Source organism: Paraburkholderia bannensis NBRC 103871 (assembly GCF_000685015.1).
GTDB lineage: Bacteria > Pseudomonadota > Gammaproteobacteria > Burkholderiales > Burkholderiaceae > Paraburkholderia > Paraburkholderia bannensis.
In genome coordinates, this window is the sequence record NZ_BAYA01000010.1 from 288,357 (window position 1) to 332,510 (window position 44,154).

A 44,154-nucleotide genomic window follows, 5' to 3' on the forward strand; every position below is an offset into this window, starting at 1 on the left:
GCTCGAAGCGTTTCTCGAACCGAAGGCGGTTTTGCAGGCCTGAAAACTGAAATCACTTGCTGAATGGCAGTCGTTTTTATTCAGAAACAAACTTTTAAATCTGCATTTAAACGACACCTTATCCGCTCCTTAAGAATTGCCATGGTTACAAAAAATATAGTTCTAAAGCGCAATTAAAGCGGCGCCGATAAAGCAATTGCCGCTTTCCGGCATTTCTTTAAATCGGGAGAATAATCCATGGCAATTCAGGCTCTTTCCGGCCAGGCAATGGCGACGAATGTCGCAACGGCGACGACGACGAACGGCCAGTCGGCGCAGACCGGCGCCGCCGCTAAATTGTCCAGCACGACGCAAACGCAAGGCGCAACGTCGGCGGCACAAGGCACGTCGTCGACTTCGACGGCTTCGGCTTCGTATTCGGTGAAGATCAGCAATGCCGCGCGCGCAGCATTGGCCGAGGCGACGGAAACCTCGGTGCAGACGGCTCAGGAAGCCAATCGCGGCGATATGCAGGCGCAACGCCTGCTGGCCAAGGAGCAGGCCAACAAGGTCGGCTAAGAATTGAATCGGCTCCCGCTTGCATGTCTTGAAGCGGGAGCTTTCTTGAGTGCAGCAAAAAGCGGAATCAGGATGAGCGCTGCGCCGCGCGTTGCGGAATCAGCAACAGGCACGCGACGATAAACGCCAGCAAAATGCCCGAGGCGTACAAACGGCTCACGGCGAAACCGCCCTGCGCCACCGGCTTGTCGAGCAGGTCGCCCAGCGTGGCCCCCAGCGGCCGCGTCAGCACGAATGCGGCCCAGAACAGCAGGGTGCGCGACACGCGCGTGCCCAGCCACAGCAGCCCGACGATCACGATGCCCACGCCGAAGATCGCCGCGCCCACTTCGAAGCCCAGCCCGAGGCCGCCGCGATCGTCGTCGGCGACCCAATCGCCCAGCGCCGTGCCTAGCGTCTGCGAAAAAAGAATCGTGATCCAGTAGAACCATTCGACGCGCGGCGTCGCGACGCTTTCGACCGCCACGGTGCCCTCGGAGCGATACCAGGCGCCCAGGCTCACGGCCAGCAGCGCAACGATCACGGTGACGCCGCCGGGATAACCGATACCGAGCGAGCGATCGCAAAAGTCCGCCAGCGTGGTGCCAAGCGTCGTCGTGGCGATGATCGTCGCCCAATAGAGCCAGGTGTTGAAGCGCTCCGCGCGAACCTGCGCGAACACGAGTGCGATGAATGCGGCGAGGAAAATCAGCGTGCCGACGAGATAGCCCAGGTTCAGCGACATGGTGACCCAGTCGCCGCCGGTTTCGCCCAGCGTGGTCGCTGCGATCTTGATGATCCAGAAGCCGAGTGTGAGCGCGGGCACCTTGCTCAGCGCATGCTCGGGTGTGAGAGTGACGTCGGCGGTCGAGTTCATGGGCGCGTTCTCCATCCTGGCGATGGTGAGAATCAAAACTGTCGACTGTATTCAACAGCGCCTTAACCCGGCCTTAAGTGTCGCCAATACGTCACATCATTAATTCGCGCCGGGATCGTTACTCCATATCCCCGAACAGATCAGGCACCGATTGCGAACCGGACGGTTCGGGAACCGTCCCTGCACGCACCTGTGCGAGCACGTCTGCAGGCAGCCACGCCTCTTCCAGCGCGCCCAGGCCGCCTTCGATCAGCTGCTGCAGGAAATACGAAGGCTTGCGGCCGCTGGTGTCCGCGAGGAGCCGCAATCTGCGCTCGATGGCCGGATCGACGCGCACTGCGACGACCTTCAACTTCTCCGCACTCTTTTTCCTGCCCAACGTGTGACTCCGTGCTGTGTGCCAGTTGCGCCATTGCAGCAGCGCAATAACAGCGCCTGCTCGCGACTGCGCGAAATTGCGCGCGATTTCGCGCAATATGATCGCCCATGAAAAAACCCGCGAGAGCATGACGCTTCGCGGGTTTCTTTTAATCCGGGCAAAGTCGTTAAAGACCTGCTGGACTGAATTCTGGTGCCGACGGCGAGACTCGAACTCGCACAGCTTTCGCCACTACCCCCTCAAGATAGCGTGTCTACCAATTTCACCACGTCGGCATTTCCTTGCAACCGGATGCACGAGGCTCCGTATTGCGTATCCCTTGCTAGCGCTCCGAACAAACTGTCGTTAAGCAAGGGATCGGCATTGTATCGAGTCCTTTCGCATTTTTGAAGGCCCTTGCGAAAAAAATCTGAAAATTTTTTGCAGCCGTGTGAAAGTGCCTAAAAAAGCGGCTCAATCGTCGAGCGTCTGGAGGAACTGCGCCACCATCGTCGCGACCTCCACTTCCTGTTCGCGATGCGGCACGTGGCGCACGCCTTCCATGATTGCCGCGCGTCCTGGCCCGCTCACGCGCGCCGCAATGCGTTCGGGATGCACGCGCGTGCCGTATTCGTCGAGGCTGCCATGAATCGCCAGCGTCGGGCACGTCACGCGCGGCAATACCGCATCGAGCGACCAGTCGGCGAATTCTGCCGAGAGCCACGTTTCGATCCACGCATCCAGCACCCATTGCGTCTTGTCGCCGTGATAGCGGGCAAGACGCGCGAATTGCGCGGGATCGCGAAACTGCTCGCGCGCCGCACGAATGCCAGCGAGCGTGAGGTCTTCCACGAAGGTTTGCGCGGCCTCGGTGATGAGCGCTGCGCACTGCCCGGCATGCTGCGCGGCACACTCCACCGCCATGCCGCCGCCCACGCTATGGCCGAAAGCGATAAAACGCTCGACGTCCAGTTGTTGGCATAACGCCGGGAAAAAACGTTCGGCCTCGTCACGCACGAAGCCCGCGCCCAACCGATCCGCACGTGCATCCGAAGCGCCAAAACCCGCGCGATCGTAGGCAATCACGCGCCGCCTGGTTGCGCGCGCAAGCGTCTGCGGGAACGTGCCCCACAGCGTGACGCAGCCCAGCGAGTCATGCAGCAGCACGATGGGCGCACGCCCCGCAGGATCACCATGCGGATCGCCATACGTCCAGCTACGCGCGAACAGCTTGCCTGTTGGGCTCGCTGGGCTCGTTGGGCTCGTTAGGCTCGCGATCCAGTGATCCTGCGTCAGCGCCTGTGTCTCAGTCATTGTTATGCGGTGTCGATGGTCGGTCGGATTCGGCGAGCGACGTCAGCCGAACAGGTGCCTTAGTATGCCTGTTGCCGCCACGCCGATCAGCACGGTCGGCAGCAACGAAAGCCGCGTCGCGGCGAACAGCGTGATGGCGAGCGCCACGAGATCGGCAGGATCGCGCGACACGAACGCGGGCGCGATCACCGAAATCAGCACGCAGCCCGGCACGTTCTCCATCACGGCGCGCATCCGCGGGCTCAGCGTGCGGTCGCGCAGCGCCACGTAGCCGATGATGCGCGTGAGGTAGGTCGTCACGGCCATCAGGAAGATGGTCGCGAGCGTCATCAAGGTCGAACTCTCAAGCATTGCCCGGCTCCCGCAGCACGGCCGTCACGAGACCCGCGCACGCGCCGACGGCCACATACCAGGCGCCCGGCAGGTAGAGATAGGTCACAGCGGCCGCCACGAGGCTGACGAGCCACGGCAGGCTCGCGCGCATGCCCTTCCACATGCCCTTGAGCAGCACGAGAAAGACCGCCGTGAAGGCCATGTCGAATCCATAGCGCTGCACGTCGCCCAGCACGGGCCCGAGCACCGCGCCCAGCGCCGTGAACGACACCCACGTCAGCCACAGATTGATCGCGACCCCCATGTAATAGGCCATGCTCACACGCCCGTGGCCGTTGGTCTTTGCGTCGGCCATCGCCATCGCCCAGCTTTCGTCGCACATGAGGAACAGCGCGGGCAGCGCGCGGCGCAACGGCACGTGACGGATGTATTGCGCGAAGGCCGCGCCCATCAGGATGTGGCGCGCATTGACGAGAAACGACATCGCCACGATCAGCGCGATATGCGGCGGCGACGTCCACAGGCGCACGGCCGTGAACTCCGAGCCGCCCGCGAAATTCACGCCCGTCATGAGCGGAACTTCGATGTTGCTCAGGCCCTTTTGCGCGGCCTGGGCGCCCAGCACCAGCGCGAATGGGATGAAGCCCATCATGATGGGCAACGCTGCACGCATGCCGCGCGCGACTTCTGAAGTATCGATGGAACGCCGCGCGGAAGCGGCAGAGGTAGGCACACTGCTCATGATAATTACAATTCCTGCAAAGGCGATATTTTCTGCCGAATGCGTTCGAATCGGGTTGCGTTGTGGCCATGCTGGCGCGAGAATTTGGCACTCAATGCCACGAATCAGCAAAATATCGACATGGAAAGCCATCTCAAGCTCGACGCCATCGACCGGCGCATCCTCAACGCCCTGCAACGCGACGGCCGTTTGCAGAACGTCGATCTCGCCCAGCAGGTCGGGCTGTCACCGTCGCCGTGCCTGCGGCGCGTGCGCCTGCTTGAAGATGCGGGCGTGATCGAGAAGTACGTGGCCGTGCTCGATCCGGCCAAGGTCGGCAAGGCGCTGACCGTGTTCGCACGCGTGTGGCTCAAGGGGCAGGACGCGCACACGGTGGACAGTTTCGCGGAAGCGGTGCGCCAGTTCCCCGACGTGGTCGAGTGTCACTTGATGGCGGGCGATTGCGATTTCCTGCTGCGCATCGTGGCCGCCGATCTCGACGAATATCGCCGCTTTCTGATGGAATATCTGACGCGCATTCCCGGCGTGCAAAGCGTGAAAACCGATATTCCGATGCAGAAAATCAAGCTCACGTCCGAGATTCCCATGTGAGGTAATGCACGGAAATAATCATGAATATGCGTGACGGTTTGCGTTTGACAATGCCTGACAGTTCACTGCACGCGCCTCGCTGATAATGCGGTGAATCATCCGGTGGCCCGCTGAATAAGCCTGCTCATCAAGTTTTTCGATCAGGCGCCGAAGCGTTCGACCGGTCATGACAGGCATTACCGCCACGCGATGAGACCTCATGTCCAACAAGAACGCTTTCACGAAACGCGTGATTTACGCCGCGCGCGCCCGTCCCCATCCACCGCCGATGCAATGGTGCAGGCGTCGCGCAAGCGCATTGCCATTTGTGACGCCATCGATTCTGCCGACGCGCTTGCGCAGCGAACGACAGAGGCTGATCCGGCGCATTCGCGAACTCGAAGCCGAGAATGCGGCACTCGCCGAACTGTCGGTCACCGACGCGCTAACCGGCGCTTATAACCGGCGTTACCTGGAAGTGGTGCTCGCGCATGACGCGCGGCTGCGCGAGCGCACGCACACGGCGGCGCTCTGCGTATTCGATATCGACCATTTCAAGCGCATCAACGACGCTTATGGCCACCATGCGGGCGACCGGGTGTTGCGCGCCGTCGCGCGGGCGGTGACGGGCGGCCTGCGCAGCGGCGACGAGTATCTGTTCCGGCTTGGCGGCGATGAATTCTGCGTGCTGCTGTTCGCGGACTCGGCGCACGAAACGCTGAGCATCGTGGAGTGCCTGCAACAGGCCGTGAGGTCGCTGGAGCCGCCGCAGCGCGAGCTACAGGGTCACGCGCTCACGATCAGCATGGGCGTCGTGTGGCGCGCGCACAGGCAAGGCCATGAACACGAGCCAGCGGCCACGCCGTGGGAGATGTACCAGCGCGCCGACCAGATGCTCTACGCGGCAAAGCGCGCAGGCCGGAACCGCATCGAGTTCACCACGGTTTGAGCCCGCATTGTTTCAGGCTTGATCGCGCTTTAATCCAGCTTTAAACCGGCTTCAATTGCGCTTCAATCGAGTTGCTTGCGCATCGCCGCCGTGATGCGCTGGCGCGCTTCGCCATAGCCATCCCATGGATCGGCATGTAGTTTGTCGAGTCGTTCATGCAAGTTGGCCACCGTCCATTGCGCGCCGCCGGTGACCGACTCCAGCTCGTCCCAGCGAATCGGCACGGATACGCCCAGCCCAGGCCTCGCACGCGGCGCGTAAGCGGCAATCGACGTCGCGCCGCGCCCATTGCGCAGATAGTCCACGAAAATGCGGCCCGTGCGGTTCTTCGGGCCCATCTTCGCGCTAAAGCGATCGGGCAAGGTCGACGCCATATGCACCGCCACCGCGCGCGCGAAGTCCTTCGCCGCTTCCCATGACGCGTGACGCGCGAGCGGCACGACCACATGCAGCCCCTTGCCGCCGCTCGTCTTGCACCAGGCACGCAGGCCCAGCGCTTCGAGCAGTCCGCGCGTCAGTTGCGCCGCCTCGATCATGCGATCCCAGCCCAGCGCCGGATCAGGATCGAGATCGAAAATCAGCCGGTCTGGCTTCTCGATGTTCGTGACCCGCGCATTCCACGTATGAAATTCGATGGCGTCCATCTGTGCCGCGCCGACGATCGCGTCCACGCTCTCGAAGGTCATGAGCGCCGCATGCCCAGGATCAAGTCCTTCGTGCTGGGCCGCGTGCGGTATTTGCAGCTTGCTCGCGTGCTTCTGGAAAAACAGTTCGCCGCCTATGCCTGAAGGCGCGCGCACCACCGCGGTGGGCCGCTTTTGTAGTTGCGGCAGCAGCCACGGCGCGACGGCCTCGAAGTAATGCACGAGGTCGATCTTGCGCAACCCGCGCGCTTCGTCGATCACGCGTTCCGGATGTGTGATGCGAATGCCGGCCACTTTGGTGTCTCCCGTGGTTTCATTCTTCAAGACGCGCCGTGATGTTTTCCATGCGCTTTGCCGTCTACTGGCACAGAAGACAAATCAAAGAGCAAATGCAATGCCCGTATATTCAAGGCACATATCCCGCGTTTGCAAACACGTACGCGCGCCAACCGCATTTTGGGCGCTTTGGCTATAGTACGGGGCGCCGATTTTTGCGCCCCTTCGACGGGCGCGCCACACTCGCACGACTGACCACCAGCACAAGAAAAACGCGGAGAACCACGTTGCTGCAACGACACCTCATCGCCAGGCTGCTGACGAGCCTGCTCCCGCTGTTGACCGCCACGGCCGCCCATGCGAGCGGCGACGACGGCTGCACCAGCCCGTCCACGCTGCGCCATCCCCGCTATACCTGCGGCGGCCTGCCGTTTTTAAGTCCAGGCAACGACACGCGCATCAATGCGATGCTGCTGATGACCGACAGCAAGCGGCTTTCGCAGACCTTCCCCGACCCGAAGAAAATCGCCGTCGCGGATCGCCCGAACCAGCTCGTGGTGCCGTTCCTCTACGATTACTCGGGCTGGATCGACATTGGCCAGAAGCCGGACAGCGCCGATGCGGACGCTAACGGTCAATCGACCTTCTACGCGGATGGCGAAGGCAGTATCTGCCGCAGCATCGCATCGGGCGACGAGGCGTTCAACGACGCGCTGGGCGCCGCCAAAGGCCTGCCTGCCGATGAAGCCACGCGCCTGCGCGCGGCGCGCGCCGATCTGGCGAAGGCTTGCCCCGCACGCGGCGATGGCAATAACAGCGGCAATGCCACCGGCGCCAACGCAGCCGCCTGGCAAAAGCCCACGGGCCTCAAGACCGCACTCGGCCAGCAGTTCGCGACCTACCTGGACGGCGCGAACGCGTTCTATCGCTACGACTTTTTCTCGGCGACGAAGTCTTTCGCCAGCGCCTCGCGCAGCGCCAACCCGTGGCTCAAGGAAGCCTCGCTCTACATGGCAGGCCGCGCGCAGCTCAACGCCGCGCAGGCCGAAGCCTTCGCCTCGGAAGGCGACGGCAACACCCTCGACCGCGACAGCGTGAGGAAGGTCTCGCTCGACGCTGCGCAAACGGTCTTTCGCGCTTATTTGAAGGTGTATCCGCAGGGACGTTACGCGGCATCGGCGCAGGGTCTGCAACGCCGCGTGTCCTGGCTGGGCGGCGACACCGCGCGTCAAGCCACCGACTACGATCGCGCCTTCGCGCGCTGGACGCCCGACGATTCGAACGTGCCGCTTAGCCAGCTCGCCAACGAACTCGACAGCAAGCTGCTGCTGAGCGCGACCGACATGGACAAGGTGAAGTCGCCTAACGTGCTCGCGCTCGTCGACCTGATGCGCATGCGTGCGCAGCCGAGCCCAGATTCGTCGCAGCCCAAGACCATTACGCTCGACGAACTGCAGGCGCAGAAGCCGGTCTTCGCGAACACGCCCGCGTTATACGACTATCTGCTCGCGTCGTATCACGTCTACGTCGATCACAAGCCGGAACAGGCGCTCGCGCTGTTGCCCGACTCGCCGCCCGCCGATGCCTCGCTGAATTACTTCGCGTTGAGCCAGCAGGCGCTGCGCGCGTTTGCGCTTGAAGACAGCGGCCAGGCCGACAAGGCGCGGCAACTCTGGAGCGACCTGGTGCCGCTCGCGCAGTTGCGTCTGCAACGCGAGGCGCTCGAACTCGGCCTGGCGATGAACCTGGAACAGGCGGGCCTGATCGATCGCGCATTCGCCGACGATTCGCCGATCCAGAACGCGGCAATCCGCGCGACGCTACTGCAACGCTCCGCCAATGCAGACCTGCTGCGCGCGCAGGCGCAGAACAAGGCCGTGAGCGGCACGCTGCGCGATATCGCGCTCTATACGCTGCTCTACAAGGAATTCACGCGTAGCCGTTACGCCGATTTCCTTGCCGATCTCGCGCTGGTGCCCGCCGCGCCGTCCGCCGCGATCAAGCCGTTCACGCTGCCCGGCGCGAAGAACAACGAGGGTTACACGTGCCCCACGACACGCGACGTCGCGGCGATGCTGCAAATGAATCCGAACGACGCGAAAGGCCTGAACTGTCTTGCGGACTTCGTGCGCAACCATCCGCCCGCGTACGCGCTCGGTGAGGATCCGTACGTGCTCGATCCCCTCTACCCGCGCCTGGAAGCGGAGGCTGCCACGCTGCCTACGCTTGGCAGCCGGCCCTCGCAGTTCCAGGGCGCGCCGTATCAGCGCATCGCGAGCTACCAGAACGTGATCGCCAACCCGCAGGCAAGCGCCGACGACCGCGCGTATGCGCTCTATCGCGCGATCAACTGCTTCGCACCTTCGGGCTACAGCGATTGCGGCGGCAACAAGCTGCCCGCCAGCGCGCGCAAACGCTGGTTCACCACGCTCAAGACCGACTATCCGCGCAGTCAGTGGGCGCAAGCGCAGAAGTACTACTGGTGAACGGGACTGTGAAGCGCTGGTTTTGCATGGCGCTGCTGGCATGCATCGCATCCGTGCCGGCAGCGTCGGCGGGCACGGTCGATGCCGCGCGATACGATTCGTTCTGGCTGTGGGCGGGCGTCAAGCCGCAGGCCGTGTTGCACGACGCGCGCACGGTCTACGTCCTGCAAGGCCAGATCGAAGCCGCGCCCGGCGATGAATCGCAAGTGCGCTTCATCGCCCAGGGCGTGGCGGCGCCGGATGCGCCCCATGCACGCCTCTGGCTCGTCTATCGCGCGCATACGCTGCGCTGGACGCCGCGTGTCACGCAGATCATGCTGGCGCAGCTTGCGCGCTGGCGTGCATCGGGCCACGCGATCAGCGGCATCCAGATCGATTTCGACGCACGTACGCTGCATCTTCAGGACTACCTGGATTTTTTGCGCACGCTGCGCGAGACCTTGCCTGCCGATTGCCGCTTGAGCATCACGGGTCTGCTCGACTGGAGCAGCCGGATCGACGCGGATCAGGTCAACCAGCTCAAGCACATCGTCGATGAAGTGGTCGTGCAGACCTATCAGGGCCGCCGCACGATCACGCGTTACGACGCGTACCTGCCGCGCGTCGCGCGCCTGCAATTGCCGTTTCGCATCGGCATCATTCAGGGCGGCGTGTGGGAAGCGCCACCGTATCTCGACGCGAATCCGTGGTTTCGCGGCTACGTCGTGTTTCTGCGCAATCCTTGAAATCGCTCGAATTGCCGCTTCACATTGCAGCTTCAGTTTGTCGGCGGCCGTTTGCGCTGGAACGGGACGTACTGATATTGCGGCCCTTGCGCACGCGCGCCGCAAAGATGGGCGCTGAGCGGTGCGGTCACTGCGCCCTCCCCGATGCTCACGCGCAGCGACGCAGTATCGACGCATTGCGTGTCGTCGAATACCTCGCCCGTGACCCAGCGCAGGCTCGCCTTTATGGTCGCGTGCGGCGGGATCACCACCGGCAGCAACACCGGGCCTGGATGCATGCCAGGCGTCGGCTGCATCGACGTTGGTAGCGTCTGCGCGTTTGCATCCAGAAACGCCACATCGGGGCGCGCTGGGAGCTGGCACGCGCGGCTGCCTCGGTTGCGCAGCATGACATACGTGCCGCCGTGCGACATGCCGTTGAAATCGCCGCCGCCATCGTCGAGGCTCAAGGCCAGCTGCGTTGGCTGGCACTGCGGGGCTTGCGCGCTCGCGCTCGCCACGTGAATCGAAAGCGCCACGAAAAGCAGCGCGCTCATTGTCTTCCTGACCTTTTTACGCATCGTTCTCCCTTGCTTGCGGCGTCGTTCAAACGTCGAATATAGCCCCGAATACCGTCCGATCTTCGCCAGCGCGCTGCACAAAACCCGTCCGCCCCACCGCCGCCGCCAGCGTATACGCCCTATACGCGAAATCCCATGAAGTTTCCGTCAGCAACGACCGATAACGTCTTAACGGGCCCCCGTTCCATCGCTGACGCAACCGAGCTGACGAAAAACTTTCATGTCCATCTGGCGCAAACTTTCCATCCAGAACAAGCTGGTTCTGAGCATGACCACCTGCCTGCTGATCTTCATCGGCATATCGAGCGGGCTGAGCATCTGGCTGATCGGCGATACGGTGCGCGAGCGCGTCGTGCAGGACGAATTGCCCACGGCCGTCAACGGCATCCGCGCCGACGTGCAGCGCCAGCTCGCAGGGCCGATCACCGCCGCGCGCGCCATCGCGCTCAATCCCTTCCTCCAGCAATGGGAAGCCGATGGCGAGCCCGAAGCGGGCGCGGCCAACTGGACGCGCCTTGCCGCCAACATCAAGGCCGAGGAAAAGGCCGCCAGCGTGCAATGGATTTCCGCCAAGACCGGCAATTACTACACGGAGGCCGGACTGCAACGCAAGATCGGCGAGCAGGATGGCTGGCTCAAGGCCTTTCTCGCCAGCGGCAAGCCGTATGAAGTGAACATGGATCGCGACGTCGCCGTCGGCGGTTACATGATGTTCATTAATGCGCGCGTGCAGGGCGACGGCGCGGCGAGTAGTGCGGCGACTGGTACGGGCAACACGGGCGGCGCGGACGCCACCAGCGTCGCGGGCATGGCGCTCTCGGTGGATGCGCTCGCGGCGGGCATTTCCAGCTACAAAATCGGCCAGACCGGCTTCGCGTACCTCGTGCACCCGGACGGCGCGATCATGATGCACCGCGACACCTCGCTCGTGGACGGCAAGCACTTCCTCAAGGACATGCCGGGCATGCCTGCCGATGTCGCGTCTTCGCTGCTGGGCGGCAAGCCCTATGCATCGACGACCTACCCCGCGCCCGGCGGCACGCGTTATATCGCGACCTCGCTCGTCCCCGAACTCAACGCCTACGTCGTGGTCGAGGTGCCGCAGGCCGAACTGCTCGGCCCGTTCGAGCGCACGATCCGCACGGCCACGCTGATTGCCGCCGTGGTGGGCCTGGCCGCCGCGCTCGGCGTGATCCTGCTGGTCGGTCGTGCGATTGCCGCGCCGGTGCGCCGCGCCGCCGTCCTGCTCGCCGAAATCGCAGACGGCCAGGGCGACCTCACGCGCCAGATGACCGTCGAGACCGGCGACGAAGTCGGGCAACTGGCCGATGCGTTCAACCGCTTCGTGGCGTCGATGGGCACGCTGGTGCGGCGCGTGCGCGCATCGTCGACGTCCATTGCGATCGGCTCGACGCAGATCGCAATGGGCAACGCCGACCTGAGCCAGCGCACCGAAGAACAAGCCAGCAATCTCGAACGCACGGCCGCGTCGATGGAGGAAATCACGGCCGCTGTGAAGAACAACACCGACACCGCGCGCACCGCCGCGCAGATGGCCAGCACGGCGTCCACGGCGGCTTCGCAGGGCGGCGAAGTGGTCGGTCAGGTCGTCAGCACGATGGAACAGATCAGCGAGGCGTCGCGCAAGATCTCCGAGATCATCGTCGTGATCGACAGTATTGCGTTCCAGACCAATATCCTCGCGCTCAACGCGGCGGTCGAAGCCGCGCGCGCGGGCGAGCAGGGGCGCGGCTTCGCGGTCGTGGCGTCGGAAGTGCGCAACCTCGCGCAGCGCAGCGCGCAGGCCGCCAAGGAAATCAAGGCGCTGATCGAGCACAGCGCGGGGACGGTCGATGCGGGTTCGCGGCTCGTCGCCGATGCGGGCCGCGTGATGAGCGACGTGGTCGCGCAGGTGCAGGGCGTGAGCACGATGATGAGCGAAATCACCTCGGCGAGCGTCGAGCAGAGTGCGGGCATCGGCCAGATCGGCGATGCGGTGCAGCAACTCGACGAGGTGACGCAACAGAACGCGGCGCTGGTGGAGGAAAGCGCGGCAGCGGCGGAAAGCCTCAAGCAGCAGGCCGCCGAACTCGACCGGCTGGTGGCCGTGTTCAAGGTGGGTGAGGAACACGCGCTGATCTAGGGGGTGCTTAAGGGGCACATACGGGACGCATAAGGGCGCATAAGGGTTGCGGCTATCTACGCAACGTTCGTAAAGCGCCTAATCTTTAAATATCGGGCCACCCCACTGCCCGTCCGGACGTTCCGATGCGCGCTCATCGCCCCACCCGGGCGGCGGAGCACGACACGCTGCCGCCTCACTCCCGCCGTGTGCACTCGCTGCTATCGGCGCGGCTAGTGCGTGTCGCGCTGTTGCTGATGCTCGCGGCGGTGTCGACGGTGGCCGCGCGCATCAACGCGTGGGCGGCAGCGCCTGGCGCGGTCGTGGTGATGAGCGTCGATGGCGCAATTGGCCCTGCCAGCGCCGATTTCATCGTCCGCACGCTCAACCGCGCGGCGCAGCAGCACGCGGCGCTCGCGATTCTCCAGCTCGATACGCCTGGCGGCCTCGATACCGCGATGCGCGAGATCATCAAGACGATCCTCGCCTCGCCCGTGCCCGTGGCGGCATTCGTTGCGCCCGGCGGCGCGCGCGCGGCGAGTGCGGGCACTTACATCGTCTACGCCAGCCATGTCGCGGCGATGGCGCCGGGCACGAACCTGGGCGCGGCGTCGCCGGTGCAGCTTGGCATGGGGTCGCCCGCCCAGCCGGCTCCGGCGACTCCGGCAACTGCGCCCGCCACGCCAGGCACGCCTGGCATACCTTCCGGGCCGTCGACGGCGTCGTCTGGTTCCGGCGCTTCCGCACCGCTGCCCAGCGACACCGCCTCCACTGAAACCCGCAAGATGACCCACGACGCGGCCGCGTACATTCGCGGCCTCGCGCAGCTGCGCGGGCGCAACGCGGCCTGGGCCGAACGCGCGGTGCGCGAGGCGGTGAGCCTGTCCGCCAATGAAGCGCTCGACCAGCACGTGATCGACCTGGTCGCGACCGATCCCGTCGATCTCGCCCATAAGGTCGATGGGCGCGTCATCGCCACTGCGGCGGGCAGCGTGCGGCTGGCGACGGCGCACGCCCCCTTCGTCTACGTCGCCCCCGACTGGCGCAGCCGCTTCCTCGCGATCATCGCCGATCCGAACGTCGCGCTGATCCTGCTGACGATCGGCGTGTATGGCCTGTTCTTCGAATTCGCCAATCCAGGCTTCGTGCTGCCGGGCGTGGCGGGCGGCATCTGCCTGCTGGTCGGCCTGTTCGCGCTGCAACTGCTGCCAGTGAACTACGCGGGCCTGGGCCTCGTGCTGATGGGGCTCGGCTGCCTGATCGCCGAGGCGTTCCTGCCGACCTTCGGCGTGCTGGGCTTCGGCGGCATCATTGCGTTCGCCGTGGGCGCGCTGATGCTCATGGACACCGACGTACCCGGCTACGGCATTCCGCTGCCGCTGATCGCGGGCCTGACGCTGGGCGGCGCGGTGTTCGTCGCCTGCGTCTCCGGCGTCGCGCTGCGCGCGCGGCGGCGGCCCGTGGTGACCGGCGCGGAAGCGATGGTCGGCAGTGTCGGCGAGGTCATCGACGAGGGCTTGCAGATCGAGCATGGCGACGCGCAAAAGGTGAGCGGCTGGGCAATCGGCTGGGCCCGCGTGCGCGGCGAGCGCTGGCGCGTGGCTTGCGCGATTGCCCTGACGAAAGGCACACGCGTGCGTGTGACGGCGCGCGACGGCCTCATGCTCACGGTCGCGCCGCTGGGCGACACCGCCGCACCGCAAGAACGACAGCAACCAGCCCCCAGGCAGGAAGCACCCCGGTAGTCGCCCCATTCGGGAGGAGCATCGCCATGATCGGTTTCACGTTTGGTTTTTCGAGTCTGCTGATATTGCTGGCGGTGCTGCTTGCCGTGTCGGCCATCCGCATCTTCCGCGAGTACGAGCGCGGCGTCGTGTTCATGCTGGGCCGCTTCTGGAAGGTCAAGGGGCCGGGCCTCGTGTTCATCCTGCCGGTCGTACAGCAGGCCGTGCGCATCGATTTGCGCACCGTGGTGTTCGACGTGCCCGCGCAGGACGTCATCACGCGCGACAACGTGTCGGTGAAGGTGAACGCCGTGGTCTATTTCCGCGTGGTCGATCCGGAAAAGGCCGTGATCCAGGTCGCGCGCTACTTCGAAGCCACGAGCCAGCTCGCGCAGACCACCTTGCGCGCGGTGCTCGGCAAGCACGAACTCGATGCGCTGCTGGCCGAGCGCGAACAATTGAACGCCGATATCCAGAAGACGCTGGACTCGCAGACGGACGCGTGGGGCATCAAGGTCTCGACCGTGGAAATCAAGCACGTCGACCTCAACGAAACGATGATCCGCGCGATTGCGCGCCAAGCCGAAGCCGAGCGCGAACGGCGTGCCAAGGTGATTCACGCCGAAGGCGAATTGCAGGCCTCCGAACAATTGTTGCAAGCCGCGCAACGGCTCGCGTTGCAACCGCAGGCGATGCAGTTGCGTTATTTGCAGACGCTCACGACGATTGCCGCGGACAAGAACTCGACGATTGTGTTTCCGTTGCCGATCGATTTGTTATCGGTGCTGGTCGAGCGGCTGGGTGTGCCGAAAACGCCTTGATTTACTGCGCCGCAGAGAAAGCGCGGCCCGGTAGTCGTCAAGCAAAGTGAGGCGACAGGGGCGCGGCAAAATTCATCTGCCTGGTTCATGCCACACAGTGACGACGACGGCCGGTGAAACGCCGGCCAGCGTTGCAGGACAAGTTCGCGCGAAGCTCTTGTTCCGCGAACCGGGTTGCTGTTCACGCGACGTGGTTCGCGGCCACACCGTGCCCAGGCGTACTTTGCAGGCGAGCGCACAACGCGGTTGGCAAAGGCCCACGCTCACGTATTCAAGCAGCCGGGGCCACCGAAGCGCCTTCGATGCCATGCCTCGCGAGCGCATCGCCGACGAATCCCGATGCTTTCTTTTGCTCAACGAAATCCGCGAGCACCGCGGCAGCCTGCTCACCCCGGCTCCTTGCGACGCCCATCGCCTGGCGAATCACCATGAAACGCTGATCCAGAAGACGCAAGCCGCCAACCTTGCTCGCATCGGCCTGCAATTGCTGCTTGACCCCTGCGGCCACCTCCAGCCCTTGCTCGATGAAGGTCTGCACCACCGCTGGCGACGTTGGCGCGCGCACGATCTGCGCCGCCTTCAATTCGCGCGTGAGGAAGAGATCATAGGCGCTGCCCTTGCCAACGGCCACGCGATGATTGGCTGTATCGACGTCGGCGTTGGTGCGAACGGGCGAATCCTCGCGCACGAGATAGAACCCTTCGATCAGCACGTAAGGCGCGGTGAACGCGATCGTCTCGCCACGCTTGGGATCCACCGCGAAAAAGCCGAAATCCGCGCGTTCGTCGCTCACGGCCTCGACGGACTTGCCGGCCGCATCGAACACCACGAGTTCGAGCGGCAACCCAAGATACGCCGCAAAATCACGGGCGAGATCCACGGATACGCCAAACGGCTCGCCCGTGGCGGAATCGCGATTGGCAAGAATCGGATTGCCGAGATTGATGGAGGCGCGCAAGACGCCCGTGGGTGCGAAAGCCTCAACGACAGCGGGATCGATATTCATAAGTGATGTGTGCGACGCCGCGTGCCGGGCGTCTATTACGGTTCAAAGATTTCGCGGATATTCGACAGCGCATCGAGCGTATGCAGCAAATGCTGACGCAGTTCCTCCGAGGCGTCCTCGTTGCGCTCATGTTCGAGCAGTTCGAGCACGTAAAGATGCTGCTTCGCATGCTCGACGTAACGTTCGCGATGCTGCATCGAACGATAGGACAGCAGTCGCCGCACACGATTCACGCGCCGGATCGTGTCGATGAAAAAGCTGTTTCCCGAAGCCTCGACCAGCGATTCGTGGAATCGCACGCCACGTTCGTGGAGTTGATCCGCGGTATCGGTTTCAATGCCGCCTGCCAGCAGGTGTTTTTCCACCTCCCGGCAGCGTTCGAGCACCTTGCGATCCAGCTTGTAGCCGGGTTCGAGCAACGCGGCCGGTTCCAGCGCAAGACGCAGGCGGTACGACTTCAGCAGACTATCCGGCGTTGTGAGCATCGGCGAAAACTCCCAGCCGTAACCGGGTTTGCGTTCGGCCCACCCCTCCTGCGCAATGCGGCTTAACACGGCGGTCAACTGGCCTGTCGTCAGGCTGTAGCGCGTACGGATCAGTTGCTCGGAAAACGTATCGGGCAACTGACCTTTGAGCCGGTCATCCGCGATCTGGAAATACACGCGGGTGACAAGATCGGTTTCGGAAAGACCCAGCTCTTCCACGACGTCGGACAGCGACTCGATCACCGGACGCGCCACGAAAAACCCGCGATTCTTCTCGCGCGTGAGCACGCCCTTCTCGTGCAGCAGCGCGAGCGCTTCATTCACGGGCGAGCGCGACACACGCAGACGGTCAGCGAGCATCTGCGCGGGCAGATGTGCGCCGGCCTCCATGCCTTCGGTGCGGATCAGGTCGAGTATCTGGGTCGCGATGGATTGGTCGATCATTTCATTCAGCTATTCCCGCAACACGTGGCGTCGCTCAATGGCTCCCGGTTGCGAGTGTGTTTTGCAGGATCAGCGGAATCACGCCGCCCGAGCGCAGCAATCGGCATTCAAGCTGCGTTTCCACGGCCGCGCGCACGTCGATCGATTCGATGCGGCCATCGGCGCGCACGATCCGAACCGGCACCGCGCAGCGCGGAGAGATCGTCGCGGCGTCCGCCTGGATGTCGAGCATATCACCCGGCCCAAGGGCGAGCGTATCCGGATGCGTGCCGGGCGCGAAGCGCAGCGGCAGAATCCCCATGCCGATGAGATTCGAGCGATGGATACGCTCGAAGCTCGCGGCCAGCACGGCGCGAATACCCAGCAGACGCTGGCCCTTCGCGGCCCAGTCGCGCGATGAACCGGTGCCGTAGCGCTCGCCTGCCACCAGCACGACCGCGTCGCCCGCATCGGCATAACGCTGCGCGGCTTCGAAGATCGGCAGCACGTCGCCGCTCGGCACATGCAGGGTGTGTGCGACCGGCATGCCCGCTTGCAGGCGGTTGACGAGCGTCTTGTTGTAGAACGCCGCCCGCATCATCACTTCCCAGTTGCCGCGCCGCGACGCGAACACGTTCAGGTCGTCACGGTCGTCGCCGCGCGAGACCAGGAAGTCGGCGACGAAGCTGTCCTTCGGAATCGCACTCGCGGGAGAAATGTGATCGGTGGTGATGTCGTCGCCCAGCACCAGCAGCGGATACGCGCGATAGTGCCCAAGCTGGCTGCCCTGATCGGCGGCCGCGAACGGCGGCCGGCGCAAGGCCGTCGATTGCGCGTCCCACGGAAAGCGCGCGGACGACGGCGCATCGAGATCGAACCAGGCGGGATTGCGGCTCGCCACCGCAAACGCACGCGGATAGTCCTCGGGGTCGGCCGACTGCGTCACCAGCGCCGCCACCTCCTCGCGCGTGGGCCACAGATCGCGCAAAAAGACCGGCGTGCCGTCGGCGGCAATCTGCACCGGTTCGCGGTTCAAATCGATTTCGGCATTGCCTGCCAGCGCGAAAGCAATCACAAGCGGCGGCGACATGATGAAACCTAAATCGAGATCCGGATGAATACGGCCCGCGAAATTGCGGTTGCCCGACAATACGGCGACGGGATAGATGCTGCCTTCGGCCTGCGCCTCGCGCACGCTTTGCGTGAGCGGCCCGGAATTGCCGATGCAGGTCGTGCAGCCATAGCCGACGATATCGAAGCCCACGGCCGCCAGATCATCGGTCAGGCCCGCGCGCGCCAGATAATGCGCGGCGGCGGGCGACCCCGGCGCCAGCGACGTCTTGATCCACGCAGGCACGCTCAGGCCCTTCGAATGCGCCTTGCGCGCGACCAGACCGGCAGCGATCAGCAAGGCGGGATCGGAGGTGTTCGTGCAACTCGTAATCGCGGCAATCGCCACGGGGTGGCGCGGCATATCCGCATGCTGCGTATGGGCGCCTGGCTTCGGCGCGAATTCGAATTTCGCCAGCGCGGCAGGCAGCGCCGTGTAATCGAGCAGATCCTGCGGACGGCGCGGGCCCGCCACGTGCATGCCGATGGTCGCGAGATCGATTTCGATCGTGCGCGTGTAACGCGGCGTGGCGTGCGGGTCGAACCAGAGGCCTGTCGCGCGCGTGAACGCCTCGACAAGGGCGATGGCATCCTCGCTGCGATGCGTCGTGCGCAGATAGTCCAGCGTCTGGCTATCGACCGGGAAAAAGCCCGTTGACGCGCCATACTCTGGCGCCATGTTCGCCACGACTGCGCGCTCGCCGGCGCTCAACGTCTCGACGCCGGAACCGAAGAATTCGACGAATTCCCCCGCTACGCCAATTGCACGCAGGCGCTGCGTAACCGTCAGCGCCAGATCCGTGGCGAGCGCGCCCGGCTTGAGCGCGCCCGTAAGACGAACGCCGATCACGTCGGGAATGCGCTGCATCACCGGCATACCGAACATCACCGTCTGCGCTTCGAGTCCGCCCACACCCCAACCCAGCACGCCGATGCCGTTGATCATCGGCGTGTGGCTGTCGGTGCCGATCATCGTGTCGGGCACGGCCCAGCTCTCACGCTCACCGCCACCATCGCGCTCCACCCGCGTCACGACCGTCGCGAGTTGCTCCAGATTGATCGTGTGCATGATGCCCGTGCCGGGCGGATGGATGCGCACGCCCGTGAGCGACTGCGACGCCCAGCGCAGGAAGCGGTAACGCTCGCTATTGCGGCGCAGCTCCAGCGCGAGATTCTTCGGCGCCGCCTCGCGCTCGCCGAAAAATTCCACCGCAAGCGAATGATCCACCGACGAATCCACCGGCAGCACCGGATTGAGCGCAGCCGGATCGGCGCCCGCTTCGGCAAGCGTGTCGCGCATCGCGGCGATATCGACCAGTGCGGGCGTGCTCGTCGTGTCGTGCATCAGCACGCGATTGGGCTGAAAGGCGATTTCGTGCTCGCTCGTGCCCCGCGCGCGCCACGCAAGGATGGCGTCGATGGCGGCGCGGCGCTCGTCGCCCTCCGTGTTGCGGATCACGTTTTCGAGCAGCAGACGCAGCACAACGGGCAATTCGGCGAGTTGCGCGCCGAACATCGCCAGCAGATCGACGTATCGCAAGCGTGCACCAGCAACGTCGAGGTGGCCGGTCAGTGGGGTGTCAGTGTTTTCCATGACTGTATTTTTGCACTTTTACAGGCAAAAATGCAATCATAGTGAAAACCCCAAACATAACAATCCGGAGACAACCATGGAAAAGAGCGGCGGCGACGCATGGCGTGCGCCCTTCGATGCGAGGCGTCGCAGGCTCGTGCAGGCGGGCGCTTCGCTGGGCGCGCTGGCACTTTCGGGGCTGGTGGGCCCGCCGGTCTTTGCCGCAAAACCGGCCTCTGGCCAACGAGATTTAAAAGGAATGAACCCCATGTTTGCTTATGTCGGCTCGCGCACCACGCGTGAACGTAACGCCCGCGGCGATGGCATCAGCGTGTATCAGGTCGATCCCCAGACCGGCGCGCTCACCCTCGTCCAGCTCGTGAAAGACCTCGTCAATCCGTCGTTTCTTGCGCTTTCGGCCAATGGCGAACGGCTCTATACCGTGCATGGCGATCTGAGCGACATCAGCGCGTTCAAGGTCGATCCGGCGAGCGGCGAGCTCACCTTCATCAACCGCCAGAGCACCGAGGGCAAGAACCCCGTGCACCTCGCAATCGACCCGAGCGGGCGTTACGTGGTCGTGTCGAATCACATCGGCGCAAGTCTTGCCGTGCTGCCCATCGCCGCCGACGGATCGCTCGAACCGCTCACGCAACTGGTGCATCTGGACGGCCCTATCGGCCCGCATCGCATCGAGCAGAAGCAGGCGAAGCCACATTTCAACCCGTTCGGCCCTGGCGGCAAGTACGTGATCGTTCCGGACAAGGGACTCGACCGCACGTTCTCGTTCCGCTTCGAAAACGGCACGCTCACGCCCGCCGCCCAGCCTTTCGTCGAATCGCGCGAAGGCGCCGGTCCGCGTCATATCGCGTTCCATCCGGACGGCCAGTACGCCTGGGTCGTCAACGAACTCGACTCCACCGTCACCGCGTATCGATACGACGCCGTCACGGGTTCGCTTACGCCGTTGCAGGTGCTGTCCAGCTTGCCCGATACGTTCACGGGCAACAGTCGCGCGTCGGAAATCGAAGTGGATCGCAGTGGACGTTTCGTCTATGCCTCGAATCGCGGCGACGACAGCATCGCCGTCTTCAGCATCAATGCTTCGAACGGTCATCTGCGGTTCGTCGGCGCCGATCCGACGCTCGGCAAGACGCCCCGCTTCATGACAAGCACGCCCAACGGCCGCTTCATGTACGCGCTCAACGAAGACAGCGACACCATCGTCGCATTTTCAATCGATGCGCAGTCAGGCCGCCTCGCGCCCACGGGTTTCGTCGAAAAATCGGGCAGCCCGGTCTGCATGGTGTTTTCGACCGCTCGGGCCTGATCCGCACGCGTCGCGTCAATCGCATTTCAGAGGCACGCGGCGGGCGTCCCCCGCCGCAGGAGACATATGCATTCCCCCATCACACCCCTCGACGAACGGGCGGTCGTGCGCAAGATCGCCTGGCGCATCATCCCGTTCGTGTTTGTTCTCTACATCATTTCCTATCTGGATCGCGCCAATATTGGCTACGCAGCGTTGCAGATGAACCGGGAGCTGGCGCTCAGCAGCGAGGCGTTCGGTTTCGTTTCCGGCATTTTCTTCATTGGCTATTTTTTATTCGAAGTGCCAAGCAACGCCATGCTCGCCAGGTTCGGCGCACGGGTCTGGATTGCCCGGATTCTCGTGACGTGGGGCGCAATCTCGGTCGCATCGGCCTTCGTCCACACCGCGACCCAGCTTTACGTCGTGCGCTTTTTGCTGGGAGTCGCCGAAGCAGGCTTTTTTCCAGGCATCATCGTCTACCTGACTTACTGGTTTCGTGCGAAGGAACTGGCCACCACGGTCGCGCTTTTCACGGCAGCCATTCCGGTTTCCTATATCGTGGGCGCGCCGCTGAGCACCTGGATCATGGATCACGTCCAGTGGTTCTCGTGGAGCGGCTGGCGCTGGATGCTCGTGCTGGAAGGTGCGCCTGCGATCATTGGCGGCATCGTCTGCTTCCTGTTCCTGAGCGACCGGCCCGCCGACGCGAAATGGCTTTCGCCCGCCGAGCGCGAATGGCTGCAAGGCCAGCTTGCTGCGGACGCACGGGCACGGCCGAACGCGCGACACTTCGGCTCGTTCAAGGCAATGGGCAATCCGAAAGTGCTGTATCTGGCGTTCATTTACTTCGTGTATCAGTGCGGCAGCCTGGGCGTGGGCTACTGGATGCCGCAGATCATCAAGGGATTTTCAACCTCGCTCAGTCATACGCAGATCGGCCTGATTGCGATGATCCCGTATATCTTCGCGACCCTCGTCATGGTGCTGTGGTCGAGAAATTCCGACCGGCGCAACGAACGGCGGCTGCATTCGGCCATCCCGCTTGGTGTGGCCGCAGCGGCGCTGCTGGGTGCGGGCCTCTCGAACAACCCGTATCTGTCGATCGCCATGATCAGCCTGAGTCTGGCTGGACTCTATGCGTTCAAGTCGCCGTTCTGGGCGCTGCCTACGTTGTTTCTGTCCCGCTCGACGGCAGCGATCTCCATTGCCGTGATTAATTCCATCGGCAATCTGGGCGGCTTTGTGGGGCCGTTTGCGATTGGCTATATCAAGGGTGCGGGCGCCAGCGCAACGCCTGGGCTGCTGTTCCTTTCCGGTCTGCTGGTGCTCGCGTTTCTGATGACCTTGCTGCTGCGCCTCAACGAACACCCGGAAACTGACCAGGCCGGCTCGATGGCCAACTCACATCACTAGGCAGTAACTGCGGCGCTTCTCCATCGAAGCGCCGTTCAATAACAATCAGCGCTCTGGAGACATCGCGAATGAAGAAGTCGGCCATTTATTTTGGCATCCTTATTACATGCACCTCTTACCCGGTGGTTAGCCGTGCGCAAAGCAGCGTGACGCTTTACGGCGTCATCGACAGCGGCATCAACTATACGAACAACGTCCAGAAGGGTAAGACCGCCACCGGTTTCACGGGCGGCCATCAGGTCGCCATGATCGAAGGCGGGTCGGCGGGCCTGCAAGGAAGCCGTTGGGGGATCACGGGAACTGAAGATCTCGGCGCGGGCATGAAAGCGATTTTCCTGCTTGAAAATGGCTTCTACAGCAACAATGGCGCGCTCAACCAGGGGGGCGCCATGTTTGGACGACAGGCCTATGCTGGAATTAAAAGTGATGTCGGGACGGTCACGCTGGGTCGCCAGTACGATCCGGTCGTCGATCTTTTCCGACCTTATCTGGCTGCGCCGCAATGGGGCGGTTACATGAGCGCTCACCCCGGCGATCTGGACAACGCGCAGAACACCCGGCGCATCAACAATTCGATCAAGTTGCGCAGCGCCACCTGGCACGGGCTTACCGCCGAAGCGATCCTCGGGCTGGGCGGCGTTGCCGGCTCTTTCGCGCAGAACTCGATCTGGGGCGCGGGCGCATCGTATGCCGCAGGGCCATTCTCCGCCGGTGCGGCCTATCTCAACGTGAGCAACCCGAACACCTCGTTCTTCGGCGCGAATCCGAATGCCGGACCCGCGACGAGCAACAACCTCGGCAGCTTCGGCAGTGCTACCAGCCCCGAATCGAATCCCGTTTTCGCGGGCTATGCCTCGGCCAGTCGTATGGAGATTACCGCAGCAGGTGTCGGACTGACGCTCGGCGCGCTCAATGCGAACGTGGCGTACTCGAATACCCGCTTCGACAATCTGGGATCGTCGGCGGGCCCCAACCCACTGCATTACGCTGGCGCCGCCGCATTCAACAACGTCGAAATCAACCTGCAATATCAGATCACACCTTCGCTGCTCACAGGCATTGCGTACGATTACACCCGAAACGGCGGTGCCGGAGGCAAGCATGGTGCGGATTATCATCTCTTCAGCGCCGGGCTCGACTGGTTCCTCTCCAAGCGAACCGACCTTTACACGATTGCCGTTTATGAAAAGGCCAGTGGCATTGACTCGACGGGCAGCCAGGCGGTTGCCCAGATCACCGGGCTGACTCCGTCATCGACCGACAGGCAGCTCGCGCTACGCGTTGGCATCCGTCATAAGTTCTAGGCAGTACAGGTCTATTTAGTCTGCCGCTCTGGTAGCGGACGAACCTGTCGCTGGAACGGCTGTATGAGTCTGCTAACAGTCTTTGAGCCCGTGCAGGATTACGGTGCCCTTGCTGGCCGTATCTGCCGCGATGTTCGCGCGCCTCCGATCGCTCTGGATCGAGCAGACATCGCCACGCGCGGCGCGAGTATGATCGTGCGCTTCGTTGCGAAGATGCCCGGCGCTGGAGAGTGACCGTAAATATGACGTAGTCTGTCTTCCGCTACCTTCTCCAGATCCGGGCCGCTGTGAAAAAGTCAGCCACGCGAAAGAGAAAAAGCCCGCAATCAAGCGGGCTTTTTCGTTTCCTGACGATCTTCCAGCGAAGGTGCCAAGCGAATAGCCGACGTACCTCCACTTCTGCATGAAGCCGTGAGCGGCGGTACACCGCTCAGGCACAACTCACGCTAGGCAACCACAACCTGCTTTCCTGCGGATCTCCAATGCTCGCTATTCGCCTTGTCTGGAATGCGTACCGTCGCCAATAGCGGCATATAACCGAGCAATTTTGCTGCGCTCACAGCAAGCGTTTCGGAGGCAAGGCGTTGCTCCGAGAGCTTTGTACCGTCCAGGGTTTCGATGCAATAGCCATCGACTGGCCCCCATTGCCCCTTAGGCAGGGGCTCGATATAAACGTGCAACATCACATGGCTCCACGAGATTGAAAGTCGGGTCACTGCTGCCTCCTGAAACTACTGGCAGCCACTGGATTTGAAACGCTTGATAGTTAGCGTATCCCAACCCCGCCCCGAACAGGCCGTCACCCCATCCGCGCGAAACCCCTAAAAATCGCCAATAAATCATGGGCCTACAAAGGACATTTCACGATATGAAGCGATATTGCCCTATGCGCAAGATAGACGGGCAATCGCAAGTTTCGCCGTCCTGGGATACGCGACATTGTTTCAGGATGTGATACCACGCCAGGAAGATGAGGTAATCACTCGCGCGGGCGTATGTCTCTTCAACTCCTCAGGGACTCAGTGAGTCTCTCCTCAGCCTTCGACGTTCAAGACCGTTGCGCAACTGGCCCAGGATCAAGGCACTGGCAACCAGGGCGAAATACAGGGTGAGGAGATTGTGACGCCAGGCGTCGAGCGCGAATCGGTGGGCCACGAGCGTCGGATCGGCGCGAGGAGGAAGGCGGTTCGTCCCCTCGACCACTCGCATCATCCGGATAAAGCCCGCTGCGGACAGCAACGGCAACAGAATCATGAACGCCTGCAGGGCAGGCTTCACGCGCCGCGCCCACGCATAGTGGCGCAATCGGAACCACACGCCCAGGCAGCCGTGTATCCAGCCCGGAGCCAGCAGCGCAAGCTGCAGACCCTGCGTGCCGCTCGTGAGCAGCACGGCGATGACACGCTCGTAGTCCGGCTCGAAGCCATAGAGCGTCGACGCGAGGCGGGTCGTCACTGCGTGGCGGATCAGCAGCATTGGCAGGCTGAGCTCTGCCCAGAGACGGATCCACTCGGCGGCCGGCAGCGCCCAGTGCCGCCGCCCATAGATCGTGTGCAACGCCAGCGCAAAATGAATCGATGCGGCTCCATACAGGGCGATCGTACCAGGCGTGCTGCGCCACAGTCGCAGCGCGAGGACGAGACCGCGTCCCGCAAGGTCGAGCGACGCGATACCGAGCGCGTGATTGACCAGATGCAGAAAGAGATAAATCAGCATCAACAGGCCCGAGGCAAGCTGAAGACGGCGCAGAAAGACTTGCACCCCGATCCTCACTGCGTCGCCCGGGCGGACGTCCCATCGACGGCGCGCCTCTGACTTCGCTGGACGATACGCGACATGCTTCGCGCGGGCTTCGCTATGGCGCCCGTTGTTCTCGCCAGTTTGCTGATGCGCCGGCGCAACCGGCCAAACGCGCTGGCCGCCGACAACCCGTGCGGGGCGCTGTCACGCTGGTGCGCCGCGTACAGCTTCAGCGACTCCGCGAACCGCTGTAACGCCGATACCGAACCGCATACGCTCTGGTACTCCTCGCGTCCAATCCTGCCATCGAGGATAACGGTCAATCCCGACGCACGGGCTAGGTCGATGATGTCCATTTCGATCTCCCATTTGGGTGCCTTGTCTGTCATACCGCGGGCAGGCGCCTGTTATTCCCGGCAGCGGCAGATCCATCACGCGACAAGAATGCGATTGGCGACCGGGAATAAAACGGACACCTCCGCGGTATTACGTCTGGAACCTGCCCTGGAAGTCCTCCGGATTGATCCGGTAGCGCGCTTCCCCAATCCAGTCATCAGTCGAGAGGACACCATGCCTTCAGATCTTCCTTCCCAGCCGTCGCGCCGCAGCGCCCTGAAATGCCTCGCTTTTGGTGGCGCAGGCACTCTGTTCGTACTGGCAGGTGGTGTTCTCACGCCAGTGGAGTTGGCCCTTGCCGCTGGCGACAAGGACAACCAGGCGGCTTCCGGCGTTCCTCTTTTCCTGCAGATCAGCGACTCCCATATCGGCTTCAACAAGGAAGCCAATCCCGACGTGGCGGGAACGCTCAAACAGACGATTGATTACGTCAACGCCATGCCGGTCAAGCCAGCCCTGACGATTCACACGGGCGATATTACCCATCTCTCCAAACCGGCAGAATTCGATCTTGCAAGCCAGTTGCTTTCCGGGTTGAACATCACCGAGTTGCACACAGTCCCCGGCGAGCATGACGTGACGGACGGGCCGCAGGGCGAATACTTCAAACGCTTCGGCCAGCCGTCCGACAACCGGGGCTACTACAGCTTCGACCATAACGGCGTGCACTTCATCGGGCTCGTCAACGTGATGCATTTCAAGCCGAACGGACTGGGGAGTCTGGGTGAAGACCAGCTCGCCTGGCTCGGAAACGACTTGAAGGGGCGCACGTCCAGCACGCCGATCGTGGTCTTTACGCATATGCCGATGTGGACGATTTACGAACCTTGGGGCTGGGGCACGGGAGACGCGGGCCAAGCAATGGACTACCTGAAGCGGTTCGGCTCCGTCACCGTTCTGAATGGTCATATCCATCAGATCGTCTCCAAGGTCGAAGGCAATATCACCTTCCACACCGCACGGTCAACTGCCTATCCGCAACCGACGGCTGGCAATGGCCCCGGCCCTGGGCCGTTGACGGTGCCGAGCGATCAACTGCCAAAGATGCTTGGCGTGACGAGCATCAGGATCTCGCCCCATCCGCTTGTCGCGACGCTTTCCGACACGACGCTCGCCTGACGTGAAGCTCATCATTCAACAAGGAGCCTGGCCATGCACTCCCCTTTCTTTCGCCTTGCGTTCATTGCGCTCGGGAGCGTCATGCTCACGACAGCATTAGCCATCGGATCGCCTGCCGCCCATGCTCAGGACTCCAATGAGATTGTCATCAAAAATTTTATGTTTTCGCCGATGTCCCTGACGGTCAAGGCCGGCACCACCGTGACCTGGAAAAATATGGACGGCGAGCCACATTCGGTCGTCAATGACGCTGGCATATTCCACTCCGCCGCGCTCGACCAGAACGAAACGTATCAATTCAAATTCGACAAGCCGGGGGTGTACAACGTGAACTGCGGCATCCATCCGTACATGAAAGCGACCATCACCGTGCAGTAGGTCGATCGTGACCCTTTCCGGTCACTGCACAGGCTCCAGCACCATCACCGGTAGCACCCGCCAACAAACTACAGCGCGACCGGATTTATCCAGAAGCAATTCACATCAGGCGTTCTATCCTTAGCTCGATTAAATGTTTTGCCGCTACGCTCATGCCGCTTAGATTCGCAGCACAGCGCGATTTCCGCCCTTTCCTGGCAAACACGTGACCCGCACGTGGGAAACGCCGTGACAACGAATCGACGACGACATGAGCCACGCGACACTCCACCTTCAAGCCCCCTTCAAACGCGCCGCCATGATCCTTGCCATCGCACTGGCGACGCTTGGCGCACTGGCCGGATCCAGCGCACCCGCCTATGCCCAGGGCGACGCCGACGTACCGTCGCTCAAAGGCAAACGTATTGGCATCACGGCGATCGGCACCGATCATTACTGGGATCTCAAGGCCTACCAGGGCGCCATCGACGAGGTCAGGCGTCTGGGGGGCACCCCCATCGCGCTCGATGCGGGACGTAACGACAACCGCCAGATCGCGCAGATCCAGACGCTCATCGCGCAGAAACCCGACGCCATCATCGAACAGCTCGGCACCGCCACGGTGCTGGAGCCGTGGCTGCAGAAAATCCGCCAGGCTGGCATCCCCTTGTTCACGATCGACACGGCGTCGCCGGCGAGCCTGAACGACACCACCTCCGATAATTTTTTCATCGGCGAGCAACTGGCGCTCAAGCTCGTCAACGATATTCACGGCGAAGGCAATATTCTCGTTTTCAACGGTTTTTACGGCGTGCCCGTGTGCGCGATCCGCTACGACCAGTTGAAGGCCGTGCTCAAGTACTACCCGAAGGTTCACATCATCGAGCCCGAGTTGCGCGATGTGATCCCGAACACCGTGCAAAGCGCCTACGCTCAGGTGAGCCAGTTGCTGGCGAAGTATCCGAAGGGGCAAATCTCGGCGATCTGGGCTGCGTGGGACGTGCCGCAAGTGGGCGCGACCCAGGCCGTCGATGCGGCGCATCGCAACGAGATTCGCACGTATGCCGTCGATGGCAGTCCGGACGTCGTCACGCTCGTGAAGGACCCGAAGTCGAGCGCCGCCGCCGTGGTCGCGCAGCAACCGGCGCTCATCGGCAAAACGGCCGTCGACAATGTGGCGCGCTATCTCGCCGGCGAGCGCAATCTGCCGCCCTACACCTACGTGCCCTCGATTCTGGTGACCAAGGACAACGCGGGCGACGTGCAGAAATCGCTTGGCCAGGGCACACAGACCGGCCAGATCGCGTCGAAGTGAGCACGCCGGCATGATCTCATCGAACGGCGGAGTTCCCGCACTCGAACTGCGCCGTCTCATGAAGCAGTATGACGGCGTGCAGGCGCTGCGCGGCGCGTCCTTGAGCGCTGCGCGCGGCACCGTGCATGGCCTGATCGGGCAGAACGGCGCGGGCAAATCGACGCTCATCAAGATTCTTGCGGGTCTGGAACGCGCGGACGCGGGGGAGATTCACGTCGACGGCATGGCGATCGACGCCAGCACGCGCAGCGAGATCGCCTTCATTCATCAGGAGCGGCTGCTGTCGCCGACGTTCACCGTGGCCGAAGCACTCGCACTCGGCGACGAACCCGTCGTGACGCCGCGCGTGAGAAGCCTGCGTGCCCTGCTCCCGCTCCATCGGCGCTGCATGCGCAGGCGTGCCGCCGAAGCGCTGGACGAGCATTTCGGCATCGCCTTGCCGCCTGACCGGCTGATCGGCGAACTCAGCGTCGCCGAGCAGCAGATCGTGCAGATCACCCGCGCGCTGATCCGCTCGCCACGCATCCTGGTCTTCGACGAACCCACTGCCGCACTCGTCAGCCGCGAGGTCGACCGCCTGCTGCGGACGATCGATCAGCTACGCGCGCGTGGCCTGACGATTCTTTACGTCTCGCATTATCTGAACGAGATCGCTTCGCTCTGCGATCGCGTGACCGTGTTGCGCGACGGTGTCGATGTCACTCACGTCGATGCCCGCGCAACGCCCGTCGAAACGCTGGTGTCGGCGATGCTCGGCGAGCAGCCGCAGGCGCGTGCGCGACGTGTCGCGACATCGTCTCAGGACGTGGTGCTGGAGGCGCGCGATCTGCATGCGCCGGGCCGCTTCGGGCCGCTGTCGTTCGCGCTCAGGCGCGGCGAGGTGCTGGGCGTGACAGGGCTGGTGGGTTCGGGCGGCAAGCCGCTGGTTCGCAGTCTATTCGGTCTTGAGCGCGGCGTGCTGGGCGAATTGCGCGTGCGCGGCAAGACCGTGCGCCTGCTGCGTCCCGCCGATGCGGTGCGCAAAGGTATCGCCTTCGTGCCCGAGGATCGCCGCCGCCAGGGCGTGATGACCGCCATGCCCGTGCGTGACAACCTTTCGCTGACCGCGCTCGCGCGTTTCAGTCGCTTCGGTCTGGTCAACACGCGCCGGGAAACGGCAGCGGCGCGCACGCTGATCGACACGCTCGGCGTGCGTACACCCGGCCCGCTCGCGCCGGTGCGGCATCTGTCGGGCGGCAACCAGCAGAAGGTAGCGCTCGGTAAGTGGCTGGGCCGCGCGACTGACGATGGTGCCGCCATCTATATCCTCGACGAGCCGACGGTGGGCGTCGATGTCGGCGCGAAAGCAGACATCTACCGGCTGATCGACGCGTTGGTCGCGCAAGGCGCGGCCGTGCTGATTTTCTCAAGCGATCTGCACGAACTGCTTGACGTGACTGACCGCGTGCTGGTGCTGGCGCGCGGCGCAATCGTGCAGGACGCGCCATCGCATGCGCTCAGCACCCAGGACCTGCTTGCGTGGGCCACGCTCGCGCGTACCGGCAACTCGGGCGTACTGAAACAGGAGAACGCAGCATGAGCGGCAAGGCAATCGGGCGCGTTGCGCTGCGTTCGAACGACCCGCTCAACGACGATCGCGCCCATACGGGCGCGACGCGTCCCAGCGGCATCGCAAGCACTCAATTCTGGGTACGCGGCGCAGCCATGCTCGCGTTCGCGCTGGTGTTCGCAGTTTTCGCGGCCACCTCGCCGCTTTTTCTGACGCTCGCGAATCTCGCGAATATCGTGCAGCAATCGGCCGTGGTTGGCGTGCTGGGCTTGGGGCTCACCGCCGTGCTGATCGGCGGCGGCGCCGATCCGATCAAGGGTGGCCTCGATCTGTCGATCGCGGCGAACATGGGCCTGTGCGCCGCCGTGCATGCCGTTGCCCTGCGCGCGGGCGTGTCGGCGACGGCGGCCGTGGGACTCGCGCTCGCGGCGGGCGTGGCAGTCGGCGCGCTGAACGCATTCGCGGTGCTCGGCCTGCGCATCTTGCCGCTGCTCGCCACGCTCACGACGATGAACCTCTGCGCTGGCCTCGAACTCGTGCTCACGCAGAACACGTCGGTACCGGCTGCTTCGCCGCTGCTGGCTTTTCTGATCGACGAAGGCGCGTTCGGCATTCCGCATCTCGCCACGGCGTTGCTGGCCGTCGCCCTGCTGTTTACCGTGCTGGTGCATTACACCCCGTTCGGGCTGCGCCTGCGCGCGAGCGGCGAATACGCGCAGGCCGCGCGGGCGGCAGGCTTGAACGTACGTGGCTATGTGGCCTCAAGCTATCTGCTCGGCGGCCTCGCGGCGGCGCTGGCGGCATTGGCGTCGTCGGCGCTGCTCAGCGGCAGCTCGCCGGGCGCAGGCGAAAACCTGCTGGCCGTGGTCGCGTCCGCGCTGCTCGGCGTGGTGTTCTCGCGACGCATGGTGCCGACCATGCCCGGCACGCTGCTCGCGGTACTTTTTATCGGCGTTATCGGCAACGGGTTTCAGCTCGACAACGTCTCCAGCTACTGGGTCAATGGCGTCGAAGGCACGCTGATCCTGTTCGTCGTCGCCACCACGGCACTATTGCGCCGCCGTCACCTCGGAATCGACGCTCATGACTGACTGGTTCACGCGCGTTCAGCGCTTTTCGCTGCCTGGCGCGCTGATCGCCGTTAGCGTGTTCTTCGCACTGTGCTCGCCAGGCTTCGCGCGGCCCGGCAATCTCGCCGATGTCCTGCTCAACAACTTCGCCCTGCTGGCGATTGCCGCGCTGGGCATGACGCTCGCGTTGTCGATCGGCGCGGTCGATCTGTCGATCGGTACGGCTATCGACGTCAGCAGTCTCGTGTTCGTGGTGCTGAGCGCGCATCATGTCGGCGTGCTGCCGGCAGCGGTGGCGGCGCTCAGTGCTGCCTTGCTGGTGGGTTTGTTCAACGGTGTACTGGTTGCGGGCCTGGGGATCGCGCCGTTTCTGGCGACGCTCGGCACGCTGTTCATCGGCCAGACCCTTCAGCAACTCGCGACGGACGGCGGGCAACCGATCTATCTGCTCGGCGTCGATCTGCCGACATTGTTCAGTGCGCTCGCACACGGCACCTTCGCGGGCGTGCCGGTGCCGCTGTGGATCGTTGCCGTGCTCGCGCTGGTCGTACATGTCGCGCTCGCGCATTCGGTGTTCGGGCGCTATAGCGCGGCGCTCGGCACCCAGCCTGGCGTCGCGCGGTATTCGGGCCTGCCCGTCGCGGCGACAATCCTGGCGACGTTTGTTGCGGGCGCACTCATTTATGGCGTCGTGGGCCTGCTGCTTTCATCGATGGTGAAAGCTTATGTGCCGCAAGCCGGTAATGGCTATCTGCTCAATGCGATTGGCGCGACATTTATTGGCACAACGCTTTCGCGTGCCCGGCGCCCCAATGTGCCAGGGACGCTGCTGGGCGTGCTGCTGTTGAGTCTGGTAGCAAATGGCTTACTGCTGAGCGGCTGGAATTTTTACTGGCAGCAGGTGGCCACGGGCGTGCTGATTTTTGCGGTGCTCGCGCTAAGTTTTCTTTCGCGGCGTGGCGAGCTAGTTTGATGTCAATTGCGACGTTAGTCCGAAAACGATTCGTCGCGCGCCGCCTGCCGTCACGCCTTGCTCATCTGATGATTGGCCTCACGCGCGCGCATCGGAATTCGGCGCACAGGGCGTGAGCGTCAACGCGATCTCACCGGGCCTCATGAAGCACGCGGGAAACGAGGGCGCGGAACGTAATACCAGTGACGTCCAGGATTCCAGCTGACCAAACCGGTGCGGGGGCTTCGCTTGCGTCTCCAACTGCCGTCTGCCCAGCAATTACCCAGAGCAATCCCTTCAGTCGAAAAGCATTGTGAGTGACTGAGGAACGATTCCGAATCGATCCTCATTGATGTTCGTGCGAATTCCTTTCCATAGTTCGCCATCGTCGATTTCAGATCTTTGAGCGCAAAGGCGACACATCACACGGCATACTGAAATTGCTGCACTCTCAGTAGTCCGACGCAATTCTGATCCGGCCAGATCACGCAGCGGTCGTATGAGGTCTCGATAGACGAGTGAAAAATCGAATCAGCGATGCCTCTCTGATCGATCTCGTCCGGCCTGCACACATTCGCTCGGTCAGCGCATCCGCAGATGCGCCAACGTCCCTTTCTACTGTTGCCTCGCCGTATGCATTTGCCACTGCAACAGCATAAATCAGTTGCCGGCAAAATTCAATGAATGAGAATCATTTGCAAATAAGCGATTTTGTGATCATCATAGGAACAGATTCTTCAAATGGATAAAGCCATGGATATGCCTGTTACATCGAAAACGCAAACTCATTTGACATCCGCAGCAATACCCACGCGCGATGCGTTTTTTGAACCGTTGTTCGCACGACAATCAGCGTGGCCGCTCATCGAGCCTGGGCCTGGCGATGCCGAACTTGAATTGATCTTCGACGCTGCACTACGCGCCCCCGATCACGGTCGCCTGCGCCCTTGGCGCTTCGCCTTTATTCGAGGCGAAGCGCGCGTGGACCTGGGTGAAATTCTCATCGATGTCGCCGCGGCGCGCCAACCTGGCACACCACGCTCCTCACATGAAAATCGCCGCGAGAAAGCGTTTGCTGCGCCGGTCATCGTCGCTCTGGGCGCGTCGATCGTCGCTGGCGGGCCGATCCCGGAGCTTGAACAGATGCTGAGCGTGGGCGCCGCGACAATGAACATGCTCAATGCCATTCACGCGCTCGGTTACGGCGGCTTCTGGGCCACCGGCATCGACACCTACGACGAGAAACTCAAAGCCGCTCTCGATTTCGAACCCGACGACAAGCTGCTCGGCTTCCTGTTTATCGGCACGCCGAAAAATCAGGAGCGCACGGCGTTTCGCCCGCCGCGCGCACAGCATTTCCGCGAATGGCTGGGTCGCACGTCCATTTGATCGATTCGCTCCGCGCCGCGACGTGTTCTGTTTCGTTCGGCAGACGAGCAGAGGCCGCACGAACCGTTACACGCCATCGATGCGCTCGGCTGGCGGAGTTACGAGCAGATCCTCTAACGCAACTTCACGCATCGTCGGATCTGCCCGTGTCCTGCCGCCTTATTGCGTGCTGTCGAGCACTTCGGTGCGGCTGCCTTTGGCGGCTTCAGCCGCTGCCTGATCGAACAGGAAACGCGTCCAAATCTTGTGCGCATAGCGCGCCGTGCCTTCGGCAAAATTCGCAGAAGCCGGATCGTTCGATTCGGACGGCGCCATCATCGTGTCCGCCTGCGGCCCCTGCTCGCCGAACCCGACCACCTGCATATAGCTGTTTCCATGCAGATCGCCATCGGGCGCGGTGGCGCTGCGCGGGATCATGCCTTCCATGCAGGCCGAAGTGAAATAGCCCGCGTAGTCGCAGCCCCCGTACAGCGGATAACGCACGTCGCCACGTTGCGAGTAGAGCCACTGCGCGCGGGTGGAATCGAGTGCGAGCCCCGCCTTCTTGAGTGTCTCGACAGCTTTGGCAAGCGCCTGCGTCAGAGCCGCTTTCACCATCGGATCGTCGGCTTTCAAACCGGCAGGCGTGTCGAGCGGGCGCGCCGGGTCGAACGGCGTGGCGTACAACTGCTGTGCTGGGATCTTGCTGGCCTCGCGCCAGAACGCGTCCCACAGATTCGCGCCGCGTGCCTGCGCATTGCCGCTGCCGTCCCAGCCGCGCAGCACGTTGCAGGCTTCGCTGAGATCGACGCCATTGACCAGCGTGCGGGTCGTGCACAGCGCATCGAGCACGGGCTTGCGCAGCAGCGTGGCCGACATCGATTCGCTGTCGAGCACGCGCCGCTCCAGTGCCTCGCGCGTCACGCCGCCGGGCTGCGCGAGCAGTTGCGCGGCGATCGTATGGCCAAGCCGCGTGCGCAGCGATTGCGCTGTGCCGGTCTCGCCCATGATGCTGGCGTAGCCCGTGAGCGGCGCGGCCGGATTGCTGAGCCAGAAGCTGCCATTGAAATTGCCGACGTAATCTTCGCGCAACAGGCTGGGCATCGCCTGCACTGGCAGCCGCGCCTTGCGTGCCTCGTCGTGCGACGCTGCGACTGGCGCGCCGCTCCACGCGCACTCCGATCGGCTGCCGTCGAAGAACGGCACGCCCGGCACCATCGCGTCGAAGGCATGACCTAACGCGGTCGTGCAGCGCGCAGCCAGCGCGTCCGGCACGTTGGGCACCGCGCCGATATCGGCGTACCAGACGCGCGGATCGTCACGGCCGATCGCGACGGTATTGACCCACGGCATCGCCGCGAAATGCTTTTGCGTCGCAATAAAGGCATCGAGCGAACCAGCCCGGCCCCACTGCAGGAAGTTCTCGAACGCTTCCGCGTTATCCGCGTTCACGTCGTGCAGCGCGAACGCGTGCGCATTGCTCCATTGCAGCGGCTTCGCCGTCGAAGAAAGATCGACCAGTGGACCGAATCGCGAGCGATATAGCGTGCGCGTCACCGGCGCAAGCGTGCCGTCGGCATGGCGCACCTGCACCGTGACGGGCACGGCATCGAGGTCCTGCACGCGGCCATCGTAGAGATACTGGGTCGGGTGGCCCGGCACGAGCTTCAGCTCGAACACCCCGAAGCGGCGCGCGGTGGACACCGTGTGCGTCCACGCCACATTGCGATTGAAGCCCATCACGATCACCGGCACGCCGAGAAACGACACGCCGGCCACGTCGATCTGGCCAGGAATCGTCAGTTGTGCCTGGTAGAAGCGATCGGGGCCGCGCCAGAACCAGTGCGGGTTGCCGAACAACAGGCTCTGCCGGTCGCGCGTCTCGCCCGCGCCGAACGCCAGCGCGTTGCTGCCGATGCCATGCCCGCCGCCGACTTCGAACTGCGCGGCGAGCGTTTGCGCTTCAGGCGTGGCGCCGCCATCGCGCGGCTGCCCGGCTGCCGCCGCGGGCCCCGGCAACGCTACGCCGGCCTCGGGCGGATGCGCATTCGCGATCGCCCCGATAAAGCGCGTCGCGCCGCCCGCGAGCATCGCCGCCATCAAACGCCGATACACATCGTCGGCGGAAATCGGCATGACCCACGGCTGGCCGCGGCATTGCGACTGCGCGCCCGCATGAGCGCCGTGAGCAAGTTCGCCGACATAGCGGTCATAGCCCTCGGCGAAACCGTTCACGAGCTTCTGCATCGGCGCGGTCTGCGCGGCGCGATAGCGTGCGACCGCCGCGTCGTCGAGCATGAAACGGAAGAAGAAGTCGGCGTCGAGGTTGCGCGGCATGCCGAACGACGAGGTCGAATCGCCATGCCCGTCCGCTCCGAAATACTGCGAGCGCGCGCCGCGATACGTGACGAACGCCTGCGCCATCGTGCACAGATCGTCCTGCGCCTGCACATAGCCGTACCCGTAGCCGAGATCCTGCCAGTTCGACGCACGAATATGCGGCGTGCCTTCCGCCGTGCGCACGATCCGCACGTGGTGATCGTGCCCACCTGGGCCGGCGTCCTCCGCGCCGATGTTCTGTTGAGTTGCGCAAGCGGCCATCAGCAGCGCGCTTGCCGGAATCAGCATGGCGTATCGCAGGGTACGTGTCATCGGATCCTGTGGTCAAACGTAAAGAAAATACAGTCGTCGCTCAGCGGCGCAGCAGCCATAGCAGATACGGGCCGCCGATCAGCATCGCCAGAATCCCGGCGGGCATCTGCTGCGGGAAGATCAGATTGCGGCCGAACCAGTCGGCCGCCACCATCACGAACGCACCTATCAGCGCTGCGACGATCATTTGCGCACGGGCGCGCGGAAAGCCGAGCAGACGCGCCAGATGCGGCGCCATCAGGCCGACGAACGAGAGCGGCCCGATCACCACGGTCGCGCCCGCCGTCAGCAGCGCGGACAGCAGCAACATGGCGAGACGCGCCCGCCTGCTGTTGACGCCGAGCGCATCAGTGACCGCGCCGCCGAGCGGCAGGATGTCGAGCCAGCGCGCGCACAACGACGCGGCGGCGCAACCCAACACAGTCCAGCACGCTGCCGTCAGCGCGATGGAAGGCGTCATCAGATACGTCGAGCCCATTGTCACGCTGCGCAGCAGGAAGGACCAGGCTCCGCCGCTGGCGGTCGCCAATGCGATCAGCGATTGCGAGAAGCCGCTGATCGCCACGCCGACGAGTAGCAGATAGCCGGGCGCGAAGCCGCGCTTGCGGCCCAGCAACAGCATCAACGCGAGCGCCGCGAGCGCGCCCGCGCCCGAGGCGCCGAGCAGTTGCGCGGTGGTCGGCGCGGCCGCGAACAGCGCCACGCCCATCACGCCGAGCATCGCCCCGCCGCTCACGCCGAGCAGTTCGGGACTCGCCATCGGGTTGCCGCTGGTGCGTTGCAGGAGCACGCCCGCGAGCGCGAGCATCACGCCCGCCGCGCCAGAGGCGAGCATGCGCGCCCAACGCCAGTCGATCAGCTCGCTCAATTGCGCGCCGCTGCTCCACGTCCAGCCCTGCACGCTCTGCGACAGATGCAGCGAGACAAATACCGCCGCCACCAGCGCAACGCACAGCACCGCGGCGACGTAGCGCGCATCGCGCCGCGGTATGAGAGCCGGGTCGCTGTGGACGGACAGCGCGCCGTCCATCGGCATCTTGCGCAGCAGAAATAGCAACAGCGGCCCGCCGAGCAGCGCCGTGGCCGCGCCGGTCGGCAACAGGTCGCCGGCCACGCCGGGCAGGCATTGCACCAGTTGATCGGTCAGCGCGAGCAGCAGCGCGCCGGTCAGCGGCCCCCATAGCAGTTGCGAACGCAACGTTCGTGCGCCCGCCAGACGCACCAGCGCGGGACCGGCCAGCCCCACGAAGCCGATCACGCCCACCGAACTGACGACGAACGCACTGAGCAGCACCGCGACGCCCAGGGCCGCGCCGCGCGTCCATGCGAGCGGCAGGCCAAGCTGGCTCGCGCCTTCGTCGCCAAGCGCGAGCAGCGTGAGCGGGCGTACCAGCAGCGCCCCGGCCAGTACCGCGCCGATCACGCGCGGCAGCAGCCACAGAAAACTGCTCCAGCCGTTCTGGCTCAGCGAGCCGCCGCCCCAGATGAACACCGCGATCAGCTGTCGCTCATAGGCGACCGTAAGGATCACGCCGACCGCGCCGCAATACAGGTTCACGACCATGCCCGCGAGTATCACGGCCACCGGCGAGAAGCGCTTTTTACGCGTGAGCGCAAGCGTCACCAGCATGGCGCCGACCGCGCCGCACAGCACCACGGTAAAGCGCATGCCGGCAAGCCACGCGGGCATCCAGATCGCGGCGGCCGTCAGGGCAAGATTGCCGCCCGCCGCCACCCCCAGCGTCAGCGGCTCGGCCAGCGGATTGCGCAGCACCTGCTGGAACAGCACGCCTGCGTAGGCGAGCGCCCCACCCGCGAGCAGCGACACCGCGAAGCGCGGCAGCCATGCGTACCAGACGACCAGGCGTTTGAGCTGGAACGTCGCATCGGTATGCGCCGAAGCAGAAAACCACTGCCCCGCCGGCAGCCACGCCGATAGCGTGTGCAGCGCGAGCAGCGCGGTCAGCACGGCCAGCGTGAAGGGCAGCCAGGCTGCATTGAGCGCGTGCCGGGCCAGTACGGGCGAAGGCGCTTCGAAACGCCGTTCAGACACGCGAGTCACGATTGCGCCTCCATCAAGACATCGGTCAAGGCACGGGCGAAGCGCATCGCCGACATCGGGCCGCCGGTCGGCGCAATCTCGGCTGTCGAGGCGATCCTGCGCCCGGCTACGAACGGCAGGCCGCGCCACAGCGGACTGCTGGCGAGATCGCTCGCCACGTTGGGCAGCGGCGTGCCGTTGAGAATCGCGCGCGCGTCGGGCGCGGTGGCGAGTTCCGCCAGATCGGTTTGCGCCATGCCCTGAATATCGCTGCTGCCTTGCCACGCGTTGCGCAAGCCAAGCTTGCCCGCGATGCCGCCGAACAGGCTGCGCTCGCCGTAGACCGTGACGTGGCGACCGTCGATGGGCCGCATGAGAAAGAGCGGCGCGCGGCGTGCGGCACGGGCATCGGTCAAACGCCGGTTGCAGGCCGTCAGCGTGTCGTCGAGCTGCGCGAGCAGCCCCCGGGCCTGGGCCGCACGGCCAAGCGCCGCGCCCAGATACAGCGTCTGCGCGCGCAGACCCGGCAACGCATCGACGCCGGACTGGTAGATCGTCACGCTGAGCGTCGGCGCGATTTTCTCCAGTTGCGCGTGCAACATCGCATGCCAGTTGGTGACGATGATGAGATCCGGCCGCAAGGCATGCAGGACCTCGAAATTGGGTTGAAACAGCAGCCCCGTGTCCACGACCTGCGCGGGCAGCGGCGGCACGCTGTTGAGTCTGGTGTACCACAGCGGCCGCGCCACGCCCACCGGCACGAGGCCGAGCGACAGCACGATTTCCGTGAGATCCCAGTCGAGCACGACGACGCGGCGCGGCGCGGCGGTCTGTACGCCGATCCGTTCACCAGTCGTTGCATGCGCAACATCATCTGCGAATGCCGCCCGCGACGGCGGCAAGAGGCAAGTGGGCGCCGCCACACACGCGGCCAGTCTGGCCAGTGCACGGCGACGCCCTGAATCGCAGGCGCGCCCGACATCGTCGGGACGCGCCTGGGATGCCTCGACAAGCGTATCGGCGATCTTTACCACGCTATCTAGACTTCCTCACTGACCTGCCCATTTACCAGGTGTAACGCGCCGACCCGACGATCGAGCGCGTCGCACCCCAGTAGCAGTAGAACGTGTTCGTGCAGTACGAGATGTACTCGTGATTGAACAGGTTGTTGATGTTCAGGCCGAGTCGCCAGTTCTGCCAGTCGTAGTGGAACGCCAGATCGACCAGCGTGCGCGCCGGCACCTGGAAGGTATTGGCGTTATTGCCTTCCGAGCTGCTCATATAGCGCAGACCGCCGCCCAGACCGAAGTTGCGCAGCGGGCCGCGATGGAAGGTGTAGTCGGCCCAGATCGCCGCGTTGTGGCGCGGTGCGATAGTCGGGCGCTTGCCTTCGTAGGTGGTGTCCTCGGTCACGACCTGGTTGAGGTAGGTGTACGAGGCGATCAGCTTGAGATCTTCGGTGACGTTCACGTGCGCTTCGGTTTCGATGCCGCGCGAGCGGATCTGGCCGGTCTGCACCGAATAGTTCGCGTTGTCCGGATCGGTGGTCGACACGTTGTTCTGGCGCAGATCGTAGGCCGACACGCGGAAGTAACCCGCATAACCCTTCGGCTGGTAACGCACGCCCACCTCGACCTGCTTGCCGGTGGTCGGCACGAACGGCGAGCCGCTTTCCGTCGAACCGAGCACCGGTTCGAACGAACGCGCATAGCTGACGTAAGGCACGATGCCGTTGTCGAACTCGTAGGCAAGGCCCGCGCGCCACGTGAAGGCGTGGTCGTTGGCGTGCGAAACGCCCGACGAAGTCTGCTGGTTGGTGCCCGCATAGTCCTCGCGCACGCCCACCGTAAAGACCCAGCGCTTGTAGCGCATTTCGTCCTGTGCGTAGACGCCGATCTGGCTCAGCGAATAGTCGTCGTGCTCGGTCGGCACGATGGTGGTGAGCGACGAATAGTCCGGGTTGTACAGATTGAGCGTGCCTGCGAGGCCGCCGCCCATGTCGTCGCCGCCCAGCACGCGGCGATAGTCCACGCCGAACAGCACGGTATGGTCGACCGGCCCGGTGGCGAATTTCGCCTGTGCGTGCGTATCGACCTGGAACTGGCTCCAGTGCTCGTTATCGACATTGCCCCACATGTAGGCCGTGTCGTTGTTGGTCAGATTGCTCGTCACCGAGGTCTGGTAATAGCGCTCGTCGATATGCAGATAACGCAGGTTCTGCGACACGCTCCACGTATCGTTGAACGCGTGCTGGAACTGGTAGCCGAACCAGTATTGCGTGCGGTGCATGCCGTCGGTGTTCGGGTCGCCGAAGTATTTATCCGGGCCGAGTTGGCCGTTCGGGTTGTCCCAGATCGTGCCGCTGGCGGTGATCGGATTGAACAGGCCGCCGTTCGGGTCGCGCTGATAGCCGGCCTGCAGCGTGAGGCTGGTCTGGCGATCGGGCTTGATCGTGATCGACGGCGCAATCGCAATGCGCTGGTCCTTGATGTCGCTGACCTGCGTTTCCGCGTCACGCCCGAGGCCGGTCACGCGATACAGCACGGTGCCGTCCTGGTTCAGCGGGCCGCTGAAGTCGAAGCCCAACTGGTAGTTGTTGTGATTGCCGATGACCGCTTCGATCTCGTGATACGGCGTTTCGGTCGGCAGCTTGCTCACATAGTTGACCATGCCGCCGGGGCTGCCCTGGCCGTACAGCACCGAGGACGGGCCGAACAGCACGTCGATCCGGTCGAGCAGATAAGTGTCGATGCGCGGCGTGGCAAAGCGCGGCGACTGGTAGAGCGACAGGCCGTCCAGGTACGAGTCCATGTCGAAACCGCGTGCGCGCAGCTGGTCGAAGCGCACGTCGGTGCCGTCCTGCGTGTACACGCCGGTGGTGTATCGCAGCGCCTGGTCGACGGTCTGCACGCCCTGATCGTCCATCTGCTGGCGCGTGACCGTGGAAATGGATTGCGGGTTGTCGATGATGGCCGAGTCGGTCTTCGAACCCGTCTTCGTGCGCGTCGCCACGTAGCCGACGCCGGGACCCTGCGGATCCTGGATCGCCGTGCCCTTGACCTGCACGGCCGGCAACGTGCTGCCGTCGGTGGTCGGCGTGGTCGTTTGCGTCGCCGATTGTGCGTTGGACTGCGCGGTCGTCGAAGTCTGCGCCGCGTTTTGCGCCGTCTGCTGCGCATGCGCGATCGTCCCGATCACGCCCATCATGATCATCACGTAACCCTGCCGGAAGCGCGGTGCCCCTGCCCGTGCGTGCGCCGTTGTCCGCTTCCCGTAGCCTTTTACCTTCATTTATTCAACTCTCCAGAATGTCCACTGCTCACTTTGCTTTGTCTTTATGCCTTCGCAGCGGCGTAAATAATACTCTAAATCGGAATGACTCTCATTTCTATTCAAGGAGAATATTTAGCTGTATGGAATATGAAAGTCCGACGGCGGCCCGATGGCAGCTTTTGGGCTGCTGCGGGGCCGCCTTATGCCCTCCTCGTGATTGCTTTTGGATATGCCTCTATGCGAAGCGTTGCGCCAACGCTTTCTGCAACGATGGATGGTGGACGATGCCCGCGTGCGTCGCGTCGATCGCATAGTCGTGCACCCCGGCAAGGGTGTGACGCGCCCAGTCCATGCGACGCAGCGGATCGGCGTCGTTACGTGTGGCGCGCCAGACGTGCAGCGGCGTCTCCAGCAGCGGTAGCGCGTGCCGCGCCATCCAGTCCGTGTGCAGCGCGTCGGCGCGCAGCGCGGCGCGAATCAGCGTGGCGCGTGCGGAGTCGGCGCGCCAGGCGTCAAACGACAGATCGGGCGCATCTTGCGCGAGGTCGGCCGCGCCCCGCTTGAGGGTGGCGCTTTCGTCGGTAAGCCAGTGCGTGGCCGTATCGACGATGCCGATGAAGTCGCAACACTCGCCCGCCTGCGCGAGCCGGTGCGCCACCGCCACCGCAACCCGTCCGCCGAACGACCAGCCGAGCAGCGCATACGGGCCGTGCGGCTGGATCGATTGAATGCAGCGCGCATAATCCAGCGCCAGCGATTCGATCGAATCGCCTTGCCAGCCCGCGCTCCGAAGGAATGGCGACTGAATGGCGATCAGCGATGCCACGCCATTGAGCGATTTCGCAAGCGTGCGGTAGTCGCCGATCATGCCGTGGCCCGGATGGAAGCAGAACACGGTGCGCGGTGCGCCCAGCGCATTGAGCGGCAACGCCGCGAAACGCATGTCGGCGGCTTCTGAAGTTTCGCCGGCGTGCTCAGCGGCAGGCAGCCGCGCCGCCGAGGCAATCGTCAGTTCGAGTGCCGCGCGTTCGAGCCACGTACCGGCGACGCCATCGTGCTGCGTCACAGCGTGTGCGGCTTCACGCGCTTCGTCGCCCGCTGTCGTAGCGTTGTTCTCAGCGGCCTCGCGCGGCGCGTCGCGCAGATGGTCGATCAACGCGCCCAGGGTGCGATCGAACGCCTCGACGATCTGGCTCGCGAGCGCGGAGTCGAGCAGCCGCTCGCTCCAGCTCCAGGTGAGCGTGAGCGTGTCGCCCGCGATCAGGCCGTTGATGTCGAGGAGACGATCCGGATCGTCGTCGCGAGCGCGTGTCGAGCGTCCCGCCGACTCCTGCGCGAAGCCAAAACGGCTGTGCGCGCCGAAGGTCTGATCGAAACGGCCCAGGTAGTTGAAGCTGATCTCGGGCTGGGGCAACGCGGCGAGCGCGGCGCGGCTTGCCGCATCGGCGTTGCGCGACAGCAGGCCGAAGTGCAGCCCCCGGGCCGGCACCGCGCGCAGGCGCTCGCGCACGGCCCGCAACGCCGCGCCTGCGTCGTCGAGCACCGGCAGCACGACCGGATACTGCGTCGTGAACCAGCCAAGCGTCGCGCTCAGATCGACGGCGTCGATCACGTCCTCGCGGCCATGGCCTTCGAGTTCGACCAGCACGTTGCGCGCCTGCGTGACGCTACCGATCGCCGCCGACAGCGCGCCGAGCAACACCTCGTCGATACGCATGCGGTAAGCGCGCGGCGCGTGTTCGAGCAGTGCGGCGGTGCGCGCGGCGTCCAGCTTCCAGACCTGTTTGCCGCGCTGCATGCCCGCGCCTGGCGAGCCGGGCTTGCGCAGCGTCGCCAGGTCGCTCACGTCGAGCGCGGTCTGCCACCACGAGAGTTCGGCCAGCCGCTCGGGTTGCGCCGCGTAGTCGTCGAGCTTGTGCGTCCACACGCTCCAAGGCGTCGAGCGCGCTGCCAGCGCGGGCGTCTCGCCGCGTTCGGCCTGCTCGTAGGCAAGCTGCAGGTCGGCCAGCAGCACGCGCCACGACACGCCGTCGACCGCGAGATGGTGAATCGCGATCAGTATGCGCGTTGCTCTGCCAGCCTTGCCCGCTTCGCCAATTTCCATCGCGCCGACGCGCCAGAGCGGCCCCGCCTCCAGATCGAGACTGGCCTGCAGCGCGTCGCAGGCCGCTTCCATGTCGTCGAGCGACGCCACCGGCACGCGCTGCAGCACCGCCTCGCCAGCGGCTTCGTCGAGCGTCGCCACCTGCTGCGTCCAGCCTTGCGCCGAGCGCGTGAAGCGCAGGCGCAGCGCATCGTGACGCGCCGACAGCGCCGCCACCGCGTGTTCGAGCGCGACCACATCGAGCGCGCCCTCCACCGTCAGCAGCACCGACTGGTTCCAGTGCGATTCGCCGTGCGGATAGCGCTCGAAGAACCAGTGCTGGATCGGCGTGAGCGGCAGCAGGCCGCTGCGCTCGCCTGCCGCGGCGTCGGTGTGTGCGGTCGTTGCACAGGCCGCGAGGCGCGCCACCGTGGGGTGCTCAAACACCTGACGCGGCGTGAGCACCAGACCGGCCTCGCGGGCGCGCGCAATGATCTGCAGGCTCTGGATCGAGTCGCCGCCCACTTCGAAGAAGTTCTCCGTCACGCCGATATCGTCGCGCCCCAGTACCGCTT

General features: G+C 64.0%; 36 protein-coding genes, 1 tRNA gene and 1 pseudogene (1 of these 38 cut by a window edge). 19 read left to right on the forward strand and 19 right to left on the reverse strand.

All coding sequences use genetic code 11. The features are described from left to right. Nucleotides 1-43 carry the end of an aldehyde dehydrogenase family protein gene (locus tag BBA01S_RS18370; RefSeq protein WP_027817732.1) on the forward strand. It extends 1,376 nt beyond the left edge of the window, so 43 of the gene's 1,419 nt are visible here — the last part of the coding sequence; the start codon falls outside the window, past its left edge; it ends in the stop codon at nt 41-43. Nucleotides 44-237: 194 nt separating this feature from the next. Next, nucleotides 238-558 carry a hypothetical protein gene (locus BBA01S_RS18375; protein WP_156965982.1) on the forward strand — a complete coding sequence of 107 codons (321 nt, stop codon included), beginning with the start codon at nt 238-240 and terminating at the stop codon, nt 556-558. A 67-nt stretch (nt 559-625) separates the two neighbouring features. Here BBA01S_RS18375 and BBA01S_RS18380 read toward each other — a convergent pair whose 3' ends face one another. The 6 genes from BBA01S_RS18380 to BBA01S_RS18405 all read right to left on the reverse strand — a co-directional run bounded on the left by BBA01S_RS18380 (nt 626) and on the right by BBA01S_RS18405 (nt 4,161). Beyond that, complete coding sequence (locus tag BBA01S_RS18380; RefSeq protein WP_027817734.1) at nt 626-1,414, reverse strand: COG4705 family protein; 789 nt, start codon at nt 1,412-1,414, stop codon at nt 626-628. 118 nt (nt 1,415-1,532) lie between these two features. Next, the gene (locus BBA01S_RS18385; protein WP_245641518.1) at nt 1,533-1,766 is read right to left on the reverse strand and encodes a hypothetical protein; all 234 of its coding nucleotides are present in this window, start codon (nt 1,764-1,766) and stop codon (nt 1,533-1,535) included. 217 nt (nt 1,767-1,983) lie between these two features. Next, nucleotides 1,984-2,068, reverse strand: a tRNA-Leu gene (locus tag BBA01S_RS18390). A gap of 178 nt (nt 2,069-2,246) precedes the next feature. After that, nucleotides 2,247-3,086: an alpha/beta fold hydrolase gene (locus BBA01S_RS18395; RefSeq protein WP_084162276.1), complete on the reverse strand. Its 840-nt coding sequence runs from the start codon at nt 3,084-3,086 to the stop codon at nt 2,247-2,249. A 42-nt stretch (nt 3,087-3,128) separates the two neighbouring features. Continuing rightward, entirely contained in the window at nt 3,129-3,437 is a 309-nt protein-coding gene (locus BBA01S_RS18400) for an AzlD family protein (protein WP_027817737.1), read from the reverse strand. Further along, nucleotides 3,430-4,161, reverse strand: a complete 732-nt coding sequence (locus tag BBA01S_RS18405) for an AzlC family ABC transporter permease (RefSeq protein ID WP_027817738.1) — start codon at nt 4,159-4,161, stop codon at nt 3,430-3,432. Before BBA01S_RS18405 ends, BBA01S_RS18400 begins: the two co-directional genes overlap by 8 nt. Nucleotides 4,162-4,281: 120 nt before the next feature. On the opposite strand from BBA01S_RS18405, the gene BBA01S_RS18410 reads away from it, so the two are divergent. Next, on the forward strand, nt 4,282-4,752 hold the full coding sequence (locus BBA01S_RS18410) for an Lrp/AsnC family transcriptional regulator (protein WP_027817739.1): 471 nt from the start codon (nt 4,282-4,284) through the stop codon (nt 4,750-4,752). A 199-nt stretch (nt 4,753-4,951) separates the two neighbouring features. Then, nucleotides 4,952-5,680: a GGDEF domain-containing protein gene (locus BBA01S_RS41730; RefSeq protein ID WP_052391789.1), complete on the forward strand. Its 729-nt coding sequence runs from the start codon at nt 4,952-4,954 to the stop codon at nt 5,678-5,680. Between the two features lie 62 nt (nt 5,681-5,742). Here BBA01S_RS41730 and ligD read toward each other — a convergent pair. Continuing rightward, nucleotides 5,743-6,639, reverse strand: a pseudogene (gene ligD / locus BBA01S_RS18420) (non-homologous end-joining DNA ligase); the annotation flags it as partial. Nucleotides 6,640-6,887: 248 nt separating this feature from the next. On the opposite strand from ligD, the gene BBA01S_RS18425 reads away from it, so the two are divergent. Together BBA01S_RS18425 and BBA01S_RS18430 are read left to right on the forward strand one after the other, a co-directional pair. Then, the gene (locus tag BBA01S_RS18425; protein ID WP_156965983.1) at nt 6,888-9,086 is read left to right on the forward strand and encodes a hypothetical protein; all 2,199 of its coding nucleotides are present in this window, start codon (nt 6,888-6,890) and stop codon (nt 9,084-9,086) included. 26 nt (nt 9,087-9,112) lie between these two features. Next, nucleotides 9,113-9,811 carry a DUF3142 domain-containing protein gene (locus tag BBA01S_RS18430; protein ID WP_407668323.1) on the forward strand — a complete coding sequence of 233 codons (699 nt, stop codon included), beginning with the start codon at nt 9,113-9,115 and terminating at the stop codon, nt 9,809-9,811. A 32-nt stretch (nt 9,812-9,843) separates the two neighbouring features. Here the strand turns inward: BBA01S_RS18430 and BBA01S_RS18435 are convergent, their stop codons facing one another. Next, nucleotides 9,844-10,347: a DUF4232 domain-containing protein gene (locus BBA01S_RS18435; RefSeq protein ID WP_027817743.1), complete on the reverse strand. Its 504-nt coding sequence runs from the start codon at nt 10,345-10,347 to the stop codon at nt 9,844-9,846. 244 nt (nt 10,348-10,591) lie between these two features. Between BBA01S_RS18435 and BBA01S_RS18440 the strand changes: the two genes are divergently transcribed. The 3 genes from BBA01S_RS18440 to BBA01S_RS18450 all read left to right on the forward strand — a co-directional run bounded on the left by BBA01S_RS18440 (nt 10,592) and on the right by BBA01S_RS18450 (nt 15,038). Continuing rightward, nucleotides 10,592-12,514, forward strand: coding sequence for a methyl-accepting chemotaxis protein (locus BBA01S_RS18440; RefSeq protein ID WP_027817744.1), 1,923 nt, complete (start codon nt 10,592-10,594; stop codon nt 12,512-12,514). Nucleotides 12,515-12,639: 125 nt separating this feature from the next. Continuing rightward, nucleotides 12,640-14,238 carry an NfeD family protein gene (locus tag BBA01S_RS18445; protein ID WP_084162280.1) on the forward strand — a complete coding sequence of 533 codons (1,599 nt, stop codon included), beginning with the start codon at nt 12,640-12,642 and terminating at the stop codon, nt 14,236-14,238. A gap of 26 nt (nt 14,239-14,264) precedes the next feature. Beyond that, a complete protein-coding gene (locus tag BBA01S_RS18450; RefSeq protein WP_027817746.1) occupies nt 14,265-15,038 on the forward strand; it encodes a slipin family protein in 774 nt (257 codons plus the stop codon). A gap of 271 nt (nt 15,039-15,309) precedes the next feature. Here the strand turns inward: BBA01S_RS18450 and BBA01S_RS18455 are convergent, their stop codons facing one another. The 3 genes from BBA01S_RS18455 to acnA are packed head-to-tail and all read right to left on the reverse strand — an operon-like array spanning nt 15,310 to nt 19,656. After that, nucleotides 15,310-16,044: an ABC transporter substrate-binding protein gene (locus tag BBA01S_RS18455; RefSeq protein ID WP_027817747.1), complete on the reverse strand. Its 735-nt coding sequence runs from the start codon at nt 16,042-16,044 to the stop codon at nt 15,310-15,312. A gap of 35 nt (nt 16,045-16,079) precedes the next feature. Next, a complete protein-coding gene (locus tag BBA01S_RS18460; RefSeq protein ID WP_027817748.1) occupies nt 16,080-16,973 on the reverse strand; it encodes a GntR family transcriptional regulator in 894 nt (297 codons plus the stop codon). A gap of 34 nt (nt 16,974-17,007) precedes the next feature. Beyond that, a complete protein-coding gene (acnA, locus tag BBA01S_RS18465) occupies nt 17,008-19,656 on the reverse strand; it encodes an aconitate hydratase AcnA (RefSeq protein WP_027817749.1) in 2,649 nt (882 codons plus the stop codon). 247 nt (nt 19,657-19,903) lie between these two features. Between acnA and BBA01S_RS18470 the strand changes: the two genes are divergently transcribed. The 3 genes from BBA01S_RS18470 (at nt 19,904) to BBA01S_RS18480 (ending at nt 23,664) form a co-directional block, all read left to right on the forward strand. After that, nucleotides 19,904-20,965 (forward strand): lactonase family protein, encoded by a 1,062-nt coding sequence (locus BBA01S_RS18470; RefSeq protein WP_042297519.1) that lies wholly within the window; start codon nt 19,904-19,906, stop codon nt 20,963-20,965. A gap of 66 nt (nt 20,966-21,031) precedes the next feature. Continuing rightward, nucleotides 21,032-22,360, forward strand: a complete 1,329-nt coding sequence (locus BBA01S_RS18475; RefSeq protein WP_027817751.1) for an MFS transporter — start codon at nt 21,032-21,034, stop codon at nt 22,358-22,360. 68 nt (nt 22,361-22,428) lie between these two features. After that, entirely contained in the window at nt 22,429-23,664 is a 1,236-nt protein-coding gene (locus BBA01S_RS18480; RefSeq protein ID WP_027817752.1) for a porin, read from the forward strand. Between the two features lie 446 nt (nt 23,665-24,110). Here the strand turns inward: BBA01S_RS18480 and BBA01S_RS18485 are convergent, their stop codons facing one another. The 3 genes from BBA01S_RS18485 to BBA01S_RS41735 all read right to left on the reverse strand — a co-directional run bounded on the left by BBA01S_RS18485 (nt 24,111) and on the right by BBA01S_RS41735 (nt 25,760). Then, complete coding sequence (locus BBA01S_RS18485; RefSeq protein ID WP_245641519.1) at nt 24,111-24,380, reverse strand: hypothetical protein; 270 nt, start codon at nt 24,378-24,380, stop codon at nt 24,111-24,113. A gap of 295 nt (nt 24,381-24,675) precedes the next feature. Continuing rightward, nucleotides 24,676-25,425 carry a hypothetical protein gene (locus BBA01S_RS18490; RefSeq protein ID WP_245641520.1) on the reverse strand — a complete coding sequence of 250 codons (750 nt, stop codon included), beginning with the start codon at nt 25,423-25,425 and terminating at the stop codon, nt 24,676-24,678. A gap of 8 nt (nt 25,426-25,433) precedes the next feature. Beyond that, nucleotides 25,434-25,760: a hypothetical protein gene (locus BBA01S_RS41735; protein ID WP_156965984.1), complete on the reverse strand. Its 327-nt coding sequence runs from the start codon at nt 25,758-25,760 to the stop codon at nt 25,434-25,436. A gap of 214 nt (nt 25,761-25,974) precedes the next feature. Here BBA01S_RS41735 and BBA01S_RS18500 point away from each other — a divergent pair, with 214 nt between their 5' ends. The 7 genes from BBA01S_RS18500 (at nt 25,975) to BBA01S_RS18530 (ending at nt 33,551) form a co-directional block, all read left to right on the forward strand. Beyond that, on the forward strand, nt 25,975-26,919 hold the full coding sequence (locus BBA01S_RS18500; protein WP_027817755.1) for a metallophosphoesterase family protein: 945 nt from the start codon (nt 25,975-25,977) through the stop codon (nt 26,917-26,919). Between the two features lie 81 nt (nt 26,920-27,000). After that, nucleotides 27,001-27,297 carry a cupredoxin domain-containing protein gene (locus tag BBA01S_RS18505; RefSeq protein ID WP_245641528.1) on the forward strand — a complete coding sequence of 99 codons (297 nt, stop codon included), beginning with the start codon at nt 27,001-27,003 and terminating at the stop codon, nt 27,295-27,297. Between the two features lie 298 nt (nt 27,298-27,595). Then, entirely contained in the window at nt 27,596-28,591 is a 996-nt protein-coding gene (locus BBA01S_RS18510) for a sugar ABC transporter substrate-binding protein (protein ID WP_027817757.1), read from the forward strand. Nucleotides 28,592-28,601: 10 nt separating this feature from the next. Further along, the gene (locus BBA01S_RS18515; protein WP_027817758.1) at nt 28,602-30,170 is read left to right on the forward strand and encodes a sugar ABC transporter ATP-binding protein; all 1,569 of its coding nucleotides are present in this window, start codon (nt 28,602-28,604) and stop codon (nt 30,168-30,170) included. Next, nucleotides 30,167-31,231: an ABC transporter permease gene (locus BBA01S_RS18520; protein WP_027817759.1), complete on the forward strand. Its 1,065-nt coding sequence runs from the start codon at nt 30,167-30,169 to the stop codon at nt 31,229-31,231. The genes BBA01S_RS18515 and BBA01S_RS18520 overlap by 4 nt, the downstream gene beginning before the upstream one ends. Beyond that, nucleotides 31,224-32,183: an ABC transporter permease gene (locus BBA01S_RS18525; RefSeq protein ID WP_027817760.1), complete on the forward strand. Its 960-nt coding sequence runs from the start codon at nt 31,224-31,226 to the stop codon at nt 32,181-32,183. Before BBA01S_RS18520 ends, BBA01S_RS18525 begins: the two co-directional genes overlap by 8 nt. A 738-nt stretch (nt 32,184-32,921) precedes the next feature. Next, the gene (locus tag BBA01S_RS18530; RefSeq protein WP_027817761.1) at nt 32,922-33,551 is read left to right on the forward strand and encodes a nitroreductase family protein; all 630 of its coding nucleotides are present in this window, start codon (nt 32,922-32,924) and stop codon (nt 33,549-33,551) included. 159 nt (nt 33,552-33,710) lie between these two features. Here the strand turns inward: BBA01S_RS18530 and BBA01S_RS41740 are convergent, their stop codons facing one another. From BBA01S_RS41740 to BBA01S_RS18555, 5 genes are all read right to left on the reverse strand, one after another. Beyond that, nucleotides 33,711-36,182 (reverse strand): penicillin acylase family protein, encoded by a 2,472-nt coding sequence (locus BBA01S_RS41740; RefSeq protein WP_042297479.1) that lies wholly within the window; start codon nt 36,180-36,182, stop codon nt 33,711-33,713. A 40-nt stretch (nt 36,183-36,222) separates the two neighbouring features. Beyond that, nucleotides 36,223-38,244 (reverse strand): Fe(3+)-hydroxamate ABC transporter permease FhuB, encoded by a 2,022-nt coding sequence (gene fhuB / locus BBA01S_RS18540; RefSeq protein ID WP_245641521.1) that lies wholly within the window; start codon nt 38,242-38,244, stop codon nt 36,223-36,225. Continuing rightward, a complete protein-coding gene (locus tag BBA01S_RS41745) occupies nt 38,241-39,257 on the reverse strand; it encodes an iron-siderophore ABC transporter substrate-binding protein (RefSeq protein ID WP_245641522.1) in 1,017 nt (338 codons plus the stop codon). The genes fhuB and BBA01S_RS41745 overlap by 4 nt, the downstream gene beginning before the upstream one ends. 31 nt (nt 39,258-39,288) lie before the next feature. Then, nucleotides 39,289-41,514: a TonB-dependent siderophore receptor gene (locus BBA01S_RS18550; protein ID WP_027817763.1), complete on the reverse strand. Its 2,226-nt coding sequence runs from the start codon at nt 41,512-41,514 to the stop codon at nt 39,289-39,291. A gap of 217 nt (nt 41,515-41,731) precedes the next feature. After that, a partial coding sequence (locus BBA01S_RS18555) for a condensation domain-containing protein (protein ID WP_027817764.1) occupies nt 41,732-44,154 on the reverse strand: 2,423 nt, incomplete at its 5' end.

Excerpts from the sequence above, each read along its gene's own strand:
- BBA01S_RS18445 (WP_084162280.1), top strand. The coding sequence starts at position 12,640 with ATGCGCGCTCATCGCCCCACCCGGGCGGCGGAGCACGACACGCTGCCG.
- BBA01S_RS18455 (WP_027817747.1), bottom strand. The coding sequence starts at position 16,044 with ATGAATATCGATCCCGCTGTCGTTGAGGCTTTCGCACCCACGGGCGTC.
- BBA01S_RS18550 (WP_027817763.1), bottom strand. The coding sequence starts at position 41,514 with ATGAAGGTAAAAGGCTACGGGAAGCGGACAACGGCGCACGCACGGGCA.
- BBA01S_RS18375 (WP_156965982.1), top strand. The coding sequence starts at position 238 with ATGGCAATTCAGGCTCTTTCCGGCCAGGCAATGGCGACGAATGTCGCA.
- BBA01S_RS18525 (WP_027817760.1), top strand. The coding sequence starts at position 31,224 with ATGACTGACTGGTTCACGCGCGTTCAGCGCTTTTCGCTGCCTGGCGCG.
- BBA01S_RS18505 (WP_245641528.1), top strand. The coding sequence starts at position 27,001 with ATGCTCACGACAGCATTAGCCATCGGATCGCCTGCCGCCCATGCTCAG.
- BBA01S_RS18510 (WP_027817757.1), top strand. The coding sequence starts at position 27,596 with ATGATCCTTGCCATCGCACTGGCGACGCTTGGCGCACTGGCCGGATCC.
- BBA01S_RS18380 (WP_027817734.1), bottom strand. The coding sequence starts at position 1,414 with ATGAACTCGACCGCCGACGTCACTCTCACACCCGAGCATGCGCTGAGC.
- BBA01S_RS18520 (WP_027817759.1), top strand. The coding sequence starts at position 30,167 with ATGAGCGGCAAGGCAATCGGGCGCGTTGCGCTGCGTTCGAACGACCCG.
- BBA01S_RS18440 (WP_027817744.1), top strand. The coding sequence starts at position 10,592 with ATGTCCATCTGGCGCAAACTTTCCATCCAGAACAAGCTGGTTCTGAGC.
- BBA01S_RS18450 (WP_027817746.1), top strand. The coding sequence starts at position 14,265 with ATGATCGGTTTCACGTTTGGTTTTTCGAGTCTGCTGATATTGCTGGCG.
- acnA (WP_027817749.1), bottom strand. The coding sequence starts at position 19,656 with ATGGAAAACACTGACACCCCACTGACCGGCCACCTCGACGTTGCTGGT.
- BBA01S_RS41735 (WP_156965984.1), bottom strand. The coding sequence starts at position 25,760 with ATGGACATCATCGACCTAGCCCGTGCGTCGGGATTGACCGTTATCCTC.
- BBA01S_RS18515 (WP_027817758.1), top strand. The coding sequence starts at position 28,602 with ATGATCTCATCGAACGGCGGAGTTCCCGCACTCGAACTGCGCCGTCTC.
- BBA01S_RS41740 (WP_042297479.1), bottom strand. The coding sequence starts at position 36,182 with ATGACACGTACCCTGCGATACGCCATGCTGATTCCGGCAAGCGCGCTG.
- BBA01S_RS18395 (WP_084162276.1), bottom strand. The coding sequence starts at position 3,086 with ATGACTGAGACACAGGCGCTGACGCAGGATCACTGGATCGCGAGCCTA.
- BBA01S_RS18410 (WP_027817739.1), top strand. The coding sequence starts at position 4,282 with ATGGAAAGCCATCTCAAGCTCGACGCCATCGACCGGCGCATCCTCAAC.
- BBA01S_RS18500 (WP_027817755.1), top strand. The coding sequence starts at position 25,975 with ATGCCTTCAGATCTTCCTTCCCAGCCGTCGCGCCGCAGCGCCCTGAAA.
- BBA01S_RS18480 (WP_027817752.1), top strand. The coding sequence starts at position 22,429 with ATGAAGAAGTCGGCCATTTATTTTGGCATCCTTATTACATGCACCTCT.
- BBA01S_RS18435 (WP_027817743.1), bottom strand. The coding sequence starts at position 10,347 with ATGAGCGCGCTGCTTTTCGTGGCGCTTTCGATTCACGTGGCGAGCGCG.
- BBA01S_RS18430 (WP_407668323.1), top strand. The coding sequence starts at position 9,113 with ATGGCGCTGCTGGCATGCATCGCATCCGTGCCGGCAGCGTCGGCGGGC.
- BBA01S_RS41730 (WP_052391789.1), top strand. The coding sequence starts at position 4,952 with ATGTCCAACAAGAACGCTTTCACGAAACGCGTGATTTACGCCGCGCGC.
- BBA01S_RS18530 (WP_027817761.1), top strand. The coding sequence starts at position 32,922 with ATGCCTGTTACATCGAAAACGCAAACTCATTTGACATCCGCAGCAATA.
- BBA01S_RS18470 (WP_042297519.1), top strand. The coding sequence starts at position 19,904 with ATGTTTGCTTATGTCGGCTCGCGCACCACGCGTGAACGTAACGCCCGC.
- BBA01S_RS18475 (WP_027817751.1), top strand. The coding sequence starts at position 21,032 with ATGCATTCCCCCATCACACCCCTCGACGAACGGGCGGTCGTGCGCAAG.
- BBA01S_RS18400 (WP_027817737.1), bottom strand. The coding sequence starts at position 3,437 with ATGCTTGAGAGTTCGACCTTGATGACGCTCGCGACCATCTTCCTGATG.
- BBA01S_RS18460 (WP_027817748.1), bottom strand. The coding sequence starts at position 16,973 with ATGATCGACCAATCCATCGCGACCCAGATACTCGACCTGATCCGCACC.
- BBA01S_RS18405 (WP_027817738.1), bottom strand. The coding sequence starts at position 4,161 with ATGAGCAGTGTGCCTACCTCTGCCGCTTCCGCGCGGCGTTCCATCGAT.